We start from the raw sequence: 56658 nt of genomic DNA, 5'->3' as shown, positions 1-56658 counted from the left end.
TACGCCGGCGGACGCTACCGCGCGCAGATCGCCTTCGAGCGCGACTACCGCACCATCGTGCTGTCGAAGCCGCGCCACATCGGCCCTGTCCGCTTCCTCGCCGAGATCGGCGAACTGACGGTCGAGCCTGATACGCCTGCACGGGTGGTGATCAACGAGCGCACAGGCACTGTCGTGATCGGGCGCGACGTGCGGATATCGACCGTTGCCGTGACGCACGGCAATCTGACGGTTCGTGTCACGGAGATGCCCGTGGTGTCGCAGCCGGCGCCGTTCTCGCGAGGGCAGACCGTGGTGGTCCCGCAGACCGTGGTCGAGGCCAACGAGGCCGGATCGCAGGTGGCGATCCTCAGCGGGGTCGATCTGCAGCGCCTGGTGCGCGGGCTGAACCAGATCGGCCTGAAGCCGTCGGGCATCATCGCGATCCTGCAGGCGATCAAGACGGCTGGTGCGCTCCAGGCCGATGTCATCGTCCAATGATGCGCAAGCGTCGTGCAAGCTTGGTCGCTCAATGCTCGTGTCTCGACCGAGAATCGCACGCGGCCCGATGCTGAAGCTGGATCACAAAGCCAAACTCCTCCTGCTGGTCGCGGCCTCGGCGCTCGCGAGCGCTTCGCCCGTGCTGGCCCTGGACGAGGCTAAGCCGACGAAGCCGCTCAACCTGCTCTCCTTCGCGCGCGCCCGCGCCCCCGGCCCGCAGAAGCCGCAGCCGGTCACGTCGGTGCCAGGCGACAATGCGTCGATCCGGGCGACGGCTTGGGCGGCCGAAGACCAGGGACCTGCGACCACCGGCGCGGTGCCTGCTTCCGAGGCGCCAGCGGCCGCACCTGCCGTTGCACCGGCACGTCCGGCCAAGCCCGGCAGCGTCACGGCACCGCCGAAACCTGCGCCGCCACAGGCCGCGGTATCCGCGGACAACGAAGTCGCCCTGTTCTGCAGCAACGTCGCCGATCCCGCCGTCGATGCAAGGCTGGCCTGGCAGATCAAGGAGCTGGAGAAGGCCGAGGGCCTGCTGCGCGAGCGGATCGCCGAGGTCGAGGCCAAGCGCGTCGAATACGAGAAGTGGATGGCGCTACGCGACGACTTCCTGAAGAAGGCCGAAGCCAGCGTCGTCGAGATCTATTCGCGCATGAAGCCCGAAGCTGCGGCGACCCAGATTGCCGGCATGGCGGACGAGACCGCCGCCGCCGTGCTCGCCAAGCTCAGCCCGAGGAACTCGAGCGCGATCTTCAACGAGATGGATACGGCACGCGCGGCGCACCTCGCCGACCTGCTTGGCGGAATGCGTCGCGTGGATGACGGAAAGACCAAATAGATGAAGAAGCCGATCCCCATCCTCTCGCTCCTGCTGGCGTCCGTGCCCTTGGCCGGATGCTTCCATGATCCGTCCGAGGTCCTGACCGGCCCGCAAATGTCGCCGGTCGGCAGCGGCCTGAGGACCCAGGCCGATCCGATTCCGGTGACGCCGCGCATGCGCACGCCGGTCAGCTATCGCTCGACCTGGGACGACGGCACCGATCTCTACCGCGATCCCCGCGCCCGGCGCACCGGCGACGTCGTGACGGTGATCATCTCGATGCAGGACAAGGCCAAGCTCGACAACAAGACCGGCCGCTCGCGCGATTCGCAGGTCAAGTTCGGCCTCGATTGGCTGATGGACGTCGCAGGGTGGAGCGACAAGGGATCGACCAACGCCAATCTCAGCACCAACACCCAGATCAAGGGCAACGGCCAGATCGATCGCACCGAGGATATCAAGCTCTCGATCGCGGCCATCGTCACCGACGTGTTGCCGAACGGCAATATGATGATCAGCGGCTCGCAGGAGTTTCGCGTCAATACGGAGATGCGCGTGCTCAACGTCGGCGGCATCGTGCGGCCGCGCGACATCTCGCGCACCAACACGATCTCCTACGAGAAGATCGCCGAGGCCCGCGTGTCCTATGGCGGTCGCGGGAATCTGTCCGACGTGCAGCAGCCTGGATGGGGACATCGGATCTATGACGCCGTGGCACCATTCTGAAGTCCGCGCCGGTCTGGCCGCGTCGCGAGGGCAGGGGACGTGATGCGCCTGATTGCGGCCATCGTGGCGCTGACCCTTGTCGCGATCGGTGCGGGCGCGCTGGCCGGGCTGCATCTGTTCGCGGCCGCCGAGCGCGTCGCCGACGCGAAGAAGACCGCCACGCCGCCGCCGCTTGCCTCGAGCTACGCCGGCAGCGCGCGGCTCAGGAAGCTGTCTCCAATCGTGACCAATCTCGCCGCGCCGGCCAACAATTGGGCTCGCATCGAAGCCTCCATGGTGACCGAGAGCATGAGCGACGAGGATGCCGGCATCCTGGCCGCCCACATCAGCGAGGACATCGTCACCTATCTGCGGTCGGCGACGGTGACGCAATTCGAGGGATCGCGCGGGCTTCAGCATCTGCGCGACGACCTGACCGAGCGCGCCAATATCCGTTCGTCGGGCAAGGTGCGCGAATTGATCATTGAGACCCTGGTGATTCAGTGAGAGTGAAAATCCTGCTGCTCGCGTTGGTTCTGGTCGTGCTGCCCGAAGTGGCGCTCGCCCAGATACCGGACCTCAACTCGCTGCTGCCACCCGGAAACGGCTCGACCAGCGGCCGGATCATCCAGCTGATGGCACTGATCACGGTGCTGTCGGTGGCGCCGGGACTGCTCATCATGGTGACGAGCTTCACGCGATTTGCGGTGGCGCTGTCGTTCCTGCGCGCCGGGCTCGGCCTGCAGACCACGCCGGCCAACCTGGTGCTGATCAGCCTCGCGCTGTTCATGACCTTCTACGTGATGGCGCCGACCTTCGATCGCGCCTGGGAGACCGGCGTCCAGCCGCTGATGAAGAACGAGATCTCGGAAGAGCAGGCCTATCTGAAGATCACCGATCCGTTCCGCGAGTTCATGCTGGCCCATGTCCGCGACAAGGATCTGCAGACCTTCGAGTCGCTCGCCGCCGAGAGCTTTCGCAAGAAGTTCGACGACAAGCGCGTCGATTTGCGCGTCATCATTCCGGCCTTCATGATCTCCGAGCTGAGGCGTTCGTTCGAGATCGGATTTCTCATCATCCTGCCGTTCCTCGTCATCGACATGATCGTGGCGACGCTGACGATGTCGATGGGCATGATGATGATGCCGCCGACGATCCTGGCGCTGCCGTTCAAGATGCTGTTCTTCGTGCTGATCGACGGCTGGAATCTGCTCGCCTCCGGACTGGTGCGCTCGTTCTCGTAACCGCGGCGATCGCCTGGCGCCCCGTCATGGTTAGCGAAAAGTACCGCGCTATGGTTAGCGTTGGGTAATATTAACCATCTGATATTGCTGAAGAATTCAAGCCGTTCTTAATCCGCCGGCAAGATTCGACGTGTTAGCAAGGCGTCACGGCGGGTTGGACCTCACCCACATCAGTCCAAAGGCATGATGCCGCCCCTCCGTACCGGTGCAAGTCCGGTATGTCCCCTGATGAAAATGTAACGCGTACATAAAGGGACATTCGCAATGTCAAGCCTGCTCACGAACTCGTCCGCCATGACCGCGCTCCAGACCTTGCGGTCTGTCAGCTCGCAACTCTCCACCACGCAGAGCCGGATCTCCACCGGCCAGCGCGTGGCTACCGCCGCGGACAACGCCGCCTACTGGTCGATCGCGACCTCGATGCGCGCCGACAACGCCGCGCTCTCCGCCGTCTCCGACTCGCTCGGTCTGTCGGCCGCGACCGTCGACACCGAGTACACCGCTCTGAACAAGGTCCTCGGCGACAGCAACTCCGGCCTGACCAAGCTCCAGTCGCTGCTGGTCGAAGCCAAGACCGCCGGTATCGATCGCAGCAAGATCCAGTCGGAAATCACCCAGATTCAGCAGGACATGAAGAACGTCGCCAGCGCGGCGACCTTCAACGGCGTCAACTGGCTGAGCACCAACGCCTCCACGCCGACGACCGTCAATCTCGTGTCGTCGTTCTCGCGTGTCGGCTCCACGCCGACCACCAGCTCGATCACGGTGACCGTCGCCAACTACTCGCTCTACACCTCGAGCACGGGCGGCATCCTCGACACGGTGAGCGGCAGCGCGTCGGTCGACAGCCTCAACATCGGTGCGCTGACCGACTCGGCTGCTGACCAGACCATTCTCGATGGTTACATCGCGAAGGTCACCGCAGCGATCGGCACGGTGTCTTCGGGCGCCGCCAACCTCGGCGCCATCAAGAACCGAATCTCGAACAACTCGGAGTTCGTGAAGTCGCTGATGGACTCGGTGGATCGCGGTATCGGCCAGCTCGTCGACGCCGACATGAACCAGGAGTCCACCCGCCTGGCGGCCCTCCAGGTCCAGCAGCAGCTCGGCGTTCAGGCGCTCTCGATCGCCAACAACAACAGCCAGAGCATCCTGTCGCTGTTCCGCTAAGCCTTCGACGATCTCGGGAGGGCCGCGCTTCTTGCGAAGCGCGGCCCTTTCGTTTGCCTGACGCGCGCACCGCGATTTCGGCTGCCCTGTTGCAGCGGGGGCACAGCGCCACAAGCCCCGCACAAGCTTCGCTGGCTAGTCTGGCGCTACGACGGATTGGGTTTACGCGCATTTCCGCAGCCCAAAGGCATGATGCCGCCCTGTCGTACCGGTGCAAGCCCGGTATGTCCCCATCCATTCTGTTTTCAAAGGGACATCGAAGATGGCTTCCAGCCTGCTTACCAACTCCGCCGCAATGACTGCGCTCCAGACCCTCCGGAATGTCAGCGCCAGCCTCCAGACCACCGAAAACCGGATCTCCACCGGCCAGCGCGTCTCGACCGCTTCGGACAACTCGGCCTATTGGTCGATCGCGACCTCGATGCGCGCCGACAACGCCGCGCTCTCGGCCGTCTCCGACTCGCTCGGTCTGTCGGCTGCGACGGTCGACACCGAATACACCGCTCTGAACAAGGTCATCGGCGACCAGAACTCCGGCCTGACCAAGCTCCAGGCGCTGCTGGTCGAAGCCAAGACCGCCGGTATCGACCGCACCAAGATCCAGGCTGAAATCACCCAGATCCAGCAGGACATGAAGAACGTGGCCAACGCGGCGACGTTCAACGGCGTCAACTGGCTGAGCACCAACGCTTCCACGCCGACCACCGTCAACCTGGTGTCGTCGTTCTCGCGCGTCGGCGGCACGCCGACGATCAACACCATCACGGTGACGGTCGCCAACTACTCGCTCTACACCGCGACCACTGGCGGCATCCTGGACACGGTGACCGGCAGCGCGTCGGTCAACACCATCGGCATCGGTGCGCTGACCGACTCGACGGCCGACCAGACCATCCTCGACGGCTACATCGCGCAGGTCACCACCGCGATCAACACGGTCAGCCAGTCCGCCGCCAACCTCGGTGCCATCAAGAACCGCATCTCGAACAACACTGAGTTCGTGAAGTCGCTGATGGACTCGGTGGATCGTGGTATCGGCCAGCTCGTCGACGCCGACATGAACGCGGAATCGACCCGGCTCCAGGCGCTGCAGACCCAGCAGCAGCTCGGCGTTCAGGCGCTCTCGATCGCCAACCAGAACAGCCAGAGCATCCTGTCGCTGTTCCGCGGCTAAGCGGCGCTTTCGAAAACGACCGTGCTCCCTCAGGGAGCACGGTCCCCGCCGTGACCGGCGGACGTGGCGGCACAAGACGTCCGCAATCGATCTCCCGACGTTGAATTTCATGCGACACGCCGCGGCCGATCGTGCGGCCATGCGTCCCGGCGTGCATTGCCGCCGACCGGATTGCGTCGCCAGGGCTTCTTGTAAAATAGGCCTTCTCGTAAAATAGGCCTTCTTGTAAAATTGCAACGCCTCGCCTGCGAACTGACACATTCGTGTCCTCGCGCAACCTTCAGACAAGGTTGGCAGCGGAGTGTCCCGTACGTCCGCATTGGTACGAGGTCATATGCTCAGTCGTGCGCAGGTACAGCAACTGCTCAACAATCTGCTGGAGCTTGGGCCGCGACGCCTGATGGCCCTGGGCCTGATCGGTTTTGCCGTTCTCGTGACCGTCGTCGGCGGCGCGTACTATCTGAGCCGGCCTGAATTCGAGACGCTCTATACCGGCCTCACCCGCGAAGACGTGACGCGCATGGGCGCCGCGCTGCGCGAGCAGAACATCACCTTCGACGTCAATACGGCCGGCGACGCGCTCTCGGTGCGCCCGAGCCAGACCATGCAGGCACGGATGCTGCTGGCCGAGAAGGGGCTGCCGACCAGCGCCAATTCCGGCTACGAGCTGTTCGACAAGATCGGCTCGCTCGGCCTGACCTCGTTCATGCAGGAGGTCACCAAGCTCCGGGCGCTGGAAGGCGAGATCGCGCGCACGGTGCAGTTGATGAAGGGCGTCAAGGCGGCGCGGGTGCATATCGTGCTGCCGGTGCGCGGCTCGTTCCGCGCGACGCAGCAGCCGCCATCCGCATCGGTCGTGCTGCGCACCGACGGCGCGATCGAGGCCCGCACCGCGCAGTCGATCCGCCATCTCGTCGCCGCCGCCATTCCAGGCATGAACCGCGACAAGGTGACGGTGCTGGACGCCGACGGTTCGATGCTGCTCGCCGAAGAGGACGAGGCGAGCGCCGCCCCGACCAAGATGGCGAGCCTGCAGAAGACGGTCGGCGGCATGGTGCAGGAGAACATCCGCAAGGCGCTGACGCCCTATCTGGGCCTCGACAATTTCGAGGTCAGCGTCGCGCCGCAGCTCTCCACCGACAAGCGGCAGATCAACGAGACCGTCTACGATCCGGAGAGCCGGGCCGAGCGTTCGGTGCGGAACGTGCGCGAGAAGGAATCCTCGCAGAACGCCGACCGTTCGACGCCGACCACGGTGCAGCAGAACCTTCCCGATCAGCAGGTCAACGCCGGCGGCGGCAAGAACTCCAGCGAAGACAAGACCCGCCGCGAGGACGTCACCAACTTCGAGGTCTCGTCCAAGACCACGACGACGGTGAGCGACGGCTATGCGGTGAAGAAGCTCTTCATCGCCGTCCTGGTCAATCGGGCGCGGCTGGTCGCCGATCTCGGCGACAAGAGCAACCAGGCCATCGTCGACAGCAAGCTCGCCGAGATCAGCCAGCTCGCGGCGACGGCCGGCGGACTGGACAAGCAGCGCGGCGACCAGATCCAGGTGACGGCCGTCGACTTCATCGAGGGCTCGCGCGAGCTGGCGCCGGTGCCGCCGATCAGTTTCGTCGAGATGATCAACAAGCAGCTCGGCAGCGTCATCAACGCGGTGACGATCCTGGCCGTTGCGTCGATGCTGGTCTGGTTCGGCTTGCGGCCGGCGGTCAACGGCATTCTGACCCATCGCGCGGAGCAGGAGCAGGTGGAGGCGGCCGAGGCCGCTGAGATCGAGGCTGCTGCGGCCCTTGCATTGGCCGAGAGTCAGGACCCCGAGCTCAATCTCGTCGAAGATCTCGAAGGCAAGATGCAGCGAACGCCGCAGAAGCGACTGGAGCAGATCGTCCGGCTCGACCAGGCGCAGGCCGCAGCGATCCTTAAAGACTGGATGCGACGCGAGGAGGCGGCATGAACGCGGCAATCGGAAAATTCCTGACGCAGTTCGACGCGAACGGCCGGGTCAAATCACCGCCGCCTCCGCCGCCCAGGATCCAGGACGTGCTGACGAGGCCGAAGGAGATCATGCGCGAGCCTTCGCCGCAGCCCCAGGCCCATTCGCAGCCACTGCCGCAGTCGCCGTCTCCGGCACCGAGGGCGGAAGCCCCGCCGGCCAATGTCCTGGACGACGCCTACCGCCGCGGCCACGCGGCCGGCGTCGCGGAAGGCGACGCCAGGCTTGCCGAGGAGCGCGTCCGCAGCGCGATCCGGCTCGGCGAAGAGCGCGCCAAATGGTCCGACCAGCAGGCGGTCGCGATCGTCAGCGGCTTCGAGACGGCTTGCCGCGAGATCGAGACCAACATCGCAAGCTCCGTGGCGCGGATATTACTGCCGTTCCTCACCGAGGCAGTCCGCGACAAGGCGATCGGATCGCTGGTCGAGCAGATCGCAGCGCTGACCGGCAACTCGTCGGTGCCGGCGTTCAAGGTCACCGGTCCGAGCGAGCTGCTCGACCTCGTGAAGACGCAGCTCGAGGCATCCAGGCGCATCGGCATCGAGTACGAGGCGGCCGACACCCTGGAGGTTCGCGTCGTGGCCGACCAGACCGTGATCGAGACGCAGATCACGGCCTGGAGCGAACGCCTGAAGGAAGCACGCCGGTAGCCCGTCATGGAAGAGGTCAAGCATGAACTCGTGATCGTCCGCCGGCGCAGCGCCTTCGCCGAGGAGGCGCATCACGGCGGCGTATGGAAGATCGCCTATGCGGACTTCATGACCGCGATGATGGCGTTCTTCCTGGTCATGTGGCTGCTCAACGCGCTCAACCAGGATCAGAAGCAGGTCGTCGCGAGCTATTTCAATCCGATCCAGCTCGCGGAAAATGCCCCCGCGCCGAAGGGCCTGAAGAATCTTTCCAAGAAGGAGCCGACCTCGTTCGAAGGTCAGGACGGCAAGCGTCAGCCGGCCGGCTCGAACGAGGAACGTCGCGGCGACTCGCCGACGGCGGAGAAGCCGGCCTCCTATGAAGAGAAAGTCCTGTTCCGTGATCCCTATGCGACGCTTTCCGAAATCGCGAACAGCGCGAACCAGTCCACGGGACAGCGACGCGCCGGCGCGCTGACGTCCGCCGAAGAGGATGGTCTCAAGGGCGGCGACGCCTACCGCGATCCCTTCGACCCCGGCTATTGGAAGCTGGCGCCGCAAGCATCCAAGGACGCCGATCGCATGATCGAGAGCGAGCCCAAGCCGAATGCCTCCGCGCGCGACGGTGCCTCAGGCACAAATCAGGGCGAGCCGCAGCCGCGTCGTGCCAAGGCGGACGATGCCGGCGGAAGCCTGGCGCCGAACGCGGATGCGTCGTCCGCAAACCTGTCGCCGCTGTTGCCGCCGGGGCCCGCGCCGGCGCAGGCCCCGCGCGAGGGCAGCGCCCAGGCCACCGTTCATGCGAGCGCTCAAGCCAACGCCGCCGCGCCGGCGCGTCCCAACGATACGACGAAGGAGTCCGAGCCGCGCGATGCGGCGCAAACCCAGCAGCCGACCGTCAAGCAGCTTCAGGCCGCGATTGCCGACGCGCTCTCGGACATCAAGGCTGGCGCCGGGCCGGCGGCCGAGGTGCGTCAGGTCGAGGAGGGCCTCCTGATCAGCCTGACCGACGATGCGAGCTTCGGCATGTTCGCGGTCGGCTCGGCCGAGCCGCGGCCCGAGCTGATCCGCGTGATCGACAAGATCGGGCCGTTGCTGACGAAGCGCCAGGGCATGATCATCGTCCGCGGCCATACCGACAATCGGCCGTATCGTTCTGAGACTTACGACAATTGGCGGCTGTCGACCGCCCGCGCGCAGATGGCCTATTACATGCTGGTTCGCTCCGGCGTCGACGCGCTGCGGATCGAGCATGTCGAAGGCTATGCCGACCGCCGGCCGAAGCTTCCGAACGATCCGGCGGCCGCGCAGAACCGCCGGATCGAGATCCTGATTCGTGAGAAGCGCCCTTGATCAGGCCGCTCCTCTGCGCCGCCGTGCTGCTCCTGCCGTTCACGGCAGCGAACGCGCTCGCACAATCCGCGCGCCAGCCGGGCGAGCCCTATGAGCTCGTCCGCGCGTTGCAGGCCGTGCAGGACGGCATCGCCAACGGTGACACCGCCGCGCATGGCAGTCACGTCGCGCTGATCCGGCAGATCGGAGAGAAGTTTCTCGCCGCCGATCCGGGCGTGTGGAGCAATGCGCAGAACAGCCAGGCTGCGGTCATCTACCTGCTCAGCGGCGGCGCGCCGCAGATCGTCCGCAAGCTGCCGCGCGACAAGATGAACGTCGACGAGCGGCTGTTCAACGGCGCGCTCGCCTATGTCGAGGGCCGTCAGGAGGAAGCGCGGGAGTTGCTCAAGGACGTCAAGCCGCGGACGCTGTCCTCCGGCCTCGGAGGACAGGTCGCGCTGGTCCAGGGCGCGTTGTTCGCGCGCTCCGAGGCATCGCTCGCGATCGAGCGTCTGGACGACGCGCGCCTGCTCCTGCCCGGTACCCTGGTGGAGGAGGCGGCGTTGCGGCGCGAGATCCTGCTGGTGGGGCAGGCGGAGGATTTCGACAAGTTCGAGTTCCTGGCGCTGGCCTATATCCGCCACTACCGCAACTCGATCTATGCCGGCGATTTCTGGCAGCGCTTCTCCTCGGGCCTGACGCAATCGAGTCTGGCGCTCGACGATCGCCGCTTCGCGCGGATCGCAGCGCTACTCGAGCAGATCGATCGCGCGAGCCGCCTCAAGCTCTATCTCGTGATCGCGCGCGCGGCGATGGTGCGCGGGCAGATGGCCGTGACGCGGCTTGCCGGCGAGCGGGCGCTGACGCTCAGCGCCGACGCCTCGGCGGATCGCGAGCGGGCGCATTTCTTCCGCGGCGCCGCGCGGGCGCTCACCGACGAGTATGATGGCGGTCTGGCCGAGCTGAAGGCACTCGACCGGTCGAAACTGCCCGAGCGCGACGTGCCCCTTCTGAATGCCACGGTGCAGCTCGCGCTCGATGTTCGCAAGCCGTTTCCGGGCGGATCCGCCGCTGCTGCCGACAAGCCTCCGGCAACGCCGGCACGTCTCGATCTGGCGTCATCGACCGTGACTCTCGCGCGCGCGCAGAAGCAGCTCGGCGAGCTCGAACTCCTTACCAGGGACCGCCGCCCATGACCAAGCTCAGTGGAACCTCCGGACAGCTCTTCTCGGGTCTCGCCGAGAGCCTCAACATCCGCGGCACGTCGCGTTCGGCATTGAACGCCGGAGCCAAATCGCAGGCGGGCTCGTCGTTCAACGATCTGCTCCACACCGTCTCGAACCTCGCCAAGCAGGCACTCAACGATGAGGGCAGCGATACGACCGCGAAGGCCGGAGCGCTGCGCACGCGTCTGGCCCACCCCGCGGGCAAGGACAAGTCGAAGGACGAGACGGACGAGCGCACCGAGGCGACCGACCTGCTCAGGGCCGGCGACCAGACGACCGACAAATCCTCGGAGACGCAAAGCCCGGTCGGCCATGATCCGAAGCCAGACGGTTCGAATCGCCCGAACGCTCCCGCGATCGTGGGACAGGATCTCGTTGCCGCATCGGCCGCGAAGCCGCAAATGCCGTCGCAGTCGGGCGACAGGAAAGACGTGCCCGCGCGCGACGAGCGCTCATCCGGGACGAAGCGCGAAGTTGCGGCCACAGGCATCGCGAAGGCAACGACGGCGGATTCCGCGCCGTCTGCTGTCGTTCCGACCGGCGCGCGTGCACAAGGCGATGCATCGCAAGCCGCAGCCGCACAGCCAGGCAGCGAGGCTTCCGCCAAAGCCATGCCCGCGACATCAGGCTTCGAGGCGGTCACCGCCAATGTCGAACGCGCCGCCAAGGTCTCGACGCGCGACGCATTGCCCGAGACGACCAAGGTCACCGTGGTCCAGCAGGAGACCCATCTGCCCCCGGCGCAGTTCAACGCCCCGCAACAAGTCGCCAATGCGGTCGTCGCCGAACTGAAGGACTCCGCAGGCCCGGCGGCGTCCGCAGCGCCCGATCCCGCAGCATCCCAGGCCAATGCGCCGGATCAGCCGCTCAAGATCCTGACCATCAATCTCGAGCCGCCCGCGCTCGGCAACGTCACCGTGCGCCTTCGTCTCGTCGGCACCGAAGTGTCCGTCCACCTTGCGGCCGCGCGCAAGGACACGAGCCAGATGCTGGATCAGCAGCGCGACCAGATCCGCGATCTCATGCAGACGGCGGGTTATGTCGCCGACGTCGCGCCCGTGCAGCACGGCTCGCTGGATGGATTCCAGAGCGGCTCCGGCCAGTCGCAGCCGCAGCTCTCGGGCCAGCAACAGCCCTCGTCGCAATCGCAAGGCGCGTTCGGTGGCGCAGGCACGTCGTCGGGGCAATCCGATGGCGGCGCGAAACAGGCCCGCCAGGAGCGCCAGCCCAGCCAGGAGACGCGTCATGACCAGGACGTGGCGCCGCATCTTCGTCGCGGCCCTGTTTATCTGTAATGCCGGCGCCGCGGACGCGGCCAGCGACGCCGCGCGCCCCTGCGAGCGCGAGATGGCGCGCGCGGCCCAGCAGCATGGGATTCCGCTCGGCATTCTCTACGCAGTCGGTCTCACCGAGACCGGCCGCCGCGGCGCGCTGCATCCTTACGCCCTCGGCGCCGACGGCCAGACCGTGTTCGCCAGGGACATGGATGACGCGATCGCAAATTTCCAGGCCATGCGCGGCAAGGGCATCAAGCTGATCGATCTCGGCTGCATGCAGATCAACCATTACTATCACGGCGACAAGTTCGTCTCGGTGCGCGCGATGTTCGATCCCGCAAAAAACGTCGAATATGCCGCGCGCTTCCTGAAAGAGCTGAAGCAGCGCGAGGGCAGCTGGACCATGGCGGTGGCTCGCTACAATGCCGGCCCCAACAACCAGCCGGCGCAGAAGCGCTATGTCTGTCACATCGTGGCTCACCTCGTGTCGAGCGGTTTCGGCGCCTGGACCGACAAGGCACGCTCGTTCTGTCAGCCGAAAACGACATGACGACGTGAAGTTGTGCATGGTTCCGAACCATCAGCCCCGCGCAAGCAAGATCCCCCATTGTAACTGCAACCTACCAAAGGAGCCCACTTCATGAGCCTGTATGGTGTTATGCGCACCGGTGTTTCCGGTATGAGCGCGCAGTCCAACAAGCTGTCGACGGTTTCGGACAACATCGCGAACGTCAACACCACTGGTTACAAGCGGGCTTCGACCGAATTCTCCTCGCTGATCCTGAAGAGCGGCTCTGGCAATTACGACTCCGGCGCCGTCGAGACGACCGTCCGTTACGCCATCAGCGACGCCGGACATACGCAGTTCACGACGTCTTCCACCGACCTTGCCGTGCAAGGCAACGGCTTCTTCGTGGTCTCGAACGCCACCAACACGCAGCAATATTTGACCCGCGCCGGCTCGTTCGTGCCTGATAGCCAGGGCAATCTGGTCAATGCGGCCGGCTACTACCTTCTGGGCCAGCCTGGCCTCGTGACCAATTTCTCGCAGAACAGCCTGGCTGGAATGCAGATCGTGAACATCGCCCAGGTCTCGCAGGTGCCGGTGCCGTGGACTGCGGGCACCCTGACGACCGGCAATCTCGATCCGAAGGCGGCTGTCATTGCCGGTCCGCCCGGTCCGGCGTCATATTCGTCGAAGAGCTCGATCGTCGCCTACAACAATATCGGCCAAGCCGTTACGCTCGACGTCTATATGTCCCACACCGCGACGGCGGCCGGTTCGGATACCTGGCAGGTTCAGGTCTACAACTCCGCGACGGGCACCTCGCTCGCCGCCGCCACCACCTTCACTTTCGATACCACGGCGGCCGGCAAAGGCGCGCTGGCCGCGGCGAGCCCGACGGGCCTTACGTTCACGGTCCCGGGCGGCGCGGCGCTGACCATGGACCTGTCGAACATGACGCAGGTCGGAGCCGACTTCAGCTTCAAGGCCACCGTCAACGGCAGCGTGCCCGCGGCGATCGACAAGGTCGATGTCGACGAGGCGGGCCACGTGACGGCGATCCTCAAGAACGGGCAGCAGCTGACGCTCTACACGATCATGCTCGCCGACGTCGCGAGCCCCGACAATCTGACGCCCGAGCCGGGTAACGTCTATTCGACCAACATGAATTCCGGCAATGCGCAGGCCGGGAATGCCGGCACCGGCGGGCTCGGCACGGTCCAGTCCGGTGCGCTGGAGGACTCCAACGTCGATCTCGCGGACGAGCTCACCGGGATGATCGAGGCGCAGCGCGGCTTCACCGCCAACTCGAAATCGTTCCAGACGGGCGCCGACCTGCTCGACGTCGTCGTCAACCTGAAGCGCTGAGTTCTTCGGCGCTCACCCCCGGCAAGAGCAGATCATGTCCCTTACCGCCGCTCTCGACTCCGCTCGCGCCTCGCTCATGGCGTCGGGCATCCAGTCGTCGACGATCTCGCGCAACATCGCCGGTGCCAGCGCCACCGGCTATTCGCGCAAGATCGCCGTGCTGGACAACCTCCCCGGCACCGGCGTCTACGTCGCGGCGATCCAGCGCGCCGCCAGTTCGGGTCTCTATTCGAACGTGCTGACCGCGACCTCGTCGTCGGCCAAGCAGAGCGTGATCTATGACGGACTGCAGAAGATCGCGGCCGCGACGGTGGACGATCCCGAGCTCGAGCAGTCGCCGACCGCCCAGCTCAATAAGCTGAAGCAGGCGTTGCAGCAATACGCCAACTCCACCGACAATGCGACCCTGGCGCAGGCGGCCGTGACGTCCGCCAAGGACATGGTGACCGGGCTCAACCAGGCCACAAGGACGGTGCAGTCGGTCCGCGAGGGAGCCGACGCCGACATGGCGAATTCGGTCGCCAACATCAACCAGCTGCTGTCCCAGTTCCAGACCGTCAACACCGCCATCGTGAAGGGCACGATCTCCGGCGACGACGTCACCGACTATCTCGACCAGCGCGACAGCATCGTCTCCAGGCTGTCGCAGGAGGTCGGCGTCTCGATGTCGATCCGGACCAATGGAGATGCTGCGCTCTATACCGACAGCGGCGTCGTGCTGTTCGACAAGACGGCGCGGGCCGTGAGCTTTGCGCCGACCAACGCCTATACCGCCGGCACCACGGGCAATGCCGTCTTCATCGACGGCGTTCCCGTGACCGGCGCCAATTCCGTCATGCCGCTCAAGTCCGGCAAGCTCGCCGGCCTGGCCCAGCTGCGCGACAAGGACACGGTCACGTATCAGAGCCAGCTCGACGAAATCGCGCGCGGCCTGATCGAGGCCTTCAAGGAAAGCGACCAGTCGGCTGTCCCGACGCTGGCCGACAGGCCCGGCCTGTTCACCTATCCCGGCGCGCCGGCGATGCCCGCGAGCGCGACGATCTCGGGGGGCCTCGCCGGGAGGATCTCGGTCGCCGCCTCGGTCGATCCGGCCGTAGGCGGAAATCCGAACCTGCTGCGCGACGGCGCCATCAGCGGCGTTGCCGCCTATAATTACAACACGACCGGCAATGCCGGCTTCTCGGCGCGGCTGCAGCAGCTCATCAACAAGATGGAAGCGCCGCAGCCATTCGATGCCACGGCTCAGGGCAAGCCGAGCGGCAGCGTGATCGAGTTTGCGTCTTCCTCGGCGAGCTGGATCGAAAGCCAGCGCAAGACCGCCGACGACAACGTCCAGTATCAGAATACGCTGCTCGACCGCAGCACCGCGGCGCTGTCCAACGTCAGCGGCGTCAACATGGACGACGAGATGGCGTTGATGCTCCAGGTCGAGCGCACCTATTCGGCGTCGTCGAAGATCATTTCCACCGTCGATGAGATGCTGCAGAGCCTGCTGGCTGCCGTAGGGAATTAGGTCATGATGAGCGCGAACTACATCTCGACCCTGATGCTGTCTTCATCGTTGAGGTCGTCGATCACGAACAACCAGAGCGCGCTGACCAAGGCCTCGAAGGAGGCGACCACCGGCCGTTTCGCCGATGTCGGCCTCGAGCTCGGCACGGGAACGGGCCGCGACGTGGCGCTGCGCGCCGATTTCAACTTCGCCGACCAGCTCGTCGACACCAACGAGCTGGTTTCGGGGCGCCTCGATGTGACCCAGAACCGGATCACGCAGCTCGGCAAGACCGCGTCGGAATTCCTCAAGAACCTGATCGCGGCCCGCGACGCCGACAGCGGCGCGAAGATCATCCTGCCGAGCGCGTCCGCGAACCTTCAGGACGTCATCGGCGCGCTCAACGTTTCCTACAACGGGTCGTATCTGTTCGGCGGAATCGATACGCAGACCGTGCCGGTCACGAACTACACGGCCGGCTCTGCCAGCAAGAACCAGGTCGATGCGGACTTCCTGGCGACGTTCGGCTTCTCGCAGGCTGCGGCCGGTGTGAGCACCATCACTCCGGCGCAAATGCAGAATTTCCTCGACAACACCCTCGACCCCGAGTTCGCGAGCCCGGCCTGGAACGCCAACTGGTCGTCGGCCACGGATCAGACGCTGTCGAGCCGCATCTCCACGACCGAGGTTGTCGACAGCTCGGTCAGCGCCAACCAGCCCGGCTTCCGCAAGCTGGCCGAGGCCTACACCATGCTCACTGATCTCGGGAACACGAGCCTGAGCAAGGACACGTTTCAGGTCGTCGTCGACAAGGCCATCAGCCTGGTCAGCGGCGCGATCAACGATCTCGCCGTGCTCGGCGGGACCGTCGGCTCGATCCAGCAACGGGTCACCGGCGCGACCGAGAAGCTGAAGATCCAGAAGGACATCCTCAACGACCAGATCGTCAAGCTGGAGGCGGTCGACCCGACCGAGGCCTCGGTCCGCGTCAACACCCTGCAGACCCAGATCAAGACGGCGCTCGCGCTGACCTCGCAGCTCCAGCAGATCAGCCTCATCAACTATCTCTAGAGCCGAGGCTCGCAACCTCGTCCTGTTACCCGGTCTCCTGCGCAGAGTGATGCTGATGACGTTTGAAGCCTATGAATCGGTCGTCGACGAGAGCGGTTACGAGGCGCGGGGCCGCGAGCGGCAGGCGCTCAGCCTCGGCATCGACCGGCTCGAGCGGATTCAGCGAGGCGTGTTCCGCCTCGAGGATCTGGTCGAGAGCCTGCTCTATGTGCGGCGGCTGTGGACGATCTTCATCGAGGATCTCTCGCACCCCGAGAACGGGCTTCCGGACAAGCTGCGCGCCGACATCATCTCGATCGGCCTGTGGGTCGTCAAGGAGGCCGATCGTCTTCGCGAGGAGAGGTCGAACGACGTGATGCAGCTCATCGAAATCAACCGCCTGATCCGAGACGCTCTTTGATGAAGATCTCCTTGCGGGCGGGCGAACGGATCTACATCAACGGCGCGGTGCTGCGCGTGGACCGCAAGGTCTCCGTCGAGCTCGTCAACGACGTGATGTTCCTGCTCGAAGGGCAGGTCATGCAGGCGTCCGACGCCACCACGGCGCTGCGGCAGCTCTACTTCATCGTCCAGCTCATGCTGATGAACCCGACCGACATCCGCGACGCCGCGGCGCTCTACGCCCAGCATCACGCGGCCCTGTGCGCCGTGTGCGAGAGCCGGGAGATGCTGGACGGACTGGGCGCGGTCGACGAGCTGGTCGAGGCGACCCGCTACTTCGAGGCGCTCAAGCGGATCCGGGCCCTGTTCCCGGTCGAGCAGGCCATCCTGGCCGGCGCCATCACCGAGTCCCCATTCCAGGCTGCCTGACAGCGGAGAGGTACATGAACGTCAACAGTGCGACCGACAGCACGAGCAAGTCGTCAAGTTCGACCGGCTCCACCAATTCGACCTCGAGCAGCAGCGTCGACTACAACACGTTTCTTCAGCTTCTCGTCGCCGAGATGAAGAACCAGGATCCGACCAATCCGATGGATACCTCGCAATATATGAGCCAGTTCGCGCAGCTCTCGACGGTCGAGCAGGCCATGCAGACCAACTCGAAGCTGGATGCGCTGCTGTCCTCGCAGTCGTTGTCGCAGGCCAACGGCCTGATCGGCAAGACCGTCAGCTTCACCGACGCCACCGGCGCCAGCTTCAGCGGCAAGGTCGTCTCGGTCTCCATCAACGCCGACGGCTCCATCGCGACCCTCGAGAACGGCACCAAGGTCGCGGTCGGGCCGGGACTCACGATCAGCCAGTCATGAACGAACGCAACGCTCTCGACATCGTCCAGGCGGCGATCTGGACCATCATCGTCGCCTCCGGGCCCGCGGTCGGCGCCGCGATGCTGGTCGGCACCATCATCGCGCTGATCCAGGCCCTGACCCAGATCCAGGAGGTGACGCTGACCTTCGTTCCGAAGATCATCGTCATCCTCCTGGTCGTTGCCGTCTCCGGCTCCTTCATCGGCGCGCACCTCTCCACCTTCACCGAGATGGTCTATTCGCGGATCGAGCGCGGCTTCTGACCCGCGCGGCCTCGGCCACCATCCCCGCGTAAGCTTTGCGGGGCAGATTAGGGGTGGACCCTCTGCCGGTGACCCATGGCCGATACGTTAGCTGCTAGCCTGCCGACCCCACGACGATTGGGGGCCGACGCCTTTTTCGCCGGCGGCATCGTGGCCATGCTCACGATCCTGTTCCTGCCGATCCCGCCGATCCTGATCGATCTCGGCCTCGCGTTCTCGATCGCGCTGTCGGCGCTGATCCTGATGGTCGCGCTGTGGATCCAGCGACCGCTCGACTTCTCCGCCTTCCCGACCGTGCTGCTGATCGCGACCATCCTGCGGCTGGCGCTGAACGTCGCGACCACCCGCCTGATCCTGTCGCGTGGGGGGGAGGGCGAGCAGGCTGCCGGCCACGTCGTCGCCGGCTTCTCCAAGTTCGTCATGGGCGGCGACTTCGTCATCGGCCTGATCATCTTCGCCATCCTGGTCACCGTGAATTTCGTCGTGATCACCAAGGGTGCGACGCGTATCGCCGAAGTCGGCGCCCGTTTCACCCTCGACGCCATCCCCGGCAAGCAGATGGCGATCGACGCCGATCTGTCGGCGGGCCTGATCGACGACAAGGAAGCCCAGCGCCGGCGCCGCGAGCTCGAAGAAGAAAGCGCGTTCTTCGGTGCCATGGACGGTGCCTCGAAGTTCGTTCGGGGCGATGCCATCGCCGGCCTGCTCATCACCGCGATCAACATTTTCGGCGGCATCATCATCGGCGTCACCCATCACGGGCTGACGCTGTCGCGCGCCGCCGACGTCTACACGAAGCTCTCCGTCGGCGACGGTCTGGTGTCGCAGATGCCGGCACTCATCGTGTCGCTGTCGGCCGGCCTGCTGGTCTCCAAGGGCGGCACGAGAGGATCGGCCGAGCAGGCCGTGCTGCGCCAGCTCGGCGGCTATCCCCGCGCTGTGTCGGCCGCCGCGCTGATGATGTTCGTGCTCGCCTTGATGCCGGGGCTGCCGTTGGCGCCCTTCGTGCTTCTCGGCGGCGTCATGGCCTTCGTCGGCTACACCTTGCCGAGGCGGCAGGCGGCGCGGGAGCGGAAGGAAGATGTGCGCAAGGCCGACGAGCGCGCTCAGGCTGAGGCCAAGGAATCCGTCAAGGACCAGCTCAAGACCGCCGAGATCGAGCTTGCGCTCGGCGGCCATCTTTCGGTCCATCTGCTGGGCTCGCGCACCGAGCTGGCCCACCGCGTCGCCAAGATCCGCAAGAAGTTCGCCAAGCAGTACGGCTTCGTCATTCCCGAGATCAAGCTCAGCGACAATCTGTCGATCGACCCCAAGGGCTACCAGATCCGGATCCACGACACCCGCGTCGCCCATGGCGAGCTCCGGCTCGGCGAGGTGCTGGTGCTGGTCGACAAGGACGGCAAGCCCGACGTGCCCGGCGAAGAGGTGGTCGAACCCGCTTTCGGCATGAAGGCGCTGTGGGTGACGGAAGCCTTCACGGACGAAGTCAAGCGGCAGGGCTGCAAGCCGGTCGACAATCTGTCGGTGCTGCTCACGCATTTGAGCGAGGTGCTCCGGGCGAACCTCGCCCAGCTCCTGTCCTACAAGGACATGCGCGCGCTGCTCGACCGGCTCGATCCCGAGTACAAGCGCCTCGTCGAGGATCTCTGCCCGTCGCAGATCTCCTATTCCGGCCTGCTGGCGATCCTGAAGATCCTGCTGGCCGAGCGGGTCTCCATCCGCAATCTTCACCTCATCCTCGAGGCGATCGCCGAGATCGCGCCTCACGTGCGGCGCTCCGAGCAGGTCGCAGAGCACGTGCGGACCCGGCTTGCCCAGCAGATCTGCGGCGACCTCTCCGACAACGGCGTGCTCAACGTCGTCCGTCTCGGCAACCGCTGGGACCTCGCCTTCCACCAGAGCCTGAAGCGCGACGCCAAGGGCGACGTCGTCGAGTTCGACGCCGATCCGCGCCTGATCGAGCAGTTCGCGACCGAAGCCAGCGCCGCGATCCGCAAGTTCACCGAGAACGGCACCAGCGTGGTGCTGGCGGTGACGCCGGAAGCCCGGCCCTATGTCCGGATGATCCTGGAGCGGGTGTTCCCGACCTTGCCGATCCTGTCGCATGTCGAAGTCGCGCGCAGCGCCGAGATCCGGGCGCTCGGAGCCGTGTCGTGATCAGCGGCCTTGCCGACAGCGTGCTGGTGACGTTCATCGTGTTCTGCCGCATCGGCGCCTGCCTGATGCTGGTGCCCGGCTATTCCAGCGTCAACGTTCCGGCACAGGTCCGCCTGTTCGTCGCGCTCGTCACGACGTTCGCGCTGACGCCGATCCTGATCGCGGTGCTGAAGCCGCTCACGGACAACGCCGCGCCGCTGACGCTGGCGCTCCTGATCTGCTCCGAGCTCGTGGTCGGCAGCGTCATCGGGCTCGGCGGGCGGGTGTTCTTTCTCGCGCTCCAGACCATGGCGACGGTGATGGCGAGCGCGATCGGGCTCAGCAACATCCCGGGAACGCCGGTCGCCGACAGCGATCCGGCGCCGGCGCTGGTGCCGCTGATCATGGTGTCCGTCACCACGCTGTTCTTCATGACCGACCAGCATTGGCAGGTCCTGCGTGGGCTGATGAACTCCTACGACGTCTGGCGTCCCGGGAGCCGGCTCGGCGGCGGCATGGCACTCGACCTGCTCGTCGGCCGCCTGTCGGAAGCGTTCGTGCTGACGCTGCGGATCGCCAGCCCGTTCATCGTCTATTCGGTGATCGTCAACCTGGCGGTCAGCCTGATCAACAAGCTGACGCCGGCAATTCCAGTCTATTTCATCTCCGTACCCTTCGTGCTGTTCGGCGGCTTCCTGCTGCTCTACCTCACGAGCGACGAGCTGCTGACGCAATTCATGCTCGGCCTCTCGTCCTGGCTGGCGGAGTGAGCCTGTGATGACGTCGCGCGCGGACAAGCTCGGCCGGATGGTTTCGCTGGTGAAGCTCCAGCTCCGGCTGTCCGAATGGCAGCTCGCGCAGCTGCGGCAGCAGGAGCGAAGCCTGCAGGACGAGCAGGAATGGCTGGTGGGAGCCCTGAACGATGGCAAGCCGCCGGCGGGATCGTCGAGCGAATCGATCGCGCGGCGCTTGAACAGGACGAGCGTCGGTGCGCGCGAGATCCGGACGCAGGCCGCGCAGCAGCTCGACCAGGTCCGCGCCGAGAGCCGCCGCGTGAAGCAGCTCGAGCAGGTCGCGAAGGCGGCGCTGGCCGACAAGCTCCGTGACGCCGAGAAGCGCTCCCTCGAGGAGATGACGGGAATAAGCCCAGCCGTGCGCGCGTGGGCGCCACGGCCAGCCAATCGGAACAAGCCATGATCGTGACCGCGACGCCCGACCTCGTTCTCGACGTCCTCGAGGCCGCCGATCCCGTGACCCAGCGCGCGGCGACCGCGAAACTCGATGCGCTGAAATCCTCCGATGCCGACTTCGCCGCCACGATGGACGCGGAGGCCGGCAAGGCGGCAGCTGCCGAGCAGTCCGCGACGAAGGTCTCCGAGGCGCCGTCGGATGCGGTGAATGGGGCCCCGGTGCGGATGATCAAGGCGCCGGCATCCGGCGAGGTGTACCGGAAGTTCGAAGCGTTCATCCTCCAGACCTTCGTCGAGACGATGTTGCCGAAGGAATCCGAGCAGGTCTTTGGCAAGGGCACGGCCGGCGGCGTCTGGAAGTCGATGCTGGCGGAGCAGCTTGGCAGCCAGCTGGCAAAGGGCAACGGCATTGGCATCGCCAAGCAGCTGGCCGCCGCCAATCCGGCGGGGCCGAAGGGTGCCGGCAAGGCCGGATGATGATCCGCGAACGGGTGACAGAAGTTGAAGGGTGAATTTCCTATGCAGGCACAAGACAGCGCGGCGGCCATGGTGATCGAGCAGCCGGTCGTGGACACCGGGGTGATGACGACGGAAGCAGCAGAAGCCGATGCGCTGCTGCCGGTGCTGCTGCCGATCATGAGCGGCGAGGCCGTGGTCGACGGCGCGGATGCGGCGAGATTGGATGAAGTGCGGGGCCTGCTGGCAGCGATCCGCCGGCTCGAGAGCATCGTCGAGGAGGAGACGGTCGCGCTCACGACGCGTCAGAAGATCGATTTCGACGACTTCAGCGCGCGGAAGAGCCGGAGCATGCTCGAATTCGTCCGCCTGATGCGGGCGCGGATGCATCTCGGCGGCGACGTCGAGGTCACCGACGAGATTCAGCGGCTGCGCGAGAAGCTCGAGCGGAATCGCTCGATCCTCGAAATGCACTACGACGCGGTGCGCGAGATCGCGGGCATCATCGTCAAGGCGATCAAGGAGGCCGAGTCGGACGGCACCTATACCGGCCGCGCAGCGCAGGACGGAAAATGATCAGACTGGTGCTGGCCGGGCTCTGGGTATGCATCCTCACCGCGGGCACGAGCTATGGCGTGGCCTATTGGAAGGAGAACGGCAGCCTGCTGCCGGCGAAGGACGAATATCTCGACGGGCTGCAATACCAGAAGACCCGGGCTTTGAGCGTGCCCATGGTCGAGAACGGCAATGTGCAGGGCTATATCGTCGCGCGCTTCGTCTACACCGTGGAGGCGCGGACGATGCACCAGCTCAACGTTCCGCCGGAGCCGTTCGTCGTCGACGAGGCCTTTCGCAGGATCTATGCCGACGACCGTCTCGACTTCAGGAAGCTCGCCCGCTACGACCTCTCCATCCTGACGGCCGCCATCAAGCAGCGCGTCAACGAGCGGATGCAGGCTGACGTCGTCCAGGACGTCCTGGTCGAGGATTTCAATTACGTCTCCAAGGAAGAATTCCAGCAGAAGCCGTAGAGCGCGGGCTGAATAGGCGCAGCTGGTTCGTCACAAAGACGTCGTCATGCCCGGGCTTGCCCCGGGCATCCACGTTCTTGGTCCGGCGTAGCAACCCGTGGATGGCCCAAGCCCGGCCATGACGACGTGGAGACTCTTGCGCCCGATAGCTCCGATGGGATTGCCTCTTCACAAGAGGACAACGCACCTCCATCGAGGCGCTATAGGGGGCTCATCCCACATCTCCCGCCGCCGAAAATGCAACGGCCTCTGCGATGGTGCTTCGCAGAGGCCGTTGTCTGTTCGTGGCAGGCTTGTGCCGTGTCAGTTGCCGACCGGATAGGCGGCCGGGACGGCATGCGCCCTGTTCAGGATGATGCCGACCTCGTCGAGCTCCTGCATCGGCACGTCGAGGGTGTCGCCGGCAGGGATGTCGAGGCGGTATCCGACGTAACGCCGGGCCACGATCGCGTCGAAGCCGAGGCGGTCGCGGAGTTTCTTGCGCAGCTTGCTGACGTGGCTCTCGATCACGCTCTCGTCGAAGGTGGACTCGAAGATGCCGTAGACCGCGTTGAAGATCTGCGTCTTGGTGATCCACTTGCCGTGATTGCTGACCATATATTCGAGAATGCGCAGTTCGCGGCGGGGCAGCGTGAGGGCGTGGCCCGCGATCTCGGGGTCACGGCCGTTGAAGAAGACCTGGATCCTGCTCTCGCAGGGCCTCGGCAGCTCGCCCACCCGGCGGCGCGCGATCGCGGCCGTTCGGGCAAGGATCTCGCGCAGGTGGATCGGTACGTGCACGACGTCGTCGACACCCGATTCGAACAGCTCCAGCGTGTTCTTGAGCATCTTCTGGCCGCTCATGGCGATGATGGGAGCCGAGGAACGCTTGCGCATCGCCCGCGGCAGGCTTCCGCGGGCATCGCAATCCCCGAGGAGGAAGGCGTCCACCGCTGCCAGATCCGATTCACTCGCGGATTGCAGCCAGTCCCAGAATTCCCCGGAGGAGAAGCCGATCGACGATACGCCTTCGCGAACGAGCCCTCCGACATAGCTGTTCGCGACGCTCTCGCGATCATCAACGATAATATACATCAGTCTTTCGCCCCTGTTTCGCACCTGTCGCGGCCGGATGGTTGTTGTGATGCCCGGCTCGGCAACGATGCTGTTTGACGACATTCCTTCCCGCGAACCGTTGTTATGGTTTCGATATTCGCGGGCAGCCCTACGCATTCAGTGCCTGCGTCTCGCAGGCCTGGTACTTCAACTCGATACTGAACGCTTACTGCGTGAGGCCCGGCGGGTGTCTTACGGATCACCTCGCGGGGCGGATTGAGAAACGACCTAGAACAGTTGCGCCAAGTTGCTCATCGCGTCCGAACGCCACTGAATCTGTGTCGATCTCCTCGCCAACTGGCGAGAATCACTTGAGTAGGACCGTAACAATTGCCGATTTCCGATCAAGCGTGCGAAACAAAGCGATTGCTACGTGTGCTTGATGCTGTTGGTTTGTTTCGGGTTGTTTCTTGATATATTCAAACGCATCAGTTGATTTGGAAACTAAACTAGTTCTGCATCGTGATGGGTCTAAGGTTCCGCATCCCCGTACAATCACAGCTATTTTAGGTGGTGGGGTGGATCAGGCATATCGAGGGGTTTTCAACCCGGGATTGACTCTCATGGGCGTGTTTCGCCGTGCGACAATTCGACTCACGTGTGGCAGCAAGACTCCAGCTTGGCGAAATCTTGGCGAGTGTGTGTCTTTCGAGTCGCACTCTCGCCACGTCCATGACGCGATTGACTCATGTGACGTCGCATCGCGCGCGATGGAAAAGTTTTCGATGCGCACGTTTCAGGCAAGCTTCGGCAAATAACGTCATCGTTCGACAGATCGAACCGAACGGAGCATTTTCACATGTTGTCCGATGGACAAGCTCGTCCCAACGCGACCACTGATGTTTCCGCAACGACGAAGCCGGCTCCCGAAGCACGCGATACGAAGGACGATACGGCGCGAGCGCCCAGGCCTGCCGCGGGCGCAAAGCGAGCGTCGGCCGCGGCAAGCGATGAAGCTCTGGCGAAGGAGGCACTCGAGGGGCTGAAACGTATTCGGGCCAAGGCGCGTCTCGACAAGATGGCGATCCCCAAGCCCGCGCCGACCGTGATCAAGCCGGCCGTGATCGTCGCCAAGCCCCCGCCGCCCCGTCCGACATGGGTTGCGCCGCTCGCGACATTGGCGGTCGCCGCCATGTTGGTGGTCTGCGCCTGCACCGGCGTGATCGCCTATCTCACCACGCAGCCCGCCCAGAACAACGTTGCAGCCAATACGGAGATCAGGAATCTGCGCGAGGCCGTCGCGCATCTGCGCAAGCAGGTGTCGGGCGTGTCGGAAAATCTCGACGGCCTGCGCACCGCGGTGGATCAGTCGAGCAAGGCGACCAATGACCGTTTCGGCAGGTTCGCCGAGAATTTGGACCGTATCGAGCGGGTGAGCTCGTCCTCGACGGTGAAGCTCGACAAGCTCGCTCAAGCGCAGGTTCAGACGCAGGCTCCGGCCCCGGCCATGGTGCAATCGCAGCCCTCGCCACAGCAAGGATCGATGATGGCCTCGGTCGCAGCGCCCGAGTTCACGGGCTCGGTGCCTCCGTCCGAGCGCGCGCCGGCGCCGCGGAAGGTGATCAAGGGTTGGTCGGTCCGCCAGGCCTATGAAGGCATTGCGATCCTGCAGGGTCCGAACGGCGTCATCGAGGCCGTGCTGGGACAGCAGGTGCCGGGTCTTGGCCGCATCGAGGAGATCAGGAGCGAGAACGGGCGCCTGGTGGTGGAGGCGAGCGGCGGTGTCATCTATTCGTCACGTAAGGCGACGCCCTGATCGAGGGCTGTCCTCTATTGGCGGTGATGCTCGAAGCTGGTGCATAGCAGATCGACCTCCGCCTCCGCGATCGGCGAGCGGAACAGACGGCAGCTGAACTCGGCCGCTGCCTTGCTGTCGTTGGTGGTGCGCTCCTCCCGGAGGAAGATGCATCGTTTGCAAACGTCGGTGTGGTGCCGCTGCTCGGCCGCGTCCGACTGATCCAGCACGTGCCTGAAGGTGTCGCGGAAGCGGATCTTGACCTCCTCGTCGAGGACGGCAATCGCCTCGACCAGAACGCTGACGGGGTCGCGCACCAGGAACTTCTTGCCCTGCTGCGTCACGCTCAGCATCACCGAGCGCTTGTCGGTGGCCGAGCGTTTTCGCTCGATATAGCCCAGCCGCTCGAGCTCCCCGATGATGAACGAGGCGGTGCCGCGCGTGGTGCCGACGTAACTCGCGAGCGCCGAAGGCGTCCGGGAAAAACGGTTGGCGCGGGAAAGGAAGCGCAGCGCCATCCACTCGCGGTCGCGCAAGCCGTGCTTGGTGCCTTCGAACCACAGGATTCGTGCGACCTGCTCCAACAGTTCAATCGATTCGCGAGCCAAATTCATTTCAATTCCAGATCGGATAAAGCTTTATTCAATTGAGCCTTGGGGTGCGCAATCTGTGTGGACGAGAATGAAGTCCTCGCGTGACCCTTCGTCCGTTGCCGGACGGCGGACCGCGTGGGGAAGAAGCTCTCTGTTTGCAGAGATGGAACTTCCGGCCGTGGAACTAGGGCGTCACAAAGAAAGTTCGAGTAAATCGCACGGCTCAAGTCCTCCGAAAATTTCATTCAAATGACGACGGCTCGCGCGTGATTGACGGTGATGTGTCGATGCGCGAGCAACATGATGTGTCATTGTGGCCACTGCGGTGCCCATTTGTTGCGGGTAAGCGTCTCGAAGGCGCGCACATGCGCATCACCTGCAGCACTTGGCGGTGCGGCCGGCTGCGGGAGAACCGTCTTTTTCGGTTAATGGATGTTGCGATGCAGTGCAGCTAGACGGTTAAGTCCGGCACACGAGCGAAGCGAATGTCAGAGTGCCGTTGGGAGTCGAAACAGTCAGCGTTGTTCAACGTCCTGCAGCGTTGGCAGCCACGGTCGGCTCCTGCGTGGCGCAATCGTCGAACTTTGGCGCGATGAGCCCGATGCCCGAGATTGCGCCGGTGCAGAAACCGCACGGTCTGGCCTGAAAGCGCGCGTGCTCGCAGGCTGGTGATTTGCATCTCGCCGGCAACTATTGGCGAATGCGTCGCCCCCCGGGGATACCAGCATAGGCAGCAGCAAGGGATAGATCGATGAGCTTCGAAACTACCATGGCATCCGACGTCGTCGGGTTGACGAAAGTCGCCCCGGTCTCTCGCCGCGGGTTCATGAGCGCCACCGCGGCCGTCGCCGCCGGCTACACGCTTGCGGCCGGGCCCGTGCGCGCCGAGGCGATCACGACCGACGCCAATGGCCTTCAGGTCAGTGACGCCAGGATCAAGGTCGGCTCCGAAGAGATGCCCGTCTATTTCGCCCGCCCCGCCGGCAACACCAAGGCGCCGGTGATCATCGTGGCGATGGAGATTTTCGGCCTGCACGAATACATCAAGGACGTGACGCGGCGCCTCGCCAAGCTTGGCGCGTTCGCAATCGCGCCCGACTATTACTTCCGCAAAGGCATCGATCTGACCAAGGTCGCCGAGGTCAAGGATCTGCTCCCGGTGGTCAATGCCAAGCCCGACGCGGAGCTGCTGTCCGATCTGGACGCGGTGGCGGCCTGGGCTGGATCGCAAGGCGGCGACACTGCAAAGCTCGGCATCATCGGCTTCTGCCGTGGCGGGCGCACCGTCTGGGAATATGCCGCCCATAGCAGCACGCTCAAGGCCGGCGTCGCCTTCTACGGCACCTTGGTCGACCCCGAAAATCCGTTGCTGCCGAAGAGCCCGATGCAGCTCGCCCCCGAGATGAAAGCGCCGGTGCTCGGCCTCTATGGGGGCGCCGACACCGGCATTCCCGTCGCCCAGGTCGAGCAGATGAAGGCCGCGCTCGAGCAGAACAAGAAGACGGCCGAATTCAAGATCTACCCCGAAGCGCCGCACGGCTTCCATGCCGACTACCGCGGCAGCTACCGAAAGGACGCCGCGGAAGATGCCTGGAAGCAGGCGCAGGCCTGGTTCAAGAAGTACGGCGTGTTGAGCTGACGCTGGGTCAAAACAAAAGGGCGGCCCGATCGGCCGCCCTTTTTCTTTCAGTGCGTGCCGATCTCACTTCACCATCGCACCATAGACGATGTCCTGAACCTGCTCGCGATAATACTTCCTGAGCTCGCCGGGCGCAGCCGTTCCCACCACGACCACGAGACGCTCCTTCGGGTCGCAGAAGAACTGCGTTCCGTAGGCACCGTTCCAGGTGAACTCGCCGGGATTGCCGGGGACAGACGACAGCCCTTCGCTGGTGCGAACCGCGACCGAAAGGCCGAAGCCGAAGCCGCCGCGATGCGGCTCGACATTGGCCACGTTGTTCTTGATCTCGGGGCCAAGGTGGTTGGTCGTCATGTGATGCACGGTCTTCGGACCCAGGATGCGCTGGCCGTCGAGCTCGCCGCCGTTGAGCAGCATCTGCCCGAAGCGGGCGTAGTCGCCGACCGTCGCGAACGAGCAGGCGCCGCCGCAGTCGAACTTGGTCGGGGTGTCGAGCAGCTTGATCGCCTGCGGCTTGCCCGTCAGCGGATCGTTGGCAAACGGGCGGGCGAGGCGAGGGCGTTGCGCGTCGGTCGGGTGGAAGGTCGCGTCCTTCATGCCGAGCGGCTGCCAGACATTGGTGGCGAGATACTCGCCGAGCTTCTGCTCGCTCACCTTCTCGACGACGGCGCCGAGCACGTCGATCGAGAAGCCGTATTCGAACTCGGTCGAGGGCTGATGCGCCAGCGGCAGTTTGGTGATGCGGTCGATGAACGCCTGGGTGTCACCTTCGATCGCGGGCGCGACGCCGTCAGGATATTGCCGGGCCACCGGGCTCGAACTGTCGGGCCGGCCGCCATACATCAATCCGGAGGTGTGCCGGTAGAGATCGTGGATGAAGATCGGCGAGGCCTGCGGCTCCAGCTTGAGCGAACCGTTGGCCTCGGTCACGCCGATTTTCATGTCGGAAAAGCCGGGATAGTAATCGGACAGCTTGGCCTGGAGCGGCAGCCGTCCCTGCTCCATCAGCGTCAGGCCCGCGACCGCTGCCATCGGCTTGGTCATCGAGGCCAGCGCGAAGATCGCATCGATCGGCATCGGCGTGCCCTTGTCCGGATCCAGCATGCCGTAAGCCTTGTAGTGCACGAGCTTGCCGTCGCGCGCGATGGCGACGACCGCGCCGGGGACGCGCTTGGCGGCGATCTCGCGAGCGAAGAAATTGTCGAGGCGTGCAAGGCCCTGACTGGAGAAGCCGACATCGTCGGGTTTGGCTTCGGGCAGCGGCGCGGCGATGGCCGTGCCGAACGTGATGACGGCAGCCGCCGCCGCGATCATGGCGATCGTCTTGTTCATTATGTTCCTCCCGCACGAGCTCGTTGTGTGAGTGGCTCGTTGCACGCCTAGATCACGACTGCACCGACGCGAAGTCAAGCGCGGGCAGGGCATGTCTGGGACGTGCCGGACGCGGCGGTGCCTTATCGTGCTTCGCCTGCATGCCACAGCGCATCGAGGCCGCGCCGATAGGTCGGGTGGACAAGCGTAACGCCGAGCTCGCCCTTCAGTTTTGCGTTGGAGACGCGGGCGCTGCTGGCATAGAAGCTGCGGGCCATCGCCGACATCTCGGCCGTCGCGAACGCCTCTTCCGGCGGCGGCGCAACGCCCATCAGTTTCGCCGCATAGGCGATCACGTCCTGCGGCGGCGCCGGCTCGTCGTCGCAGACGTTCCAGATGCCGCCGCTTCCGTGGGGAATGGCGGCCATGATCGCACTCGCGATGTCGTCGACATGGATGCGGTTGAAGACCTGGCCGGGCTTGATGATACGGCGGGCCGTTCCTGCCCGCAGTGTCGCCAGCGCATTGCGGCCGGGGCCGTAGATGCCCGCAAGCCGCAGGATGGCGGCATCGCCGCGCGCCATGTCCATCCAGGCCTGCTCGGCGGCAACCCGCATGCGGGCGCGGTCGAGCGTTGCCTGCGGCGGAGTACTCTCGTCGACCCAGCCGCCGCCGTGATCGCCGTAGACGCCGATGGTGGAGAGATAGACGATCTTGCGGCGGCCCGCCGCCAGCACGTCGCCGAACGCGGCGATGGCGGGATCGCCGCTGCTACCGGGCGGGATCGATATGAGAAGGACATCGGCCTCGCGAACCTGCTCGACCGTCTCGCGTGCAGGAGGCTCGCCGGAAAAGGCATGCACCTCGATGCCGGCGAGGTCATCCCGCTTTCCGGGATCGCGCACGGTGCCGGCGATATGCGAGAAGCTGCCGCCATGTTTGCGGACGAAATGCCGGGCACTATAGCCGAGGCCAAGGATGAAGAGCCGCATGCGTCTCCTGTGCAGGTCGAAAGTTCCCGTCCGCGCCGTCGCGCGTCGTTTGCTCATAAGAGATTTTTGGGTCCGGCAAAAGATATTGCGATTTGTCTCGCCTCCTGCCTTGGGCGATGTTCGCCTGTCACAGGGAGGCATCGATCATGCAGGCAGAAGCGCTCGCCTTGGTGCCGCCGGATGCCAATGAGCTGGTCCGGCGCGCGGCCGCGCTGATCTTCGACGTCGATGGCACTCTGGCCGAGACCGAGGAGCTGCATCGGCAGGCCTTCAACCATGCCTTCGCGCACCACGGTCTCGACTGGCAGTGGGACCGCGCGGTCTACAAGGACCTGCTGCGGGTGACCGGCGGCAAGGAGCGCATGCGCGCCTACCACGGAAGGCTGCGGAACGTCCCGCCGCTGCCGGACGAGGACATTGCCGCGCTTCACCGCATCAAGACCGCGCATTACGCCGAGCTGGTCGAAACCGGCTGCTGTTCCTTAAGGCCGGGCGTGATCGAGCTGCTCGCTGCGGCGAAGGCGCGCGGCCAGCGGCTTGGGATCGCGACCACGACCTCCCACGGCAACATCGATGCGCTGCTGTCGCAGGCGCTGGGGGCGGGTTGGGCTGCGCAGTTCGACGCCATCGTCGCCGGTGACGATGTCAGGCACAAGAAGCCGGCACCGGACGTCTATCTGGAAACGCTGGCGCGGCTGCAACTCGGTGCGGCCGACTGCGTGGCAATAGAGGATTCCGCCAACGGGCTGATTGCGGCCTCACGCGCCGGCATTCCGGTTCTGATCACCCGGAGCCTGTTCTTCGCGGATGATGATTTTTCCGCGGCGCGGGCCGTGCTGGATGACCTGTCGGAACTCGAAAAACAACCCCATGCACAGTAGCTCACGCCCGCGGGTCCCGCCGCGTTCAGTGCACGCGGTGGCTCGCTCTATCGTCTTCAGCCTGCTCGACAATCTGCGCGATCGGGCTCGATTGGTGATGCACTAGCAGCCACTCGTCGCCGACGCGGCGAAAATGGTTCGCCGCGGCCAAGGCGGTGCCGTCGACGATCTCGATGCAGAGCACGCGGGCGCTGTCGCCGTCGACGATGACCTGCGGCTCGGCGCAGACGATCTGCGGCCGCTCCGGGTTTTGCAGGATGTCGCGCCAGCTTCCGATCACCGTGGCGCGCCCGATGATGGCCGGCCAACCGGGATGGATGCAGGAAATGGCGTCGTCGTCCGCCCACAACCGTTCCATGCCGTCGAAGTCGCCGGTCGAGAACGCGGCGTAAAAGGCCGCGTTGGCGGCGATGATCTTGTTGTCCTTTGCCATCGCTCTCGGGTGGGGCAAGGACAGGCAAAAATCAAGCGCGACTTCCGTTCGACCTTGTGTCCGATTTGGACCGCAGTGCAGCATTGCCCGCTCAGTGGTCAGGCCGAGACGAGCGTCTCCACGGCGCGCCGCGCACCATCCTTGTAGAGACGGCCGAGCGCCGTGGTCACGGCCTCGCGCAGGCGCGGCTCGGACCCCAGCGGCCCGAACACCTTCTGAACCCCGAGCAGCGCAGGCGCGAGCCGCTCGGCAACGGGCCCCGCCTCGCGCGCCAGCGCGGCGAATTCGGCGGCGAGGGGATCGCGCACGTCGATGGCGCGGCCCTGCTCGTCGAGGCCGCTGACGTAGCGCATCCAGCCGGCCACCGCGAGCGCATGGGTCGCGATCGGCAGGTTCCTGGCGAGGCGGTCCTGCATCGCGCCGAGCAGCCGCTGCGGCAGCTTTTGCGAGCCGTCCATCGCAATCTGCCAGGTGCGGTGATGCAGCGCCGGATTGGCGAAGCGCTTGAGCAGCGAAGCGCGATAGGCGGCGAGATCAGTGCCGGCAGGCATCGTCAGCGTCACCGCGGCTTCCTCCATCACCTGCGCGGCAAGCCGTGCGAAGTGCGGATCCTGCATGGTGTCGGCGATGGTCTCGTAGCCCGCGAGATAGCCGAGATAAGCCAGCGCGGAATGGCTGGCGTTGAGCAGCCGCAGCTTCATCAGCTCGAACGGCTTGACGTCGGCAACGAGCTCGACGCCGGCGGCGGCAAGGTCGGGCCGGCCGGCCGTGAAACGATCCTCGACCACCCATTGCGTGAACGGCTCGGTCATCACGGGCCAGGCGTCGCGCATGCCGAGTGCGTTCGCGACCGCGTCGCGGTCGGCGTCATTCGTCTCCGGCACGATGCGGTCGACCATGGTCGAGGGAAAAGCGGCATTGTCCGCGATCCACTTGCCGAGTTCCCTGGAGCGGAGCGCGGCGAATTGCGTCACGATGCGCTGCACGGTGTGGCCGTTGGCGGCGAGATTGTCGCAGCACAGCACTGTGAAGGGCGGTGCGCCTAGCGCGCGCCGGCGTGCCAGCGCCGCGACGATGAAGCCGGGCGCCGAGCGCGGCGCGTCGAAATTGTTGAGATCGTGCACGATGTCAGGATGCCGTTCATCGAGATCGCCGGTCTGCGGCGTGTGGCAATAGCCTTTCTCGGTGACCGTCAGCGAGACGATGCGAATGGCGGGATCGGCCATCCGCTCGACCAGCGCTGCCGGGCTTTCGCGCGCGACGACGCTGTCGAGCAGCGCGCCGATCACGCGATGCTCGGTGCCCTCGGCGGCGCGCACGGCAACGGTGTAGAGATGATCCTGCGGGGCGAGGGCGTCGCGCGTATCCGGGCTGCGCAGGCTGGCGCCGACGATGCCCCATGACGAGCTGCCGCTGGCAAGGCAATCGTCGATGACGACGGCCTGATGCGCGCGGTGAAAGGCGCCGAGGCCGAGATGCACGATGCCGGGTGTGATGCGCGAACGGTCATAGGCGGGGCGGCTGACGGCCGACGGCAACCGGCCGAGATTGGCGCTGCCAAGACGCACGGAACCTGGGCGCATGGACGTCTCCCCTTGCTTTGCCGCTGCTTGACATGGCGCCCGTATCAGGTCAATGCTCCGGTCAATTGGTAAGACCAATTTTCCAAAATTGGCGGGCCGCGGGTCGAAATGCCTCGCGCGACCCTTTCGGGAGGACCAGCGTGCCGCTGGAAGCTGTGGAGGCGAGACGGCTCTATCGCCAGGTCGCCGATCAATTGCGAAGCCTGATCGACAGCGGCGAGTACGCGGTCGGCAGCCGCTTGCCGACCGAGCGCGAGCTCGCCGAGCAGCTCAAGGTGTCCAGGCCGACCGTGCGCGAAGCCCTGATCGCGCTCGAGGTCGAGGGGCGCCTGCGCATCCGTGTCGGCTCCGGCATCTATGTGATCGAGCCCGCTGCAATGGCCGCGCCCGCAGCCGCCTCCGTCATCGAGGGCCCGTTCGAGCTGCTGCGCGCCCGCGAATTCCTCGAAAGCGCCATCGCCGAACAGGCCGCGCGCGTCGCGACCAAAGACGACATCGCCCGCATCGACGCCTCGCTCCTCGCGATGGAGAATGTCGAGCATCCCGGCGAAGCCTCGATGGTGCACGACCGTGCGTTTCACGTCGCGATCGCCGGCAGCCTCGGCAATGCCGTTCTGGTGCGCGTCGTCGGCGAGCTGTTCGACCAGCGCCTCAATCCCTATTTCGCGCAGCTCGCGCATTATTTCGAGAGCCCGGGCACCTGGCGCACCGCGCTCGACGAGCATCGCGCCGTGCGCGAGGCGATCGCGGCGCATGATCCGCAAGCCGCGCGCGAAGCGATGCGCGCGCATCTGGCGCGCTCGCAGGAGCGCTTTGCGCAGAATTTCGGCGCCGAGAATGCGGCAGGATCATCTTCGGGGCGGGGCCGGACGGCGCGAGCACCGGCAAAGCCATCGAAACCGAAACCGGCGCCGAAGAAGAAGCAGGCCGGAGGCGGCAGCGCGCGGCGGCGATGAGATTGTACGGCCCGCTTCCAGCCGGGGCGGGTGAACAAGAAGCAGACTTGAACGATGGAGGAAAAGTCGATGTTGAAGAAAATGACGATTGCAGCAGTGATGTCCGCCGCCGCGCTGTTGGCGGCCACCCAGGCCAGCGTGGCGCAGACCAAGCTCAAATGGGCCCATGTCTACGAGACCTCGGAGCCGTTCCACACCGCTTCGGTCTGGGCCGCGCAGGAGATCGGCAAGCGAACCAACGGGCGCTATGCGATCGACGTCTATCCGGCCTCGCAGCTCGGCAAGGAGGCCGACATCAACCAGGGCCTGTCGCTCGGCTCGGTCGACATCATCATCTCCGGTTCGAGCTTCGCGGCCAAGAGCTTCCCGCCGATCGGCGTGACCTATTATCCCTACACCTTCCGCGATGCCGATCATCTGCTCGCCTACACCAAGAGCGACATCTTCAAGGAGCTCGCCAAGGGCTATGAGGACAAGAGCGGCCACCACATCGTCGCGGTCACCTATTACGGCGTGCGCCAGACCTCGTCGAACAAGCCGATCAAGACTTGCGCGGACCTCAAGGGCCTGAAGATGCGCGTGCCCGACGTGCCGGCCTATCTCGCGATGCCGCGCGCCTGCGGCGCCAACACCGCGCCGATCGCCTTCGCCGAAGTCTACCTCGCGCTCCAGAACGGCACCGTCGAGGCGCAGGAGAACCCGCTGACCACGATCGAAGCCAAGAAGTTCTACGAGGTGCAGAAGCACATCGTGCTGACCGGCCACATCGTCGATCACCTCAACACGGTGGTCGCTGGCGCGCTGTGGAAGAAGCTCTCCGACGAGGACAAGAAGATCTTCACCGACGTCGCCCAGGAGGCTGCCGCCAAGGCGACCGCGGAGATCAAGCAGAACGAGGCCAAGCTGGTCGCCTTCTTCAAGGAGAAGGGCTTGAGCGTGACCGAGGTCGACAAGAACGAGTTCCGCGACACCGTGCTGAAGAACGTCGCCTTCGAGACCTTCGGCTATCGCAAGGCCGACTGGGAAAAGATCCAGGCGGTGAAGTGACGACGTAGTCGTCATCCCGGGGCGGCTCGAAGAGCCGAGCCCGGGATCTCGAGGTTCCGGGTCTGGTGCTAACGCACCATCCCGGAACGACGGAGCCAGTTTGAGGAGTCCCCCATGTCCACCGCCGAAATACACCGGCAGATCACCGCGGACGAGATCGCCCATACCTTCGAGGAGGAGGCGACGCCGAAGGTCGACCTCGGCATCTACGCGTTCGAGGACTGGGTGGCGCTCGCGATCTTCTGGGTGATGGCGCTCGCCGTCTTCCTCCAGTTCTTCACGCGCTACGTGCTCAACGACAGCTATGCCTGGACCGAGGAGATCGCGACCTATTGCCTGATCGGCGTCGTCTTCATCGGCGCCTCGATGTGCGTGCGGCTGTCGCGGCACATCCAGGTCGACCTCCTCTACCGCTATTTGCCCCACATCGTGGCGCGCGCGCTGTCGACGGTGATCGACCTGATCCGGATCGCCTTTTTCGGCTACGCCATCAAGCTGGTCTGGGTCTACATCCAGATCATCGGCGACGAGCAGATGACCACGATCAATCTTCCCAAGGACTACGTCTACTACGCCGTCCTTGCCGGCTTCGTGCTGATGTTCGTGCGCTCGGTGCAGGTGGCCATACAACATTTGCGACAGGGTTATTCGATCCTCGAACGTCCCGGCGCCTACGACGGTTTTGAAGGGTAATCCCATGTTGCTGCTGCTTGGAGGCTTCCTCATCCTGATGCTGCTCGGCGTTCCCGTGGCGATTGCCATGGCCGCGTCGTCGCTGCTCTACATCCTGGTCAGCGGCGTGACGCCCGACGTCACGCTGGCGCAGCGCATGATCGCCGGCGTCGAGAGCTTTCCGCTGCTCGCGGTGCCGTTCTTCATCCTGGCCGGCAACCTCATGAACATCGCCGGCGTCACCGGGCGCATCTACAAATTCGCCGTCGCGCTGGTCGGCTGGATGCGCGGCGGCCTCGGCCACGTCAACATCATCGGCTCGGTGATCTTCTCCGGCATGTCCGGCACCGCGATCGCGGATGCCGCCGGTCTCGGCACCATCGAGATCAAGGCGATGAAGGACCACGGCTACTCCACCGAGTTCTCGGTCGGCGTCACCGCGGCCTCCGCGACGCTCGGCCCGATCATCCCGCCGTCGCTGCCCTTCGTGATCTACGGCATGATGGCGAACGTCTCGATCGGCGCGCTGTTCCTCGGCGGCGTCATTCCCGGCATCGTCATGACGCTGCTGATGATGGCGACCGTCACTTATTTCGCGCACAAGAACAAATGGGGCAGCGACACGCCGTTCTCCTGGCCGCAGCTCGGCTCGGCCGGCCTCGAGATCGCCATCGTGCTGGCGTTCCCGATGGCGATCTGGCTGATGGTGCTCGCGGGCATGTCGGTCAACATGGCCGTCGTCATCGGCCTCGGCACGCTGCTCATCATCGACTGGTATTTCGACTTCTCGGCGGTGATGGCGCTGATGGCGCCGGTGATCCTGATCGGCGGCATGACGCTCGGCTGGTTCACGCCGACGGAAGCCGCGGTTGCCGCCGTGATCTGGTCGCTGTTCCTCGGCCTCGTCCGCTACCGCACCATGACGCTGAAGACCGTGGCGAAGGCGACGTTCGACACCATCGAGACCACGGCCTCGGTGCTGTTCATCGTCACGGCGGCCTCGATCTTCGCCTGGCTGCTGACGGTGTCGCAGGCCGCCCAGATGCTGTCGGACTGGATGCTCAGCATCACTCACAACAAATGGGTGTTCCTGGCGCTCGCCAACGTGCTGATCCTGTTCGTCGGCTGCTTCATCGACACCACGGCGGCGATCACCATCCTGGTGCCGATCCTGCTGCCGATCGTGCTCAAGCTCGGTATCGACCCGATCCATTTCGGCCTGATCATGACGCTGAACCTGATGATCGGCCTGCTGCATCCGCCGCTCGGCATGGTGCTGTTCGTGCTCGCCCGCGTGGCCAAACTCTCGGTCGAGCGCACCACGGTCGCGATCCTGCCCTGGCTGGTGCCGCTGATGCTGGCGTTGATCGCGATCACCTACATCCCCGAACTGACCCTCTGGCTGCCAAAATACATGGGACTCTCCAAATGACCTCCACCGCTCTCGCCGCAACCCTGTTCGGTCCCGAAGATCTGCGCATGGTCGAGCATCCGCTCGACAAGCTCGCAGACGGCATGGTGCGCATCCGCTTCGGCGCCGGCGGCATCTGCGGTTCGGACATGCACTATTTCCGCCATGCCCGGACTGGCGATTTCGTGGTGAAGTCGCCACTGGTGCTCGGCCACGAGATATCGGGCGAAGTCGTGGAGATCTCCGGCTCCGCTGCCAATCTGAAGGTCGGCGACCGCGTCGCGGTCAACCCGTCGCGCTGGTGCGGCCATTGCGTCGCCTGCCGCGAGGGCCGGCCGAATCTGTGCGAGAACATCTACTTCATGGGCTCGGCCTCGAAGACGCCGCACATGCAGGGCGGCTTCGCCAACTATTTCGACGCGGTCCCCGCGCAGTGCGTGAAGATTCCCGATCACGTGTCCTATCAGGCCGCAGCGCTCGCCGAGCCGCTCGCGGTCTGCCTGCACGCGGTCGCGCGCGCCGGCAATATCGAGGGCAAGCGCGGCATCATCTTCGGCGCCGGCCCGATCGGGCTGTTGACCATGCTCGCCGCGCATCGCGCCGGGATGGCCGACATCACGGTCGCCGACATCGCGCCGGCACCGCTCGCCTTCGCGACCAAGCTCGGCGCTTCGCATGTGGAGAATGTCTCGGGCGGTGAGGAAGGACTGAAGGCGCAGGCTGCGTCGCGACCCTATGACGTTGCGTTCGAGGTCTCGGGCACGGCCGCGGGCCTTGCGAGCGCCATCGGCATCGTCAGGCGCGGGGGCATCGTGGTGCAGATCGGCAATCTGCCCGGCGGCCAGATCCCGACGCCGTCGAATGCGGTGATGGCCAAGGAGATCGACCTGCGCGGTTCGTTCCGTTTCGGCTTCGAGTTCATGACGGCGGTGGAACTGATTTCCTCCGGCGGCGTCGACGTGCTGTCGCTGGTCACCGCCGAGCGGCCGCTCTCGACCGCGCCCGATGCGCTGCGGCTGGCGCTCGATCGCTCGCAGAGCGTCAAGGTCGTGCTGACCGCGAACTGACCTTGTTTTGACGCGTTTTCTTCACGCGAACCGGTATCCACTTCGCTCGAAAACGCTTTAGGAGATATCCATGATGCTGCAGGGTTGGCGCTGGTACGGGCCCGATGATCCCGTGTCCTTGGATGACGTCAGGCAGGCCGGGGCGACGGATATCGTCTCGGCGCTGCATCAGGTGCCGATCGGCGAGGCCTGGACCCGCAAGGCGGTCGAGGAGCGCAAGAACTTCATCGAGAACGGCCAGCCCGGCCGCTCGCAGCTGACCTGGTCGGTGGTGGAATCGATTCCGATCCCCGACGACGTCAAGCGGCTCGGCGGCAAGGCGACCAAGTCGATCGAGGCCTGGATCGCCAGCCTAGAAGCTGTCGCGGCCTCCGGCATCAAGATCATCTGCTACAATTTCATGCCCGTGGTCGATTGGTGTCGCACCGACCTCGAATGGGAGATGCCGAACGGCGCCCGCGCCATGCGCTTCGACCAGGACCGCTTTGCTGCGTTCGAGCTGCATATCCTCAAGCGCCCGGCTGCCGCACAGGACTATTCGCTCGAGCAGCAGGCGCGCGCGAAAAAGCTGTTCGACCAGATGAGCCAGGCCGACATCGATTATCTCGTCATGGTGATCGCCAGCGCGCTGCCCGGCTCGACCACCGAGCCGATGACCATTCCGCAATTCCGCGACCGGCTCGAGACCTATCGCGACATCACGCCAAATATCCTGCGGCAGCATCTCGCCGAATTCCTCGCGCGCGTGACGCCGGTGGCCGAGCAGCTCGGGGTGTCCTTGACCTTGCATCCGGACGACCCGCCGAGGCCGCTGTTCGGCCTGCCGCGCATTGCCTCCTCAGCCGTCGATTATCAAGCGCTGTTCGACGCCGTGCCGTCCAAGGCCAACGGCATCTGCCTGTGCACCGGCTCGCTCGGCGTGCGCGCGGAAAACAATCTGCCTGAAATGGCCGAGCGCTTCGGCCCCCGCATCGCCTTTGCCCATCTGCGCGCAACCAAGCGCGAGGCCGACGGCCTGTCGTTCTACGAATCCGATCATCTCGACGGCGACGTCGACATGGTCGCGGTGCTCAAGGCGCTGCTGAAGGAGAACGCCACGCGTTCGCCGGACAAGAGAATCGTGTTCCGCCCCGATCACGGCCACCGCATGCTCGACGACCTCGCGGCAACCAAGCGCACCAACCCCGGCTACACCGCGATCGGCCGCCTGCGCGGCCTCGCCGAGCTCCGCGGCGCGATCCGCGCGATCGAGCATCGGTGATAGAGGCGGGGCTCGGCGACGGCCGACATCGCATCAACCCATGGCGAAATCGGCCGCCGTCTCGGCGTGAATGGCCGTGGTGTCGAACGTCTCCACCGTTGTGTCATCAGGGCCGACCAGCATCGTGATCTCGGTGCAGCCGAGGATGATGCACTCGGCGCCGGCGGCGACCAGCGCTGCCATCACGTCCTGGTAGCGGCGGCGCGAGGGATCGGCGACGATGCCGAGGCACAGCTCCTCGTAAATGATGCGGTTCACGTCGGCGCGCGCCTCAGTGGGAGGAACCAGCACGTCGAGATCATGCGCGCGCAGCCGGTCGATATAAAAGTCCTCCTCCATCGTGAACTTGGTGCCGAGCAGCCCGACCCGCCGATAACCTTTCGCCCGGATCCGCTGCGCCGTCGCGTCGCCAAGGTGGATGAACGGAACGGTCACGCTGGAGATGATGTCGGGCGCCAGCTTGTGCATCGTGTTCGTGCACAGCACGATCGCCCGCGCGCCAGCGCCTTCGAGACGCCGCGCGACCTCCGCCAGGCTGGCCGCCGCCTCGCTCCAGCGGCCCGCATACTGCATCTGCTTGATCACCTCGAAATCGTAGGAGTAGATCAGCAGCGGAGCCGAATGCAGCTTGCCCATGCGGTCGCGGACCCGCTCATTGATGAGCTTGTAGTAGAGCGCCGTGCTCTCCCAGCTCATGCCCCCGATCAGACCGATGGTTTGCATTCCGGTATCCTCGACGATGTGGTTCGGCCGGATCGTAAACGAAGACGTCGCAGCGCGGTAGCCATCGCTTGATTGCGGCCTAATGCACCGTCAGACCTGACCATCTCAGCGCTTCATCCGGGCCATCGTGGCTGTGTCGCCTTCTGTCAATCCACAAGCGCAAAAATATTCCACTTTACCGAAATTCGGTTTCGACGTATGTGTCGCCCATCCTGATCCGGCGAAAGGGGCGGTCGTACGTCGTCACGAGCCGCGGATCGGGGAGCGGTGGACGCGGCAGCGTCGTGCACGAGAGGCGGGAGCAGGGCGGGCGAACCCCGTGAGGTCCCGGCGGCGTGCGGACGAGCGGCGCTGATGCGTACGGCCAAATCGCGTGGTCCTGGCTGTCGTTGCTACAGTCAAGCCTTGCGGAGGTGCGCCAAGCCCGACCGGGCGAAGCGCATCGCCAATCCGCGAGGTGACGGAGGCAAGCAGGAACTCGTCTCCGGGGAGAGCGCGCCATACGCCGTCAGACCATCGCGCAGGGAAGGCCGGATGATCGGCTGCCCTGTCTCTCCCTCGTGCATTGCGTGTGCAATGTCTTCGCACGGGGGTCTTGCGGGTGCCAGCCGGCACCCGGCCTTCCCTGCGCCCTTTCTATTGAGGGCGCGAAGAAGAGAGCAAAACTCGGGCGGAAGCGCCGCGAGGAGGAGAAGCCATGTCTGCGAGTCACAACCTCCGAATCGTCGGGTGGGCAAAGCGCAAGCGTGCCCACGCATCTCGTGTCGCGATTGAATCTGGTGGGCACGGCGCGGTGCGCCTTTGCCCACCCTACGGCACTGAAACTTGAAATGCACGTTGGAGAGCTGCAATGCCACCGGCTGCTCGAAGCAATCCAGCTTCTCTCCGCGGAGGGATTCTGGATTGCTTCGTCGCAAGAGCTCCTCGTAATGACGAGGAGAGAGCGCCAAACTCCGCTCGTGCCCCGGACGCAGCGCAGCGGCCCGGCGATGCGCAGCATCGTCCGGGGTGGTGCGCTGCAAAGCCGGGGCCCATGTCGCCGCGTGCCGTGCCGCCTTCTGGGTCCCGGCTCTGCGCCGCAACGCCATAAGCGCGTTCACGCGCGCCTTCGACGCGCTATGCGCGTCGCGGCGCGTCCGGGACACACTGGCGGCGTTATGTCGACCGCCATCCTTCCATCAAGCCCGACGAGTGGGCGGTCGTGCAAACGGCACCGACGGGCATGACGTCTGCGCAGGCTAGGAGAAGCCTTTCGATCTTGCGTGCCCACCCGGCCTGTCCTACGCAGTCTCCGAATAAGTACGCATCGCCAAAGCCTTGAGGAGCCGTCATGACCATCCGCAACAGCCGCACCGGGGGCCAGATCCTGATCGATCAGCTCGTCGCCCAAGGCGTCGAGCGCGTCACCTGCGTGCCGGGCGAGAGCTATCTGGCCGCGCTCGATGCGCTGCATGACAGCCCGATCGACGTCATGATCTGCCGCGCCGAAGGCGGCGCGGCGATGATGGCGGAGGCCTACGGCAAGCTCACGGGCCGGCCCGGCATCTGCTTCGTCACCCGCGGTCCCGGCGCGACCAATGCCAGCCACGGCGTCCACATTGCGATGCAGGATTCGACGCCGATGATCCTGTTCGTCGGCCAGGTCGACACCGGCATGCGCGAGCGCGAGGCGTTCCAGGAACTGGACTACAAGGCGGTGTTCGGCACCATGGCGAAATGGGCGGTCGAGATCGATCGTCCCGATCGCATTCCGGAGCTGGTGGCGCGCGCCTTCCGCGTCGCCATGCAGGGCCGTCCCGGTCCCGTCGTGATCTCGCTTCCCGAGAACATGCTGACCGAGACCGCCGCCGTAGCCGATGCCATGCGCATCGAGCCTGCCGTGAGCTGGCCCGCGCCGGCCGATATCGAAAAGCTCGGCGCCATGCTCGCGACCGCCAAGGCGCCTCTCGTCATCCTCGGCGGCTCGCGCTGGACCGATGACGCCACCAAGAGCATTGCCCGCTTTGCCGAGCGCTTCGACCTGCCGGTCGCAACCTCATTCCGCCGGGCCTCGCTGATCGATGCCGACCATTCGCACTATGCCGGCGATCTCGGCATCGGGCCGAGCCCGGGCCTGAAGGCGCGCATCGACAACGCCGATGTCGTTCTCCTCGTCGGCGGCCGCATGTCGGAGATGCCGTCCTCGTCCTACACGCTGCTCGACATTCCGAACCCGCAGCAGAAGCTGATCCACGTGCATCCGGGCTCCGAAGAACTCGGCCGCGTCTATCAGCCGGCGCTGGCGATCCAGGCGACGCCCGCGGCGTTTGCCGCCGCCGTCGAGACGCTGAAGCCTTCAGGCGCGGTGGCCTGGAAGGGCGAGGCCGCCAAGGCGCACGCCGATTACCTCGCCTGGACCGAGAAGGCGCGCGAGCTGCCGGGCACGTTCCAGTACGGGCAGGTCATGACCTGGCTGCGCGACCGCCTGCCGAAGGACGCCATCGTCTGCAACGGCGCCGGCAATTATGCCGGCTGGATCCATCGTCATCACCGCTTCCACAGCTTTGCCTCGCAGCTGGCGCCGACCTCGGGCTCGATGGGCTACGGCGTGCCGGCGGCGGTGCTGGCCAAGCGGCAATATCCGGATCGCACCATCGTCGCCTTTGCCGGTGACGGCTGCTTCCTGATGAACGGTCAGGAGTTCGCAACCGCCGTGCAGTATGACGCGCCGCTGGTCGTGATCGTGGTCGACAATTCGCAATACGGCACCATCCGCATGCACCAGGAGCGCGACTATCCCGGCCGCGTCGTCGGCACCCAGCTCAAGAACCCCGATTTTGCGATGTACGCGAAGGCGTTCGGCGGCCATGGCGAGCGGGTCGAACGCACCGAGGAATTCGCGCCGGCCTTCGAGCGCGCGCTCGCCTCCGGCAAGCCGTCGATCCTCCACTGCATCATCGATCCGCGCGCGATTTCGGTCGGCAAGGACTTCGCGCCCGCGGTGAAGGCTTAGGCGATGGCGGCCGGCCGCCACGTCGCCATCATCGGCGCCGGCGCTGTCGGTGTCATCAGCGCGATCGAGGCGCTGCGCGAGGGCCATCGCGTCACGCTGATCGATCCGGGCGAGCCTGGCGGCGAACAGGCGGCGAGCTATGGCAATGCCGGCTGGCTGTCGTCACATTCGGTGATCCCGCCGGCGGAGCCGGGCATCTGGAAGAAGGTGCCGGGCTATCTCATGGATCCGCTCGGGCCGCTCGCGATCCGCTGGTCGTATTTGCCGAACGCGCTGCCCTGGCTGGTCAAATATCTGGTCTCGGGCTGGACCGAGGCGCGGGTCGAGAAGACGGCGTTTGCCCTGCGCGACCTGTTGAGGGACGCGCCGCTGCTGCACCGGAAGCTGGCGGAAGAAGCGGGCGTTTCTGAATTGATCGAGCGCAATGGCGTGATGCATGTGTTTCCGTCGCGCGGCAATTTCGACAACGATCTCGGCTGGCGCCTGCGCAAGAAGGTCGGCGTCGAGTGGATGGAGCTCAACGCCGACGAGATGCGCCAGCGCGAGCCCGATCTGCATCCGCGCTACACCTTTGGCGTGGTGGTGGAGGAGGCCGGGCGCTGCCGCGATCCCGGTGCTTATGTCGCGGCGCTTGCCAATCATGCGATCGCCAGCGGCGTCACGCATGTGCGGGTCAAGGCGACCGGCTTGAGGTTGAATGGCGACAAGCTCGTGGCCGTCCTTACCGAGACCGGCGAGATCGCCTGTGATGCTGCCGTCGTCGCGGCCGGCGCCCGCTCGAAGCAGCTCACCGCATCGGTCGGCGATCCCTTGCCGCTCGAGACCGAGCGCGGCTACCACGTCATGATAGAGAACCCGGAGTCAGGTCCGCGCAGCTCGATGATGGCATCCGACGCCAAGATGGTGGTGAACTGGACCAACAAGGGCCTGCGCGCCGCCGGCACTGTCGAGATCGCCGGCCTCGAGGCCGCGCCGAACTGGAAGCGCGCCGAGATCCTGCGCAACCATCTCATCAGTATGTTTCCAAAACTTCCGAAGGATATTCCGCCTTCGCGCATAAAAACCTGGTTCGGGCATCGGCCGAGCATGCCGGATGGGCGGCCCTGCATCGGCTATGCGCGCGCCTCGCGCGACATCGTCTATGCCTTCGGCCACGGCCATGTTGGCCTGGTTGGTTCGGCCCGTACCGGGCGGCTCGTGGCGCAGCTGCTCAGCGGCAAGGCGCCAGAGATTCCGCTGGCGCCGTTTGCGCCTGAACGCTTCCTCTGAGGTCGTGCATCCGGACTGCGCTCGCGCGTCTTGCCGGATTCCGATCGTCGCAAGGGCCTGAACAATCTCTGGTAGCGCTGCCGTGTGCATTGCCTTCGTCCACGCGGCCCCGGTATATAGAGCTGTGTCCGGGCATCAATGCAGCTGATGAAGAGCAACGTGGAACTCGCTTCCGACAGCATCGTCGATCGCGTCTATGAACAGCTCAAGGCGATGGCCGTGAGCTACGCGTTACTTGCGTCTCCGTGCTGGAAAAGCACATCGACCGCCGCCTCGGCCTCGACCGCATCACCGCCGCGATCAAGGAAGGCTACGCGCAGATTTACATGCCGGCGACGGCAAGGTCGGCGGCGAATTGAGGTTCTCTTGTCTGGAGTGAGACCATGAAGCTATCCGGTAAGGTCGCCGCCATCACTGGCGCAGCGCGCGGCATCGGCAAGGCCTGCGCGAAGAGATTTTTGGATGACGGCGTCAAGGTCGTGATTTCGGATGTCGATGCCGAGGGCCTCGCCAAGACGGCGGCCGAGCTCGGACATCCGGAGGCCTTGCGTACCGTCGTCGGCAACGTCGCCAAGCGCGCCGATGTCGACCAGCTCGTCGCCACCGCCGTGAAGGAGTTCGGCCGGCTCGACATCATGGTCAACAATGCCGGCGTCGCCCGCAACCGGGACATCCTGGAGATATCCGAAGAGGAATTCGACGAGATCATCGGCATCAATTTGAAGGGCGCGTTCTTCGGCGTGCAGGCCGCCGCCAAGCAGATGATCGCGCAAGGCGGCGGCGGGGTCATCATCAACATGTCCTCGGTGAACGCGCTGCTGGCGATCCCGGCGCTGGCAACCTACGCGATGTCCAAGGGTGGCATGAAGCAGCTCACCTCGGTCGCCGCCGTCGCGCTCGCCCCGCACAACATCCGCGTCGTCGCGGTCGGGCCGGGCACGATTTTGACCGACATGGTGGCATCGTCCATCTACACCTCCGAGGACGCCCGCAAGACCGTGATGTCGCGCACCCCGGCTGGCCGCGGCGGTGAGCCGAGCGAGGTGGCCTCCGTGGTCGCGTTCCTGGCGAGCGACGATGCGTCCTACATCACCGGGCAGACGATCTATCCTGATGGCGGAAGGCTGATCCTGAACTATACGGTGCCGGTGAAGGAGAAGTAGGAGCGCGAGTTCTCTCGGTCGTCATGCCCGGGCTTGTCCCGGGCATCCACGTCTCTCGGCAGTCGTCGCGCTACGTGGATGGCCGGGACAAGCCCGGCCATGACGGCGCATCTGACAGCCTCACTCCGCCGCAACCGTCATCCCGTAGCCCAGCCGCTTCGAGATAGCGCCGGCGCAGTCGCGCAAGGCATGCGCGATCGGGCTGTCCCAGCGCGCATCGAACGTGCCTTCCGGCCCCATCGCCGTGATGACCAGCGCGACATGGCCGGAATGATCGAACACGGGGGCCGAGAACGCATTGACGCCGGGCAGGGGATCGCCGAGCGCGCGGGCGAGGCCGTGCTTGCGGACCTCGGTCAGCATCTCGGCGACCTTCGGGCCCTTCACGGTGCGCTTCGGATTGTAGCCGACGCCGTGACGATCGAGCCCGCTCTCCAGCGCGGCGTTGATGGTCTTCTCCGGCAGGAACGCCGCAAAGGCGCGGCCGGTGGCCGTCTCCAGCAGCGCCATCACCGACCCCGCGCGCATCACGATGTGGACCGGCTGGGCCGGCTCTTCGAGCTGGACGACGGTCGGGCCGTACGTGCCCCAGACTGCCAGTGAGACCGCATGTCCGATCTGGCTCGCGAGCGCGGCGATCTTCGGCCTTGCGATGCGCACGCCGGAGAGGCGGCGCAGGCTGATCAGGCCGAGCTCCAGCGCCAGCGCGCCGATCTCGTAGCGGCCGGTGGTCTCGTCCTGCTCGATCAGCCCGATGCGGGAGAAGCTGGCGAGATAAGGATGCGCCTTGGCCGGTGACATGCCGGCCTCGCGCGCGAGATCGCGCAGCATCATCGGCTCGCCGCACCTTGCGAGCGCGCGGAGCAGCTCCCCGCCGACCTCGATGGACTGGATGCCGCGGCTTTCCCTCTTCATGCGCCTCCTGGCGTGGCTTAGGCCGCGTCGCGCTTGGCGGCGCTGTCGGCGAGATGACGCCCGGCAATGTAGCCGAAGGTCAGCGCCGGCCCAAGCGTGATGCCGGCCCCCGGGTAATTGCCGCCCATGATGCTCGCCATGTCGTTGCCGGCGGCATAGAGCCCGGGAATGACGCGGCCCTCGGCATCGAGCGCCCGCGCGTTCTCGTCGGTGACGATGCCGGCATAGGTGCCGAGATCGCCGACCACCATCTTGATGGCATAGAACGGCCCGTTCTCGATCGGCGCGACGCAGGGGTTCGGGCCGTGCATCGCGTCGCCCTGGTAGCGGTTATAGGCCTTCGAGCCCTTGCCGAAGGCGGCATCATGGCCTTGCGGCGCGGTGGCATTGAACTGCCTGACGGTGTCGATGAACGCCGCCGCGTCGATGCCGGCCTTCGCCGCGAGCGCCTCCAGCGTATCGCCGCGCATGAGATAGCCGGTATCGAGGTGATGACCCAGCGGCATCGGGAAGGGCGGCACGCAGCCGAGGCCGTATTTGCGCAGCGTCTTGTGATCGCAGACGAGATATGCCGCGATCTCCTCGCCGGGCTTGGCGGCCTTGACCATGGCCTGGACGAAGTCGTGATAGGAATTGCCTTCGTTGGCAAAACGCCGGCCGTCGCGCATCACCGCGATCACGCCCGGCTTGGCGCGGTCGATGAAATGCGGCATCACGCCTTTCGAGCCGTCCTTACGCGTGGTCAGCGACACCGGCACCCAGGCCGCCGCGTTCGGCAGGCGATCCTCGATATGTCCGCCGGCGCGCTCCGCAAGACGCAGTCCATCGCCGGTGTTGCCGGTCGGCCCCGGCGAGAAATGCTCGCTGCCGGTCGGCGCGTGCGGAAACATCTTCTTGCGCCGCTCCACATCATGCGGGAAGCCGCCGCAGGCCAGCACCACGCCTTGCCTTGCACGAACGCGCACGTTGCGTCCCTCACGCGAAACGATGGCACCCGTGACCGCGCCGTTCTCGACCGTCAGCTCGCGCACGGGCGCGGACAGCCACATCGGAATTTTCAGATCCTGCGCAGATTTCGCCAGCCGTCCGGCCAGCGCATTGCCGTTGGTCAGCGTCATGCCGCGGCCGTAGCGCAGCACGTCCATCAGGTGACGCGACAGGCGCTTGGCGACGTAGACCGCGGAAGTCAGCGACTTCGTCACCCGCATGAAGTGGATGATCTCCTTGCCGCTTCCCAGCATCATGCCGAACACGGTCAGCTCCGGCAGCGGCATGCCCAGCGTCTTGATGAGGTCGCCGAGCTCGCGGCCGTCGAACGGGCGCGTCACCATGGAGCGCCCGCCTTGCGCGCCGCCGGGTGCTTCGGCGTGATAGTCGGGAAACACCAGCGGCATGTCGAAGCGGAGCGCGGTCTTGGTGGTGAAGAAATCGACGGCCTCGGGACCGGCCGAGAGAAATGCATCGACCCGTGCCGCGTCGTAATTGTTGCCGGCCTCGTGCCGCAAGTAGGTGCGGGCCTGTTCCGGCGTCTCGGCGATGCCGTAGGCCTTTGCCAGCGAGGTGCCGGGAATCCAGAGCCAGCCGCCGGAGCGGGCGGTGGTGCCGCCGAAGCGCGGCTCCTTCTCGACGATCAGCACGTCGAGGCCGCGATGGCGCGCGGTGATCGCGGCCGACATGCCGGAGCAGCCTGATCCGGCCACGAGCACATCGCACTCGTAAGTCTCAATTGCGCTATGCTCGCCGCCGGTCATGCTTGGCCTCACTTCTTCAGGAGCGGACATTTGGACTCGGAGACCGGGCGGAAGGCGTCCTCGCCCTTCACGGTCTTGACGATGTCCAGATAGTCCCACGGCTCCTTCGACTGTTCGGGCTTCTTCACCTTGGCGAGATACATGTCGCGGATGACGCGGCCGTCCTCGCGCAACTTGCCGCCGTGGACGAATGTATCCTCGATCGGCAGCTCGCGCATCCTGGCCATCACCTTGGCGGAATCGTCGGTGCCGGCCGCCTTGATGGCCTTGAGATAGTGCAGCACCGAGCCGTAGACTCCGGTCTGGATCATGGTCGGCATCACCTTGGTGCGCTCGTAGAACTTCTTCGACCAGGCGCGCGTTGCCTCGTCCATGGCCCAGTACGAGGCCGTGGTCATGTAGGTGCCCTGCGCGGCCTTGAGGCCGATCGCGTGCACGTCGGTGTCGAACATCAGGAGGCCGACGAGCTTCTGGCCGCCCTGGACGAGGCCGAACTCGCCGGACTGCTTGATCGCGTTGTCGGTGTCCTGGCCGGCATTGGCGAAGGCGACGACGTCGGATTTCGAGCTTTGCGCCTGGAGCGCGAAGGAGGAGAAGTCCGCGGTGTTGGTCGGATGCTTCACGCCGCCCAGGACCTTTCCGCCCATCTCATTGACGAAACGCGTGGCGTCCTTTTCGAGCTGCTGGCCGAAGGCGTAGTCCGCGGTGATGAAGTACCAGGACTTACCACCCTCCTTGATCACGGCGGAGGCCGTCACCTTCGACAGCGCATAGGTATCGTAGGTGAAGTGCACGGTGTTTGGGCTGCACAGCTCGTCGGTCAGCGAGCTTGCGCCGGGACCGGAGAGCAGCGCGACCTTGCCCCGCTCGCGCACCATGTTGTGGACGGCGATCGCGATGCCGGAGTTGGGGATGTCGACGACCGCGTCGACCTTGCCGTTGTCGAACCAGCCGCGCACGATCTGCACGCCGACATCGGTCTTCATCTGGTGATCGGCGCTGATGATCTCGATGGGCTTGCCGAGCACGGTCGCCCCGAATTCTTCCACCGCCATTTTCGCGGCCTCGACCGAGCCCGGCCCCGAGTTGTCGCGGCCCCAGCTCGACAGATCCGTCAGCACGCCGATCCGCACCGCGTCGTCGGAGACTTGTGCGGTGGCGACTGTGGTCATGGCTGCCGAAGTCATGGCCGCGAGCATGGCGCAGGCCAGAAGCCCTCTCATCGTCGTTTCCTCTCTTTTATTGGCCGCATGGCGCGGCAGGCCTGTTCTCGAGACAAATTAGATATAAGCAAATAAGTTTGTCAATGATGAATTCGGGTCTGGATGGGTTCCTCTCGGCGGGTGAGACGACAGGAGGCACCGCTGCTTCAGCACCCGCGATTGCGAGGGCAGCGACTTGTCCGCCGAAGCCTTGGCGAAGGCGGAAGCAATCCAGACTGTCTCCACGGAGGCAGCCTGGATTGCTTCGTCGCAAGAGCTCCTCGCAATGAAGGATGTTGCGACACCTGCGCACAAAATCCCGCATTGTTATCCTGTGAGAGCCATCACCCCTGCAGGTTGCAACCCTCGGCGCGATTGGCCATGATGCTCTCCGGAATCTCTGGGGCGGGCATGACGGCAGCAACGGGAGTCTCCGCGGCGGCGGAGCAATCGACGACGGCGCATGTGGTGTGGGCGAGCGCGCTCGGCACCGCGATCGAATGGTACGACTTCCTGATCTACGGCACGGCGGCGGCGCTGGTCTTCAACAAGCTGTTCTTCCCGAGCTTCGATCCCTTCGTCGGAACGCTGGCGGCGTTCTCGACCTATGCGGTCGGTTTCGTGGCGCGGCCGATCGGCGGCGCCATCATCGGGCATTACGGCGACCGGCTCGGCCGCAAGACCATGCTGGTCGCGACCATGATCGCGATGGGGCTCGGCACCTTCCTGATCGGCTGCCTGCCGACCTACAGCCAGATCGGCGTGTGGGCGCCGATCCTGCTCATCGTGCTGCGCTTCGTCCAGGGCATCGGCCTGGGCGGCGAGTGGAGCGGCGCGGTCGTCATGGTGATCGAGCATGCCGGCAATCGCCGTGGCTTCTATGGCAGCCTCGTGCAGATCGGCTTTCCCGTCGGCGTTGCCGCCTCGACCGGCATTTTCGGCCTGATGACCAAGCTGCCCGAAGCCGATTTCCTGAGCTGGGGCTGGCGCGTGCCGTTCCTGATCAGCATCCTGCTCGTCGGTGTCGGCTTCATCGTGCGGCTCAAGCTCGCGGAGACACCGCACTTCAAGGAGGTGGTCGAGCGCAAGGAGGTGCTGGCGCAGCCGGTGCTGGAAGTGCTCCGCCGCGACTGGCGTAGCTTTCTGCTGGCGATCGGCATCACGGTGTCGGAGGTCGGGCTTGCTTATCTCCTCACCGTCTTCACCGTGGTCTATGCCACGACGAAGCTCGGGCTGTCGCGCCAGGTGATCCTGGATGCCGTGGTCTATGCTGCCCTCGTCGAATTCGCGACGCTGCCGCTCGCCGGCTGGCTGTCCGACATCTTCGGCCGCAAAGCACTGTATCTCGCCGGCGGCGTGTTCTCGGTGGCGTTGGCGTTTCCGTTGTTCTGGTTCCTCGATACCAAGGAGCCGGCGCTGATCACGCTGGCGCTCGTCGTCACGATGACGCTGACCCATGCGCTGCTGTTCGGGCCGAAGGCCGCGTTCATGCCGGAGTTGTTCCGCACCCAGGTGCGCTACAGCGGAGCCTCGCTCGGCGCCAATGTCGCGGCGGCGCTGAGCGGCGGCTTCTCGCCGCTGATTGCGACTGCGCTGCTGGCGTGGGCCGGCTCGTACTGGGCCGTGTCCGTCTACATCATCGCCCTCTCGATCATCACGATCGTCGCGACGCTGATGGCGCCCGAGACGGCGCGGGAGGCGCTGAGATCCTGAGGGGCAGCGCCTGCCCGGCGGCCCAAAAAATTTTCGGGCTGGCCCCTTGAAACCGACTTGCGATTTTCTAAGTCGTGTCTCGCCGCGAGAGCGGTGTGCCGGATGCCAAAAACAGGGTCCGGCACGGGCGCTTGGCTGGTCTTTCGGACCCGTCTGAAATCCCGCCTTGCGCTCCTTCGTATCCATCTTGCTCTTTGGAGGACTTGGTTATGAGGACCAGTTTTGACTTCGCGCCCCTATGGCGTTCCACCATCGGCTTCGACCACCTGGCCGACCTCGTCGACAGCACGCTGCGCCAGACGACTGAGGACAACTATCCCCCCTACAACATCGAGCGTTCCGGTGAAGACCATTATCGGATCAGCCTTGCGGTGGCGGGGTTTGGTGCCAACGACATCACCGTGACCGCCGAACAGAACGCGCTCACCATCGAAGGCAAGAAGCCCGAGACGGCTGCGCGCGAATACCTGTACCAGGGCATCGCCGCGCGTCCGTTCCGGCGCGTGTTCAACCTGGCCGACTATGTCCAGGTGAAGCAGGCCTCGTTCCAGGACGGGCTTCTGATCATCGACCTCGTCCGTGAGATTCCGGAAGCGATGAAGCCGCGCCGGATTCCGATCGCGGGCGCCCCTCCTGCGGCATCGCAGATCGAGCAGAAGAAGGCAGCCTGACGCTCGATCAACGCTCGATCAAGACAGTGACGGAACGCGGCGCGCCGATGCGCGTCCGCGCTCCCCGATGCATGGAGGAGATAATAATGGGTTTTCGTGATCTCATTCCCTGGTCAGGGAAACAGGACCTCGCGCCTGCGCGCGACAATTTCGATCCCTTCCTGACGCTTCATCGCGAGATGAACCGTCTGTTCGACGACGTTTTCCGCGGCTTCGGCGGGACGAGCCTGTCGCGGCTGATTGAGGGCCGTTTCGACTGGCCGAAGGTCGAGCTCAGCGAGACCGATAAGACGCTGACCGTCTCGGCCGAACTTCCCGGCCGGCGTCCTGACCCTCCGCGGCGAGAAAAAAGCCGAGCGCAACGGCGAAGGCAGGTACTTCACCGAGCGCTACTACGGTGCGTTCGAGCGGCAGATTCCGCTGGAGGGTGTCGAGGAGGACAAGGCCGAGGCGTCGTTCAGTAATGGCGTGCTGACCGTGTCGCTGCCGAAGTCGGAGAAGGCACGCGAAGGCGTCAAGCGCATCGCGATCAACACGCACTGAAGCGGGACGGCGGCGGTCGGCGCCGCCGTCCAACGTCCACAAACCGGTCCCTTGGAAAGGAGCATGAGGGAGGCACGACCGATGACCAACGTGAACACCAATGCCGGCACGCTCAATCCGCTGTTTCACCCAGCTGCCCATTACGATTCGCCCGCTGACGTCCTGAAGGCCGAGGAACTCTCCGCGCCGGAGAAGCGGATCATCCTGTCGTCCTGGGCATCCGACATGTACGCGGTCGAATCATGTCCCGCGCTGCGCGAGATACCGGGCATGAGCCACACCATCCGGCTTGCCGATGTTCTGGCGGCGTTGCGTAAGCTCGACGGCGACAATGACAATGATGATCCGCCACGCGGGGGCGGCGTCCCGATGCGGCTGCGACGGCCCTGGGCCGCCGCAGAGAGGCGCGCCGCATGATCGTCACGCACACCGTTTTGACGCTCGTGCTGCTCGGCCAAGCCTCGGCGGCCTTCGCCGTGCCATTTCTCGCGGTGCACGGTTTGGTCGCCGCACCGCGTGACTGAGGCCACCAGTTCTTCCATCCACATTGGAACATGCGGCAGGTGACCAAGATGAATGTTACGCGTTTGCTTTGGCTTGCATTGCTGGTGCTCGCGCTCACGGCATCGCAGCCGGCCGCTGGCCAAATTCCAGACCTGAAGACGGGCGGCTCGGTGCCCACGCTGGCGCCGCTCGTGCGCCAGGTGACGCCGGCCGTCGTCAACATCTCCGTGCATGGCCGCGTTCGCGAGGACAATCCGCTCTATCGCGACCCGCTCTTCCGCGAGTTCTTCGACGTCCCCAGGCAGATCGAGAAGGAGGTCAACGCGACCGGCTCAGGGGTCATCGTCGATGCCCAGCGTGGCCATGTCCTGACCAACAATCACGTGGTCGAAGGCACTTCCGCCGTTCAGGTCACCACCAAGGACGGCCGGCAATTCTCCGCCAAGGTCATCGGCCGCGATCCGCAGACGGACATTGCCGTGCTCCAGATCCAGAACCCATCCGGGCTCCAGGCGCTGTCCTTCGGCGACAGCGATGCGCTTGACGTCGGCGACTTCGTGCTTGCGATCGGCAACCCTTTCGGCCTTGGCCAGACCGTGACGTCCGGCCTCGTCAGTGCGCTCGGCCGGACCGGACTCGGCAAGCAGGGCTATGAGGACTTCATACAGACCGATGCAGCGATCAATCCCGGCAATTCCGGCGGAGCGCTGGTCAGCCTGCGGGGTGAACTGGTCGGCATCAACTCGGCCATCATTTCGCCTGCCGGCGGCAATGTCGGCATCGGCTTTGCAATTCCCGTCAACATGGCGCGGAAGGTGATGGAGCAGATCGTCGCCAAGGGCCGCGTCGAGCGCGGCCGGATCGGCGTTTCTCTGAAGGACCTGCACCCCTCGGTCAACAAGGGATTGAACCAGGGAGCCGTCGTCGCGGAGATCGCGGCGGATTCGCCGGCGCAACAGGCGGGCCTGCGCAAGGGCGATATCATCACGAAAGCCGACGACCGTCCGATTCGCACCGCAGCCCAACTCCGCAACACGATCGGCCTCGCGCGCGTCGGCGAGGAGGTGAAGCTCACGGTGTCGCGAAATGGCGTACCGGTTGCGATCGTCGTGAGAGTGGCGCCCGCGTCCGATACGAGTAGTGCTGTCGCAGGCGGCGATCGTTTCGTCCGCTAGTAGATTTGTGCCGCGCGGCGATCAAGCTGCCGGCGCCGATCCATGTTGCTGGCATGCCAAATATCGACTATCAGCCGGATCGGCGCGCATGACGCTGCCCAAGCAAAGGCAAAGGGAGCACCCGAGATGACCTCACCCACGCGACGTGATCTGCTCGCAACCGCTGCGGCGGCCGCCGCCGTTTCGATGGCCGAGGTCGCACCCGCCGCCGCGCAGGCCGGACCCAAGCCGCTCTTCCTGGTGCCGATGGTGACGATCCCGATCGTCGGCGAGAGCCAGGTGTTCCAGGTCCGCCGCATCTACTGCATCGGGCGCAACTACGCCGCGCACGCGATCGAGCGCGGCTCGGACCCGAACCGCGAGCCGCCGTTCTTCTTCCAGAAGCCGACCGACGCGATCCAGAACGTCGCGGTCGGCGAGGTCGCCGATCATCCCTATCCGTCACTGACCAAGAACTATCATCACGAGGTCGAACTGGTCGCCGCGCTGAAATCAGGCGGCACCAATATCCCGGTCGATAAGGCGCTCGACCACGTCTATGGCTACGCGCTCGGCCTCGACATGACCCGGCGCGACCTCCAGAACGGCATGGCCGCGGAGAAGAAGCCCTGGGAGATCGGCAAGAGTTTTGACCACGCCGCGGTGATCGGCCCGATTCATCCGGCCAGCAAGACCGGGCATTTCGACAAGGGCGCCATCTCGCTGGCGATCAACGGCACGGTGAAGCAGAACTCGGATCTCAGCAAGATGATCTGGAACGTGGCCGAGCAGATCGCAAAGCTGTCGGAAGCGTTCGAATTGAAAGCCGGCGATATCATCTATTCCGGCACGCCGGAGAATGTCGGTCCCGTCGTGAAGGGCGACGTGCTGCTGTGCAAGCTCGAGGGCCTGCCTGATATGTCGATCAGGATCGTGTAGTCGCCGTCGCCTCTCCCCGCTTGCGGCGGGGCGATCGCGTTTGAGAGCTGTCCTTCGAGACGCCCGCTTTAGGCGGGCTCCTCAGGATGAGGACAGAATGCGTAGCGGCAGTTCAACGGGTACGATGCTGCTTAGCCTCATCGTGAGGAGACCGCGAAGCGGTCGTCTCGAAGGACGAGGCGCGCCGTGAGGTGTGCCAAAGTCAAATGCGACGACCACGGTCTCCAGGAACAGAGGCTATTGTCGCCCCACAGCCGGGTTCCCCGCCGATTGCCTTTTGTTGGCCGGCAAGCGAACCTCGTGCGGCCATATTTGAGCAGGAGTGATTTCCCGTGAGGGAGGCGCTCCGATGACCAAGGCTTTGATCACTGCTGTCGCAATGCTGGCTTGTGTGCCGGTGAGTGCGGTTGCGCAGGAGCGCGCCGGCGATGCAGCACTCGGTGCCGTCTCCGGCGCGGTCGTGTTGGGGCCAGTCGGTGCGGTTGCCGGAGCCTTGATCGGCTACACTGCCGGACCTTCGATCGCCCGTTCCTGGGGCATGAGAGGTTCGCAGTCGGCAGGACATCGGGCGCCGCCGCGCCGCGCGGCCGCGACCAGGAGCCCGATGCGCACCCGCGAGGCGATGGCAGCCAACGGTCAGATGCGAGCTGCCGGCAATCCGGCTCCGCCGGTTCAAGCCGCGCCCGCCGCTCCGGCGCAGAGCTCGACGCCGCCGGTTCAGGGATTCGACTGAGGCCGTCGCATGACGGGATGAGGGTCGATCGATGCTACGACGAACCTAAAGACATTCCACGCTAGGGCTGGCCGAGGATCTTCTTCGCGGCGCGAAGATGCGGCTTGTCGATCATCTGGCCGTCGAGCCGCAGCGTGCCTGAATTGGGATTGCTGGCGAACGCGGCGATCACTTTTTCCGCCCAGGTGCGTTCGGCCTCGGTCGGTTCGAATGCCGCGTTGACGACGTCGACGTGCTTGGGATGGATCAGCGCCTTGGCGGAAAACCCGTCGCGGCGCGCGGCGCGGGTCTCCTGCTCGAGACCGGCGAGGTTGTCGATGTCGGTATAGACCGTATCGATCGGCGCGACCTCGGCCGCGGCCGCCGCCATCAGGCAGAGATCGCGCGCGAGGCGATAGGGGCTGTGGAACACGCCGCCGGACGCCTTTTCGGTGGCGCCGAGCGAGGCCGAGAGATCCTCGGCGCCCCACATCAGGCCGGCGAGGCGAGGGGAGCAGCCCTTGTAACTGCCGAGCCCGAAGATCGAAGCCGCGGTTTCCGTCGCCACGCAGACGATGCGGGTGGTGCCGATCGCGATGCCGGCCGCTGCTTCCAAGGCTTCGAGCCAGGTTGCGACCTGCCTTACGTCGTCGCCGCCTTGCGATTTCGGCAGCACGATGCCGTCGGGCCTGCCGGGCAATACCGCGGCGAGATCGGCCAGCGTCATGCCGGTGTCGAGCGCGTTGACGCGGACATAGAGCTGGTGCGGGCCGCGTCGGCCCTTGAGCATCGTCAGCGTTAACCCGCGCGCCTCCGCCTTCTTCTCGGTGACGACGGAATCCTCGAGATCGATGATCAGCGCGTCGGCCTTGCCTTCGCTCGCCTTCTCGAATTTGCGCGGGGAATCGCCCGGCACGAA

Annotated in this window: 55 protein-coding genes and 1 pseudogene (2 of these 56 only partly in view); 45 read left to right on the top strand and 11 right to left on the bottom strand. The window is 65.2% G+C overall.

Annotated elements, in window-relative coordinates:
* The 26 genes from flgI to XI03_RS35450 form a co-directional block, all read left to right on the top strand.
* On the top strand, positions 1-480 hold the end of the coding sequence (gene flgI, locus XI03_RS35575; RefSeq protein ID WP_028145741.1) for a flagellar basal body P-ring protein FlgI. The gene continues 651 nt to the left of window position 1, outside the view; the window shows 480 of its 1131 coding nt (coding positions 652-1131); the start codon falls outside the window, past its left edge; its stop codon occupies positions 478-480.
* Positions 481-547: 67 nt separating this feature from the next.
* The gene (locus XI03_RS35570; RefSeq protein WP_271594697.1) at positions 548-1315 is read left to right on the top strand and encodes a MotE family protein; all 768 of its coding nucleotides are present in this window, start codon (positions 548-550) and stop codon (positions 1313-1315) included.
* Positions 1316-2023, top strand: coding sequence for a flagellar basal body L-ring protein FlgH (gene flgH / locus XI03_RS35565; protein WP_271594696.1), 708 nt, complete (start codon positions 1316-1318; stop codon positions 2021-2023).
* Positions 2024-2065: 42 nt separating this feature from the next.
* Positions 2066-2509, top strand: coding sequence for a flagellar basal body-associated FliL family protein (locus XI03_RS35560; protein ID WP_212248905.1), 444 nt, complete (start codon positions 2066-2068; stop codon positions 2507-2509).
* Complete coding sequence (gene fliP / locus XI03_RS35555; RefSeq protein WP_018318447.1) at positions 2506-3246, top strand: flagellar type III secretion system pore protein FliP; 741 nt, start codon at positions 2506-2508, stop codon at positions 3244-3246. The genes XI03_RS35560 and fliP overlap by 4 nt, the downstream gene beginning before the upstream one ends.
* A gap of 264 nt (positions 3247-3510) precedes the next feature.
* Complete coding sequence (locus XI03_RS35550; RefSeq protein WP_028145737.1) at positions 3511-4416, top strand: flagellin N-terminal helical domain-containing protein; 906 nt, start codon at positions 3511-3513, stop codon at positions 4414-4416.
* A 262-nt stretch (positions 4417-4678) separates the two neighbouring features.
* Positions 4679-5590, top strand: a complete 912-nt coding sequence (locus tag XI03_RS35545) for a flagellin N-terminal helical domain-containing protein (RefSeq protein ID WP_028145736.1) — start codon at positions 4679-4681, stop codon at positions 5588-5590.
* Positions 5591-5924: 334 nt separating this feature from the next.
* Positions 5925-7550, top strand: coding sequence for a flagellar basal-body MS-ring/collar protein FliF (gene fliF, locus XI03_RS35540; RefSeq protein ID WP_038950157.1), 1626 nt, complete (start codon positions 5925-5927; stop codon positions 7548-7550).
* Positions 7547-8239 (top strand): hypothetical protein, encoded by a 693-nt coding sequence (locus XI03_RS35535; protein ID WP_271594695.1) that lies wholly within the window; start codon positions 7547-7549, stop codon positions 8237-8239. Before fliF ends, XI03_RS35535 begins: the two co-directional genes overlap by 4 nt.
* 6 nt (positions 8240-8245) lie before the next feature.
* Complete coding sequence (locus tag XI03_RS35530) at positions 8246-9571, top strand: MotB family protein (protein WP_271594694.1); 1326 nt, start codon at positions 8246-8248, stop codon at positions 9569-9571.
* The gene (locus XI03_RS35525) at positions 9568-10746 is read left to right on the top strand and encodes a chemotaxis protein (protein ID WP_038950153.1); all 1179 of its coding nucleotides are present in this window, start codon (positions 9568-9570) and stop codon (positions 10744-10746) included. The genes XI03_RS35530 and XI03_RS35525 overlap by 4 nt, the downstream gene beginning before the upstream one ends.
* Entirely contained in the window at positions 10743-12071 is a 1329-nt protein-coding gene (gene fliK / locus XI03_RS35520; protein ID WP_271594693.1) for a flagellar hook-length control protein FliK, read from the top strand. Before XI03_RS35525 ends, fliK begins: the two co-directional genes overlap by 4 nt.
* Positions 12022-12603, top strand: coding sequence for a transglycosylase SLT domain-containing protein (locus XI03_RS35515; RefSeq protein ID WP_028145731.1), 582 nt, complete (start codon positions 12022-12024; stop codon positions 12601-12603). The genes fliK and XI03_RS35515 overlap by 50 nt, the downstream gene beginning before the upstream one ends.
* Positions 12604-12693: 90 nt before the next feature.
* Positions 12694-13926: a flagellar hook protein FlgE gene (locus tag XI03_RS35510; protein WP_271594692.1), complete on the top strand. Its 1233-nt coding sequence runs from the start codon at positions 12694-12696 to the stop codon at positions 13924-13926.
* A 34-nt stretch (positions 13927-13960) separates the two neighbouring features.
* Positions 13961-15439, top strand: coding sequence for a flagellar hook-associated protein FlgK (flgK, locus tag XI03_RS35505; RefSeq protein WP_271594691.1), 1479 nt, complete (start codon positions 13961-13963; stop codon positions 15437-15439).
* Positions 15440-15442: 3 nt separating this feature from the next.
* Complete coding sequence (locus XI03_RS35500) at positions 15443-16489, top strand: flagellar hook-associated family protein (RefSeq protein ID WP_038950149.1); 1047 nt, start codon at positions 15443-15445, stop codon at positions 16487-16489.
* 55 nt (positions 16490-16544) lie between these two features.
* Complete coding sequence (gene flaF / locus XI03_RS35495) at positions 16545-16889, top strand: flagellar biosynthesis regulator FlaF (protein WP_028145728.1); 345 nt, start codon at positions 16545-16547, stop codon at positions 16887-16889.
* The gene (gene flbT, locus XI03_RS35490) at positions 16889-17299 is read left to right on the top strand and encodes a flagellar biosynthesis repressor FlbT (RefSeq protein WP_018318460.1); all 411 of its coding nucleotides are present in this window, start codon (positions 16889-16891) and stop codon (positions 17297-17299) included. The genes flaF and flbT overlap by 1 nt, the downstream gene beginning before the upstream one ends.
* Before the next feature lie 14 nt (positions 17300-17313).
* A complete protein-coding gene (gene flgD, locus XI03_RS35485) occupies positions 17314-17736 on the top strand; it encodes a flagellar hook assembly protein FlgD (protein ID WP_271594690.1) in 423 nt (140 codons plus the stop codon).
* On the top strand, positions 17733-17999 hold the full coding sequence (fliQ, locus tag XI03_RS35480) for a flagellar biosynthesis protein FliQ (protein WP_271594689.1): 267 nt from the start codon (positions 17733-17735) through the stop codon (positions 17997-17999). Before flgD ends, fliQ begins: the two co-directional genes overlap by 4 nt.
* A gap of 75 nt (positions 18000-18074) precedes the next feature.
* On the top strand, positions 18075-20156 hold the full coding sequence (gene flhA, locus XI03_RS35475; protein ID WP_028145727.1) for a flagellar biosynthesis protein FlhA: 2082 nt from the start codon (positions 18075-18077) through the stop codon (positions 20154-20156).
* A complete protein-coding gene (fliR, locus tag XI03_RS35470) occupies positions 20153-20905 on the top strand; it encodes a flagellar biosynthesis protein FliR (protein ID WP_271594688.1) in 753 nt (250 codons plus the stop codon). Before flhA ends, fliR begins: the two co-directional genes overlap by 4 nt.
* Before the next feature lie 7 nt (positions 20906-20912).
* A complete protein-coding gene (locus XI03_RS35465; protein WP_271594687.1) occupies positions 20913-21332 on the top strand; it encodes a hypothetical protein in 420 nt (139 codons plus the stop codon).
* Positions 21329-21802: a rod-binding protein gene (locus XI03_RS35460; protein WP_271594686.1), complete on the top strand. Its 474-nt coding sequence runs from the start codon at positions 21329-21331 to the stop codon at positions 21800-21802. The genes XI03_RS35465 and XI03_RS35460 overlap by 4 nt, the downstream gene beginning before the upstream one ends.
* Before the next feature lie 42 nt (positions 21803-21844).
* Positions 21845-22357 carry a hypothetical protein gene (locus XI03_RS35455; protein WP_028145723.1) on the top strand — a complete coding sequence of 171 codons (513 nt, stop codon included), beginning with the start codon at positions 21845-21847 and terminating at the stop codon, positions 22355-22357.
* On the top strand, positions 22354-22812 hold the full coding sequence (locus XI03_RS35450; RefSeq protein ID WP_018318468.1) for a hypothetical protein: 459 nt from the start codon (positions 22354-22356) through the stop codon (positions 22810-22812). The genes XI03_RS35455 and XI03_RS35450 overlap by 4 nt, the downstream gene beginning before the upstream one ends.
* 303 nt (positions 22813-23115) lie before the next feature.
* Here XI03_RS35450 and XI03_RS35445 read toward each other — a convergent pair whose 3' ends face one another.
* On the bottom strand, positions 23116-23886 hold the full coding sequence (locus tag XI03_RS35445) for a response regulator transcription factor (protein WP_038950144.1): 771 nt from the start codon (positions 23884-23886) through the stop codon (positions 23116-23118).
* Between the two features lie 820 nt (positions 23887-24706).
* Between XI03_RS35445 and XI03_RS35440 the strand changes: the two genes are divergently transcribed.
* The gene (locus XI03_RS35440) at positions 24707-25663 is read left to right on the top strand and encodes a hypothetical protein (protein WP_271594685.1); all 957 of its coding nucleotides are present in this window, start codon (positions 24707-24709) and stop codon (positions 25661-25663) included.
* 14 nt (positions 25664-25677) lie between these two features.
* Here XI03_RS35440 and XI03_RS35435 read toward each other — a convergent pair whose 3' ends face one another.
* Complete coding sequence (locus XI03_RS35435) at positions 25678-26256, bottom strand: MarR family winged helix-turn-helix transcriptional regulator (RefSeq protein WP_028145719.1); 579 nt, start codon at positions 26254-26256, stop codon at positions 25678-25680.
* 730 nt (positions 26257-26986) lie between these two features.
* On the opposite strand from XI03_RS35435, the gene XI03_RS35430 reads away from it, so the two are divergent.
* Positions 26987-27874, top strand: a complete 888-nt coding sequence (locus tag XI03_RS35430; RefSeq protein ID WP_028145718.1) for a dienelactone hydrolase family protein — start codon at positions 26987-26989, stop codon at positions 27872-27874.
* 63 nt (positions 27875-27937) lie between these two features.
* On the opposite strand, the gene XI03_RS35425 is transcribed toward XI03_RS35430, so the two are convergent.
* A complete protein-coding gene (locus XI03_RS35425) occupies positions 27938-29206 on the bottom strand; it encodes a serine hydrolase domain-containing protein (protein WP_271594684.1) in 1269 nt (422 codons plus the stop codon).
* Positions 29207-29328: 122 nt separating this feature from the next.
* On the bottom strand, positions 29329-30177 hold the full coding sequence (locus XI03_RS35420; RefSeq protein ID WP_271594683.1) for an SDR family oxidoreductase: 849 nt from the start codon (positions 30175-30177) through the stop codon (positions 29329-29331).
* 146 nt (positions 30178-30323) lie between these two features.
* On the opposite strand from XI03_RS35420, the gene XI03_RS35415 reads away from it, so the two are divergent.
* Positions 30324-31058, top strand: coding sequence for an HAD family hydrolase (locus tag XI03_RS35415; RefSeq protein WP_271594682.1), 735 nt, complete (start codon positions 30324-30326; stop codon positions 31056-31058).
* A gap of 25 nt (positions 31059-31083) precedes the next feature.
* Here XI03_RS35415 and XI03_RS35410 read toward each other — a convergent pair whose 3' ends face one another.
* Together XI03_RS35410 and XI03_RS35405 are read right to left on the bottom strand one after the other, a co-directional pair.
* Positions 31084-31491, bottom strand: a complete 408-nt coding sequence (locus XI03_RS35410) for a nuclear transport factor 2 family protein (protein ID WP_152102443.1) — start codon at positions 31489-31491, stop codon at positions 31084-31086.
* 98 nt (positions 31492-31589) lie between these two features.
* Positions 31590-33074 carry a mannitol dehydrogenase family protein gene (locus tag XI03_RS35405; protein ID WP_271594681.1) on the bottom strand — a complete coding sequence of 495 codons (1485 nt, stop codon included), beginning with the start codon at positions 33072-33074 and terminating at the stop codon, positions 31590-31592.
* A gap of 140 nt (positions 33075-33214) precedes the next feature.
* Here XI03_RS35405 and XI03_RS35400 point away from each other — a divergent pair, with 140 nt between their 5' ends.
* From XI03_RS35400 to uxuA, 6 genes are all read left to right on the top strand, one after another.
* A complete protein-coding gene (locus tag XI03_RS35400; protein WP_271594680.1) occupies positions 33215-34030 on the top strand; it encodes a FadR/GntR family transcriptional regulator in 816 nt (271 codons plus the stop codon).
* Positions 34031-34099: 69 nt separating this feature from the next.
* Complete coding sequence (locus XI03_RS35395) at positions 34100-35077, top strand: sialic acid TRAP transporter substrate-binding protein SiaP (RefSeq protein WP_271594679.1); 978 nt, start codon at positions 34100-34102, stop codon at positions 35075-35077.
* 114 nt (positions 35078-35191) lie between these two features.
* Positions 35192-35770: a TRAP transporter small permease gene (locus XI03_RS35390; RefSeq protein WP_028145710.1), complete on the top strand. Its 579-nt coding sequence runs from the start codon at positions 35192-35194 to the stop codon at positions 35768-35770.
* Positions 35771-35774: 4 nt separating this feature from the next.
* Positions 35775-37181, top strand: a complete 1407-nt coding sequence (locus XI03_RS35385; RefSeq protein ID WP_028145709.1) for a TRAP transporter large permease — start codon at positions 35775-35777, stop codon at positions 37179-37181.
* On the top strand, positions 37178-38227 hold the full coding sequence (locus tag XI03_RS35380; protein ID WP_095425977.1) for an L-idonate 5-dehydrogenase: 1050 nt from the start codon (positions 37178-37180) through the stop codon (positions 38225-38227). Before XI03_RS35385 ends, XI03_RS35380 begins: the two co-directional genes overlap by 4 nt.
* A gap of 70 nt (positions 38228-38297) precedes the next feature.
* Complete coding sequence (gene uxuA, locus XI03_RS35375; protein WP_271594678.1) at positions 38298-39488, top strand: mannonate dehydratase; 1191 nt, start codon at positions 38298-38300, stop codon at positions 39486-39488.
* Positions 39489-39521: 33 nt separating this feature from the next.
* On the opposite strand, the gene XI03_RS35370 is transcribed toward uxuA, so the two are convergent.
* A complete protein-coding gene (locus XI03_RS35370) occupies positions 39522-40211 on the bottom strand; it encodes an aspartate/glutamate racemase family protein (RefSeq protein WP_271594677.1) in 690 nt (229 codons plus the stop codon).
* 1330 nt (positions 40212-41541) lie between these two features.
* Between XI03_RS35370 and XI03_RS35365 the strand changes: the two genes are divergently transcribed.
* The 3 genes from XI03_RS35365 to XI03_RS35355 all read left to right on the top strand — a co-directional run bounded on the left by XI03_RS35365 (position 41542) and on the right by XI03_RS35355 (position 45635).
* Positions 41542-43203, top strand: coding sequence for a thiamine pyrophosphate-binding protein (locus XI03_RS35365; RefSeq protein ID WP_271594676.1), 1662 nt, complete (start codon positions 41542-41544; stop codon positions 43201-43203).
* Positions 43204-43206: 3 nt separating this feature from the next.
* The gene (locus tag XI03_RS35360) at positions 43207-44472 is read left to right on the top strand and encodes an NAD(P)/FAD-dependent oxidoreductase (protein WP_271594675.1); all 1266 of its coding nucleotides are present in this window, start codon (positions 43207-43209) and stop codon (positions 44470-44472) included.
* A 383-nt stretch (positions 44473-44855) separates the two neighbouring features.
* The gene (locus XI03_RS35355) at positions 44856-45635 is read left to right on the top strand and encodes an SDR family NAD(P)-dependent oxidoreductase (protein ID WP_038951129.1); all 780 of its coding nucleotides are present in this window, start codon (positions 44856-44858) and stop codon (positions 45633-45635) included.
* A gap of 120 nt (positions 45636-45755) precedes the next feature.
* Here XI03_RS35355 and XI03_RS35350 read toward each other — a convergent pair whose 3' ends face one another.
* Genes XI03_RS35350 through XI03_RS35340 form a run of 3 tightly spaced genes read right to left on the bottom strand, consistent with a single transcriptional unit; the run spans position 45756 to position 49524 of the window.
* Positions 45756-46550 (bottom strand): IclR family transcriptional regulator, encoded by a 795-nt coding sequence (locus XI03_RS35350; protein WP_028145702.1) that lies wholly within the window; start codon positions 46548-46550, stop codon positions 45756-45758.
* 17 nt (positions 46551-46567) lie between these two features.
* Positions 46568-48301, bottom strand: coding sequence for an FAD-dependent oxidoreductase (locus XI03_RS35345; protein ID WP_271594674.1), 1734 nt, complete (start codon positions 48299-48301; stop codon positions 46568-46570).
* Between the two features lie 8 nt (positions 48302-48309).
* The gene (locus XI03_RS35340) at positions 48310-49524 is read right to left on the bottom strand and encodes an ABC transporter substrate-binding protein (RefSeq protein WP_271594673.1); all 1215 of its coding nucleotides are present in this window, start codon (positions 49522-49524) and stop codon (positions 48310-48312) included.
* A gap of 390 nt (positions 49525-49914) precedes the next feature.
* Here XI03_RS35340 and XI03_RS35335 point away from each other — a divergent pair, with 390 nt between their 5' ends.
* From XI03_RS35335 to XI03_RS35305, 7 genes and pseudogenes are all read left to right on the top strand, one after another.
* Complete coding sequence (locus tag XI03_RS35335) at positions 49915-51216, top strand: MFS transporter (protein ID WP_271594672.1); 1302 nt, start codon at positions 49915-49917, stop codon at positions 51214-51216.
* A gap of 209 nt (positions 51217-51425) precedes the next feature.
* Entirely contained in the window at positions 51426-51887 is a 462-nt protein-coding gene (locus XI03_RS35330) for an Hsp20 family protein (protein WP_038970808.1), read from the top strand.
* A gap of 86 nt (positions 51888-51973) precedes the next feature.
* Positions 51974-52430, top strand: a pseudogene (locus XI03_RS35325) (Hsp20/alpha crystallin family protein).
* A gap of 81 nt (positions 52431-52511) precedes the next feature.
* Complete coding sequence (locus XI03_RS35320) at positions 52512-52847, top strand: hypothetical protein (protein WP_271594671.1); 336 nt, start codon at positions 52512-52514, stop codon at positions 52845-52847.
* Positions 52848-53002: 155 nt separating this feature from the next.
* Positions 53003-54109, top strand: coding sequence for a trypsin-like peptidase domain-containing protein (locus XI03_RS35315; protein ID WP_271594670.1), 1107 nt, complete (start codon positions 53003-53005; stop codon positions 54107-54109).
* Positions 54110-54235: 126 nt separating this feature from the next.
* A complete protein-coding gene (locus XI03_RS35310) occupies positions 54236-55027 on the top strand; it encodes a fumarylacetoacetate hydrolase family protein (protein ID WP_271594669.1) in 792 nt (263 codons plus the stop codon).
* A 349-nt stretch (positions 55028-55376) separates the two neighbouring features.
* On the top strand, positions 55377-55760 hold the full coding sequence (locus XI03_RS35305) for a hypothetical protein (protein WP_271594668.1): 384 nt from the start codon (positions 55377-55379) through the stop codon (positions 55758-55760).
* Positions 55761-55821: 61 nt separating this feature from the next.
* Here the strand turns inward: XI03_RS35305 and XI03_RS35300 are convergent, their stop codons facing one another.
* Positions 55822-56658: the 3' portion of an HpcH/HpaI aldolase/citrate lyase family protein gene (locus XI03_RS35300; RefSeq protein ID WP_028145692.1), read on the bottom strand. The gene runs 15 nt beyond the window's last position; 837 of the gene's 852 nt are visible here — the last part of the coding sequence; its start codon lies off the right edge, out of view; it ends in the stop codon at positions 55822-55824.

This window comes from Bradyrhizobium sp. CCBAU 65884, from assembly GCF_028128835.1.
In the GTDB taxonomy this organism is placed as follows: domain Bacteria; phylum Pseudomonadota; class Alphaproteobacteria; order Rhizobiales; family Xanthobacteraceae; genus Bradyrhizobium; species Bradyrhizobium ottawaense.
The sequence above is the reverse complement of the archived record's forward strand: the minus strand, read 5'-3'. Positions and strand labels throughout refer to the sequence as shown.

Bases quoted from the DNA above. Each gene is read 5' to 3' on its own strand.
- XI03_RS35510 (WP_271594692.1), top strand. From the start codon at position 12,694: ATGAGCCTGTATGGTGTTATGCGCACCGGTGTTTCCGGTATGAGCGCG.
- XI03_RS35465 (WP_271594687.1), top strand. From the start codon at position 20,913: ATGACGTCGCGCGCGGACAAGCTCGGCCGGATGGTTTCGCTGGTGAAG.
- XI03_RS35445 (WP_038950144.1), bottom strand. From the start codon at position 23,886: ATGTATATTATCGTTGATGATCGCGAGAGCGTCGCGAACAGCTATGTC.
- flgH (WP_271594696.1), top strand. From the start codon at position 1,316: ATGAAGAAGCCGATCCCCATCCTCTCGCTCCTGCTGGCGTCCGTGCCC.
- XI03_RS35535 (WP_271594695.1), top strand. From the start codon at position 7,547: ATGAACGCGGCAATCGGAAAATTCCTGACGCAGTTCGACGCGAACGGC.
- fliK (WP_271594693.1), top strand. From the start codon at position 10,743: ATGACCAAGCTCAGTGGAACCTCCGGACAGCTCTTCTCGGGTCTCGCC.
- XI03_RS35415 (WP_271594682.1), top strand. From the start codon at position 30,324: ATGCAGGCAGAAGCGCTCGCCTTGGTGCCGCCGGATGCCAATGAGCTG.
- uxuA (WP_271594678.1), top strand. From the start codon at position 38,298: ATGATGCTGCAGGGTTGGCGCTGGTACGGGCCCGATGATCCCGTGTCC.
- XI03_RS35380 (WP_095425977.1), top strand. From the start codon at position 37,178: ATGACCTCCACCGCTCTCGCCGCAACCCTGTTCGGTCCCGAAGATCTG.
- flhA (WP_028145727.1), top strand. From the start codon at position 18,075: ATGGCCGATACGTTAGCTGCTAGCCTGCCGACCCCACGACGATTGGGG.
- XI03_RS35330 (WP_038970808.1), top strand. From the start codon at position 51,426: ATGAGGACCAGTTTTGACTTCGCGCCCCTATGGCGTTCCACCATCGGC.
- XI03_RS35365 (WP_271594676.1), top strand. From the start codon at position 41,542: ATGACCATCCGCAACAGCCGCACCGGGGGCCAGATCCTGATCGATCAG.
- XI03_RS35550 (WP_028145737.1), top strand. From the start codon at position 3,511: ATGTCAAGCCTGCTCACGAACTCGTCCGCCATGACCGCGCTCCAGACC.
- XI03_RS35355 (WP_038951129.1), top strand. From the start codon at position 44,856: ATGAAGCTATCCGGTAAGGTCGCCGCCATCACTGGCGCAGCGCGCGGC.
- flgK (WP_271594691.1), top strand. From the start codon at position 13,961: ATGTCCCTTACCGCCGCTCTCGACTCCGCTCGCGCCTCGCTCATGGCG.
- XI03_RS35460 (WP_271594686.1), top strand. From the start codon at position 21,329: ATGATCGTGACCGCGACGCCCGACCTCGTTCTCGACGTCCTCGAGGCC.
- XI03_RS35560 (WP_212248905.1), top strand. From the start codon at position 2,066: ATGCGCCTGATTGCGGCCATCGTGGCGCTGACCCTTGTCGCGATCGGT.
- XI03_RS35395 (WP_271594679.1), top strand. From the start codon at position 34,100: ATGTTGAAGAAAATGACGATTGCAGCAGTGATGTCCGCCGCCGCGCTG.
- XI03_RS35530 (WP_271594694.1), top strand. From the start codon at position 8,246: ATGGAAGAGGTCAAGCATGAACTCGTGATCGTCCGCCGGCGCAGCGCC.
- XI03_RS35430 (WP_028145718.1), top strand. From the start codon at position 26,987: ATGAGCTTCGAAACTACCATGGCATCCGACGTCGTCGGGTTGACGAAA.
- XI03_RS35425 (WP_271594684.1), bottom strand. From the start codon at position 29,206: ATGAACAAGACGATCGCCATGATCGCGGCGGCGGCTGCCGTCATCACG.
- flbT (WP_018318460.1), top strand. From the start codon at position 16,889: ATGAAGATCTCCTTGCGGGCGGGCGAACGGATCTACATCAACGGCGCG.
- XI03_RS35370 (WP_271594677.1), bottom strand. From the start codon at position 40,211: ATGCAAACCATCGGTCTGATCGGGGGCATGAGCTGGGAGAGCACGGCG.
- fliQ (WP_271594689.1), top strand. From the start codon at position 17,733: ATGAACGAACGCAACGCTCTCGACATCGTCCAGGCGGCGATCTGGACC.
- XI03_RS35390 (WP_028145710.1), top strand. From the start codon at position 35,192: ATGTCCACCGCCGAAATACACCGGCAGATCACCGCGGACGAGATCGCC.
- fliF (WP_038950157.1), top strand. From the start codon at position 5,925: ATGCTCAGTCGTGCGCAGGTACAGCAACTGCTCAACAATCTGCTGGAG.
- XI03_RS35450 (WP_018318468.1), top strand. From the start codon at position 22,354: ATGATCAGACTGGTGCTGGCCGGGCTCTGGGTATGCATCCTCACCGCG.
- XI03_RS35320 (WP_271594671.1), top strand. From the start codon at position 52,512: ATGACCAACGTGAACACCAATGCCGGCACGCTCAATCCGCTGTTTCAC.
- flgD (WP_271594690.1), top strand. From the start codon at position 17,314: ATGAACGTCAACAGTGCGACCGACAGCACGAGCAAGTCGTCAAGTTCG.
- XI03_RS35455 (WP_028145723.1), top strand. From the start codon at position 21,845: ATGCAGGCACAAGACAGCGCGGCGGCCATGGTGATCGAGCAGCCGGTC.
- XI03_RS35410 (WP_152102443.1), bottom strand. From the start codon at position 31,491: ATGGCAAAGGACAACAAGATCATCGCCGCCAACGCGGCCTTTTACGCC.
- XI03_RS35420 (WP_271594683.1), bottom strand. From the start codon at position 30,177: ATGCGGCTCTTCATCCTTGGCCTCGGCTATAGTGCCCGGCATTTCGTC.
- XI03_RS35545 (WP_028145736.1), top strand. From the start codon at position 4,679: ATGGCTTCCAGCCTGCTTACCAACTCCGCCGCAATGACTGCGCTCCAG.
- XI03_RS35440 (WP_271594685.1), top strand. From the start codon at position 24,707: ATGTTGTCCGATGGACAAGCTCGTCCCAACGCGACCACTGATGTTTCC.
- XI03_RS35435 (WP_028145719.1), bottom strand. From the start codon at position 26,256: ATGAATTTGGCTCGCGAATCGATTGAACTGTTGGAGCAGGTCGCACGA.
- flaF (WP_028145728.1), top strand. From the start codon at position 16,545: ATGACGTTTGAAGCCTATGAATCGGTCGTCGACGAGAGCGGTTACGAG.
- XI03_RS35515 (WP_028145731.1), top strand. From the start codon at position 12,022: ATGACCAGGACGTGGCGCCGCATCTTCGTCGCGGCCCTGTTTATCTGT.
- XI03_RS35305 (WP_271594668.1), top strand. From the start codon at position 55,377: ATGACCAAGGCTTTGATCACTGCTGTCGCAATGCTGGCTTGTGTGCCG.
- XI03_RS35340 (WP_271594673.1), bottom strand. From the start codon at position 49,524: ATGAGAGGGCTTCTGGCCTGCGCCATGCTCGCGGCCATGACTTCGGCA.
- XI03_RS35500 (WP_038950149.1), top strand. From the start codon at position 15,443: ATGATGAGCGCGAACTACATCTCGACCCTGATGCTGTCTTCATCGTTG.
- XI03_RS35570 (WP_271594697.1), top strand. From the start codon at position 548: ATGCTGAAGCTGGATCACAAAGCCAAACTCCTCCTGCTGGTCGCGGCC.
- XI03_RS35310 (WP_271594669.1), top strand. From the start codon at position 54,236: ATGACCTCACCCACGCGACGTGATCTGCTCGCAACCGCTGCGGCGGCC.
- XI03_RS35335 (WP_271594672.1), top strand. From the start codon at position 49,915: ATGACGGCAGCAACGGGAGTCTCCGCGGCGGCGGAGCAATCGACGACG.
- XI03_RS35345 (WP_271594674.1), bottom strand. From the start codon at position 48,301: ATGACCGGCGGCGAGCATAGCGCAATTGAGACTTACGAGTGCGATGTG.
- XI03_RS35405 (WP_271594681.1), bottom strand. From the start codon at position 33,074: ATGCGCCCAGGTTCCGTGCGTCTTGGCAGCGCCAATCTCGGCCGGTTG.
- XI03_RS35315 (WP_271594670.1), top strand. From the start codon at position 53,003: ATGAATGTTACGCGTTTGCTTTGGCTTGCATTGCTGGTGCTCGCGCTC.
- XI03_RS35360 (WP_271594675.1), top strand. From the start codon at position 43,207: ATGGCGGCCGGCCGCCACGTCGCCATCATCGGCGCCGGCGCTGTCGGT.
- XI03_RS35350 (WP_028145702.1), bottom strand. From the start codon at position 46,550: ATGAAGAGGGAAAGCCGCGGCATCCAGTCCATCGAGGTCGGCGGGGAG.
- XI03_RS35385 (WP_028145709.1), top strand. From the start codon at position 35,775: ATGTTGCTGCTGCTTGGAGGCTTCCTCATCCTGATGCTGCTCGGCGTT.